This window comes from Paenibacillus zeirhizosphaerae, from assembly GCF_030705605.1.
GTDB classification, from domain to species: Bacteria; Bacillota; Bacilli; order Paenibacillales; family Paenibacillaceae; genus Paenibacillus; species Paenibacillus zeirhizosphaerae.
The window spans coordinates 1-57671 of the sequence record NZ_JAPCKK010000014.1; the positions used below are offsets into that span (position 1 = coordinate 1).

Sequence of the window (57671 nt, forward strand, 5' to 3'; positions counted from 1 at the left end):
TATGGATCTTACGAAGCAAATGATTTTGGGGGACGAGTTCTTCTAAACAAACGAATTCGTAGCTATTTTGCACATTCGAATTGGAGCGAAGCATGCAACCACCGCCTTGTTAGGATACTATATTATACCATATTAACGCGGTGAATAGATGAATAATGAAAACAAAAAATAGCCTGTTGAGGGTTTCTCAACAGGCTGACCCCTGCATGTTGTGATGTACAACATGCAGGGGTGTTCTTATTTTACTCCAGCCTACAAATGATGACTGATGCTAGTGCCTGTGCTTTTGCCGATGATCATATGCCTGACGGCAGTTGTCCAATCATTCACGGCTAAACGGCATATGTTATAGCAACATATCCGAAAGGAGTTGTTCACATGTCTTATTGTCCAACACCAGCGCCTATCGTTTGCCCACCGATTCAAATCGTAAAGCATCAATATTATCCAACGGTCGTTCCGGTAATTCACCCCATTGAAATCGTCAATCAATACCATGCTGTCCCTGTACCACACCATGTATTCCCGGTAAACGTTAAAGATCCTCAATGCTGCAATATCTCTTCGGCGAGTAGAAAAAGAAAGGGCCGTTAAGCCCCTCCATTACGTTAGCATATTTTTTCCACTTCATACGGCAATAAATAAAGCCTTGGGGGATCCAAGGCTTTTTAATGATGAGAAATCGTCAGTCTGGACAGCGGAGATTGTTCCCACAATTACCGCTCCAAAAGAAAAAGCCCTTAGCGCATACACGCCAAGGACCTTCACTCCGCCAAAGATATTCAATCTTAGTAAAGAGCCAAATACTGATCTCTTTCCCATTGGTGAACCTGTGTTCTGTACATATCCCACTCGATTTCCTTAAGCTCGTAGAAATAGGCAAGCGCATGGTCGCCCAAAGCGTCGGCAATGACCTCACTGCGCAGCAGCTCGCCAAGCGCTTCTTTGAGATCGGCCGGCAGGCTCGCGATTCCTTCCTCGACCAGCTCTTCTTCCGTCATCACATAAATGTTGCGGTCGATCGGCGCTGGGAGGGAAAGCTCACGTTTGATCCCATCCAGTCCCGCTTTAAGCATAACGGCAAGCGCAAGGTAAGGATTCGCAGCAGGGTCCGGATTACGAAGTTCGATGCGTGTGCTCAAACCACGTGAAGCCGGTATACGGATCATCGGACTGCGATTGCTTGCAGACCAGGCCACATAAGACGGAGCTTCATACCCCGGCACGAGACGTTTGTAAGAGTTCACGGTCGGATTCGTAATCGCCGCCATTGCGCGGGCATGCTTAAGAATACCAGCCATGTAATAACGTGCTGTCCGGCTCAGGCCCAGTTTGTCATTTTCATCATAAAAAGCGTTCTCATCACCCTGGAACAGCGATTGATGGCAGTGCATCCCGGAACCGTTTACACCAAAAAGCGGCTTAGGCATAAAAGTAGCATGCAGTCCATGCTGTCTGGCAATCGTTTTTACAACAAGCTTAAACGTTTGAATCTGATCTGCCGCTTTAATGGCATTGGCATATTTGAAATCGATTTCATGCTGCCCTGGCGCTACCTCATGGTGAGAAGCTTCAATTTCAAAGCCCATCTCTTCCAGAGTGAGTACGATTTCACGGCGGCAATTCTCGCCCAAATCCGTAGGTGCAAGATCGAAGTATCCGCCTCTGTCATTCAGTTCTTCGGTCGGATTACCTTTTTCATCGGTTTTAAACAGGAAGAATTCAGGCTCTGGTCCAACGTTCATGGACGTATAACCCATTTCCTCCGCTTCTTTCAGTACCTTCTTCAAAATGCCACGCGGGTCCCCGGCGAAAGGAGTTCCATCAGGCATATAGATGTCACAAATCAGACGCGCCACACGATTCTGGGTAACCCAAGGGAAAATGACCCAGGTGTCCAGATCAGGATAGAGATACATATCGGATTCTTCGATACGCACATAACCTTCGATCGAAGAACCGTCAAACATCATTTTGTTATCCAACGCCTTCACAAGCTGGCTCACCGGAATTTCAACGTTCTTAATCGTACCGAGCAAATCCGTAAATTGCAGTCGGATAAAACGCACGTTCTCTTCCTGCGCAATACGGAGAATGTCTTCTTTCGTGTAACTCAATGTAACCTCTCCTTTTATCTGTTATGTGTAGACGGTATTCAAAAGGATTTTACAGCATATGTCTGAGAAATGTCTCACTTATTATTAAAAAAACGCGAAAGCTCCCCTTGAATCAGTGAAACCTGCCCCGGGCGCTTACCCGCCACTAACTGCTGCTTCAGCAAACGGTGCAACTGCGTATCGGACAGTTCACGACGTTTGACCTCCGTATCTGCCGTGATCACGGTCGCTTCCTCGGACTCCTTGCTGACAGGGTTCATCACCTGCTTGATCCCTGCTATATTTACACCTTTTTCGATTAAAGCTTTAATTTCAAGCAGCCGCTCTACATCATTAAAAGAGAACAACCGCTGGTTTCCTGAGGTCCGTGCCGGAACAATCAAACTATGCTGCTCATAATAACGAATCTGTCTTGCAGACAAATCGGTAAGCTTCATCACGATCCCTATCGGGAATAAGGCCATATTTCTGCGAATTTCGTCACCCATCGTTCATCAACCTTCCAGTGATCTTTTCTACTCCCCCCATTGTACATTTACCTGATGTAAAATGTCAACGGCGTGTAAGGTAAACTCACAGTAAATTACGGTCCTTCATCGTCTGAAGTGCCTTCAAAACGCCAAATTTAACGTGCGAATAGGTCAAACCGCCCTGCATATAGCCAATATATGGCTCCCGGATCGGTGCGTCTGCAGACAGCTCAAGGCTGCCTCCCTGTATGAAGGTACCTGCCGCCATAATGACAGGATGTTCATAGCCTGGCATGTCCCATGGCTCCGGAACAACATGGCTGTCCACTGCGGCAGCCTTTTGAATCCCCTGCACAAATGCAATCAACTGCTCAGGTCCTACAAAGGACACGGCTTGAATCAGATCAGTGCGGTGCTCATCCCAGGCCGGCTTGCTTGTAAAACCGATGGCCTCAAACACAGCGGCTGCAAAAATACTGCCTTTCACCGCCTGTCCCACAAGCGTCGGAGCTAAAAACAAGCCTTGATATATGCTCCGTGTCGTCCCCAGCATCGCCCCGACCTCTGCTCCGATTCCCGGCGCTGTGAGGCGGTATGCGGCCAAATCCACATATTTTTTGCGTCCGCAGATATAGCCGCCGGTTTCAGCAATGCCTCCGCCCGGGTTCTTGATCAGCGAGCCTGCAATCAAATCTGCGCCTACATCGGTAGGCTCCACGGTTTCCGTAAATTCCCCGTAACAGTTGTCTACGAAGACGATTAGGTCACTGCGAATCGCTTTGATCCGCCGAACCATTTCCCCGATATCCGCAACGGAAAAGGAAGATCGCCAGTCGTAGCCGCGGGAACGCTGGATGCCGATGACCTTCGTCTCAGCAGTGATCGACGCTTGAACCTGCTCCCAATCGACTTGTCCATCCTTTGTCAGTGCCGTCTCACGGTAGGACACGCCGAAATCCTGGAGCGATCCCGTTCCATCCCCCGGCTTCCCGATTACTTTATGTAGCGTGTCATAGGGACGCCCTGTAATATACAGCAGTTCATCCCCCGGACGCAGCACACCGAACAGCGCCGTAGCGATCGTATGCGTGCCGGATGCAAAATGTGGACGGACCAGTGCTGCTTCCGCACCGAATACCAATGCATACACTTCATCAAGCACTTCTCTGCCACGATCATTGTAAGCATACCCAGTAGAGCCGGCAAAATGAAAATCACTCACCTGACGGCTTTGGAACGCCTCAATGACCTTCCATTGGTTGTGATCTACGATCTGGTCAATCAACTGTAGCCTGTCTTTAATCCTGGCTTCCGCTTCATCTCTAATATGCTCAATTTCTTCTGAAAATAAGGTCATTCCTTCTCTTGTCTCCTCTTCCTGCAATCCCAATACACAGGCTAAATAGAGCTGCAGGCTTATGTGACCTGCACCTAATTTAGCCTGTACACAAAGCTCTTCTTAAATTAACCTGGACACGCCATGGTATGTTAACCTTCTGTAAAGTTTCCCAAGACGTGACCATATTTTTCAAACTCTCCTGTTTGAATGCGAATCTCGTACAGCACGTCGTTCCCGTCATACTCGGTAGCGATCACATCACCGATCCGATACAGGACAGGGGTCAGATCGCCCCGCTCCGCTGGAATTCTGAAGCGTCTCGTTTCTCCGGTTACAGCGTCCTGCACCAGTTCCCGGATCCGCAGCAGATCCCCTTCATCAAAAGCGCTGATTTTCAGATATCCTTCACCGGAAGGCAGCATCTGCAACTGCTCTGGAGTGCAGGCATCCTTTTTGTTAAACAGGACAAGCTGTGGCTTATCAGCGGCACCCAGCTCCTCCAGTATGCTTTGCACAACCTTCATTTGATCCTCGCGCATATCTGAGGCGGCATCAACCACATGCAGCACCAGATCAGCCTCATTTACTTCCTCCAGCGTGGCACGGAATGCAGCGACCAGATCATGAGGAAGGTTTTGGATGAAACCGACTGTATCAGTAAGGACAACTTCTTTGCCGCTAGGCAGCTCCATCGTCCGTGATGTTGGGTCAAGCGTCGCGAATAGCTGATTTTCAATGTATACGTCCGCCGCTGTCAGCGATTTCAGCAACGTTGATTTGCCGGCATTGGTATAACCAACCAGGGCCACCTGTACAACCCCGCTCTTCTGACGGCGCTCTCTGTGCAGCCGCCGATGGCGTGTCACCTCTTCCAACTGCCGCTTGAGCTCGTCAATGCGGCCGCGGATGTGACGGCGGTCTGTTTCCAGCTTGCTTTCGCCGGGCCCCCGCGTACCGATGCCGCCGCCGAGGCGGGATAAATTTTTCCCCTGACCGGAAAGACGGGGCAGCAGATAGGAAAGCTGTGCCAGCTCAACCTGTATAATTCCTTCTCTAGTGTTGGCTCGTTGTGCAAAGATATCCAGAATGAGCTGGGTACGGTCGATAATTTTCATATCCAAGGTCAGCTCAAGATTACGCACCTGTGCTCCAGACAGCTCCTGATCAAAAATAGCCGTGTTGGCCCCGAGCGTTTCAGCAATGGCACGCAGCTCTTCCACTTTGCCTTTGCCGATAAACCATTTGGAATCCGGCGTTTCGCGGTTTTGGCTGAGCACCGTCAGTACTTCCACACCGGCAGTCTCTGCCAGCTTGACCAATTCATCTAGTGAATATTCGGGATTAATCCCGCTTCGCTTCACTCGATCCGTCACAAGACTGACCAGAACGGCACGATCCTGAACCTCGGTTTGGGTATCATAGGTAGAGTTCGCCATGAACGTCAGCTCCTTTATCGTCAATAGATCTTATCTCGTGCAGAAACCGACCTGAATACAGGCCGGCCTTCGGTAAAACTTCCATGGAGAATCCTATTATCGTCTATTTTCTCCCGATTTTCAAATCCTCCGGACGCAGCGTCATCAGCTCTAGCCTGCCCGGCTGCCCGTTCGCATATTGATTCAGCAGCCGCACCGCCTGATGACGGATCGACCTTTCGATCACATTGCGCACATAGCGGGCATTACTGAAAGCATGGAGGCTTTCCTCCTTGGCGGAGATCAAATGCTGCTTCAGTTTAAAAATCGTCTGCGGCATCAATATATAATCCCGTTCCTTGGCCATGAGCTCGCTAATTTGAATCAACTGGTCCACCGTATAATCAGGAAATTCAAGCTGCAGCGGGAAACGCGAAGGCAAGCCGGGGTTCGTGCTCAGAAAAAAATCCATCTCATCGCTGTAACCGGCAAGAATGAGGATAAACTGGTTTTTCTGATCCTCCATCGCCTTCACAAGCGTATCAATCGCCTCTTTGCCAAAATCCTTTTCCCCGCCTCTGGCCAAGCTGTAGGCCTCATCAACGAACAATATCCCGCCAAGCGCCTTTTTGACCAAATCCCTCGTTTTCTGTGCCGTATGTCCGATATATTCGCCAACCAGATCGGCACGCTCCGCTTCAATCAAATGCCCTTTATTCAGCACACCCATTCTTTGCAGCATCTTGGCCACGATCCGGGCCACCGTCGTTTTTCCCGTACCCGGGTTCCCTTTGAAGATCATATGATAGACGTGCGAACTGCTCAGCAGTCCGGCTTCCGAACGTATTTTTGCGATCTGCAGGAAAGCGTAAATTTCAAATACCAGCTCTTTAATATTGTCCAGTCCGACCAGTTGGTCCAGCTCTTTTTGAATCTCCTGATACAAGTTGTAGTAAGGCAGCTCTTTCACAGCCCCGGCTGCTTCGGCTTCAGGCGTGCTTAGAGGCTCCTGGCTGCGGATTACGACATTGATTTGTCTGGAAGGTCTCTCCTCCGACCGTTTACTGGCGGCTGTTCCCCGTCCGTTCATGCATCCATCACCTCGACATTTGTTCGGGCTTCGCTCCCTTACCAAATGTATTCAGCGCAGCATGTCCTTATTAGCATTTTGATTCAAGCTTGCCCCAGGATACGGTCAATCCGCCATTTCACATACGCCAGCACTTCGCGGGAATGGGATTTCCAGGGAGACAGCACCTTCGATTTGACAAGCGATAGCTGCGGCTCCTCATAACCGAGATATTCGGCCATTTCCAAAGCGCGCGGACCATGAAACGTGTGGGTGATGATAATGGCTGTAGCCCAACCGTGATCCTCCATAATACTCCGGCTGTAAAGCAGGTTTTCATAAGTGCTGGTCGCCTTGTTTTCAAGCAGTATATCAGCGGCCGGGATGCCTCTGTCCAGCAAATACTGCTGCATGCCTTGTGCTTCCGTGTACTTGAAGGTCGGGTCATCCAGCCCTCCAGTCAGTATCAGTTTGTTTACTTTTCCACTCTTATACTGCCGTAGCGCTTCCTCTAGCCTTTCCTGCAGCCCGGGGCTGGGTGAATCTCCCCACATGGAGGCTCCCAGGACGATACCAACATCCGCTGCTTTTAAATCCGGTGTGCTGGATGCGGTACTGATCGTCCACAGAAATGATGCTGTCCAAATCAGACCAGCCATAATAACAGATGCGCCTGCCATGAAAAAGATTTTTCTCATGCCCCTACCTTTCATTTGCGCTTGAACTCCCCGTTATGAAACCATTCTGCCCGGTGGCGCAGCGACATCTGAAAATAGGGAAATTTGTGCGCATCTATCTGCCGCAGCAGCTCCGCAGCCGTCCTGTTGGCCAACTGCGCTTCAGCAGCCGTTATATGTCCCTTCTGGAGAGCTTCCTGCAGTTCATCCTCATCCACAAGGAACACTTCGCCGTTGCCGAGAACGACAATGTCTAGGTACAAATCGTCAAACCACGGTACACCTTGGTCGGTTACCCCCTGACTGCGGCATGTATCGATATACCATTCCACAATCTGCTGCTTGTCATTAAACATGGCAGTCACTACAAAATGCGCATCCTTCGGATAATACTGCAGCCAGGAATAACCTTTGTCGGCAATGCAGAAGGTGTGGCTTCCGTAGGTTTTCCACAACGGCTCTTTCAAGCCCAGCATCGTGTACAGTGTGACATACCCGGTAAAAAACTCGCTTTGAACATATTTACAGGCAAATTTCCGGTTTGTGATTCGCCTCCAGTTTGCCCTGTCTCCGAATTTCCGTTTCATTGTAGACTGTCCTCTCCAACATTGGTAAATTCAGCTTACCATATTTGCAGAATACACTCAAAAGACTTCCATTTTATGGACAAACAAAAGCCACCTTTAATCATGCACTCCCCAAAAAAGAAGCCGGACCGCTGTTTTAAAAAAAACACCTGCGGCTGACAGCCGCAGGTTAACATAATTTATCATATGTTTATCTATTGTTTTCGTTGTCGTTTTCGTTCACTGAACCATTGCTCACACCTTGATTCTGATCCTGTGTCGCAGCATCCCCGGTGTCCGTTTCAACTCCTTGATCGGTACCATCCACTTGTCCACCCTCAGGAGCCTCTCCCTCAGAAGTTGGATCCTGGGTGTTGGAATCTGTCTGCCCCTCTGGAACGTCAGCATCTGTACCTGTACCTGCGCCTGTACCGTCACCGGCATCCTGGCCGGGCTGTGATGTATCTCCAGGAATGTTCTCTCCGGTACCAGACCCGTCACCAGGCTGAGTGCCCTGATTGCCCGGATCAACCGGAACGGTGCCATCACCGGGCGGTATCTCCTCTCCCCCGCCAGGCTGTTCTTCACCTTCATCCTGAGTATTTTCAGGTGGAGTCTGCGCCGCAATGGCAATCTGAATCGCATTGGATGGTTCGGATTCACCTTCCGCGTTATAGGCCGTCACATAGTACTCGTAGGTTGAGCCTTCCGTCGCATCGATATCTTCCGTATTGGTTACAGAAAGTCCTTCAATAACCGGCGTATAATTGGCCTCGGAGGCTTCCTTTCTATATACGCGATATTGGACATTCTCACCTTCCGCCGCATTCCAGGTAAGAGACACGATCTGTGTCTCCGGATTGTAGGAAGCGGACATCCCCGCAGGAGCGGACAATTTTACCGGCTCCTCAGGCTGCTGGACTTCAGTCTCAGGCAACCCCTCAGGCTTTTCAAAGTCCTGAACCGGCTCGCCTTCAAGCGCCTGGCTCATAACCTTGGCGAAGAATGCTGCCGCGAGCCCGGAGCTGTTCTTCAGCATATGGCTGCCGTCAGGCTGGTCGTACCCCATCCAGATGGCACCCGTATATTGAGGGGTATACCCCACAAACCATACATCACGGTTACTGTCATTGCCTTCAATACCACTCTGTGTCGTACCGGTCTTGCCCGCCAGCGGTCGACCGATGTCCGCGCGTTTGCCAGTGCCGCTGTTGACGACTTCCTGCATCATGTCCGTCATCTGATATGCAGTTTGCTCATCCATGACTTTTCTTGCATCGGATTTATGCTCATAAACGACAGTTCCCTCGCTGTTTTTGATCTGTTTGATCGAATAAGCGGACTGGTACTGGCCGCCGTTGGCAAACGCACTGTAAGCCTGCGCCATTTCCAGCGTGTTCGTGCCTTTGCTCATCCCCCCAAGCGCAATCGCGAGCGATTTGTCCTCCTCGGTCATCGTAATGCCGAGATTTTGGGCAAATTCATAGCCTGTATTCACGCCGATTTGGTTGAGCAGCCATACCGCAGGAATGTTTTCCGATTTGGTAATCGCATCCTGCATGCTGATGGTTGAAGAATAGCCGTGCAGGTTCGTCGGGCAATATTTACCGAAGCACTGTCTTTCATTGCTCAGCCGCGAATCGGACGTGAAGTTGCCTGTTTCCAATGCAGGGGCATAAGAAACAATCGGCTTCAGCGCCGACCCCGGCTGTCTGCGGCTCGCATTCGCCCGGTTAAAGCCCTTACGCTGGTAGTCCCGTCCGCCAAGAAGCGCGGCAATACTTCCGTTCTGATTGTTCATAATGACCATGGAGCCCTGCACCGGCTGATCGTCAGGGCTTTTCTCGAACAGATCATCGTCCTCGAAAGCCTGCTCAAGTGCTTCCTGGGCCTTTTCATCCATCGTCGTATAAATTTCGTAACCACCGACGTTCAAGTCGTCGCTGGTTAAATGGGTCGCTTCCTCGGCTTCATCCATAACGTAATCGATAAATGCCGTGTACTTCGTTTCGGAGGCCGGCGGCTCATAGTTATAATTTACAGCCTTCGCTTCGTCCATCTGTTCCTTCGTGATGTAACCCTGCTCGTACATGAGCGTCAGCACAACACCCCGACGCTCCTTGGAGTTCTCCGGATTGGAAAGCGGGTTATATTTGGAAGGCCCTTTTGGCAGTGCCGCCAATGTGGCCATTTGCCACAGTTTCAGCTCGTTCAGGTTGCTCTCTCCGAAATAATATTCGGAAGCAGCTTGGATTCCATAACGCTGATGACCGAAAAAGATCCGGTTCAGGTACAGCGTCAAAATTTCATCCTTCGTCATGTTGCGCTCCAGCGCTGTCGCGATGGACACCTCGGTCGCTTTACGGAAGAAGGTCTTGTCTCTCGTCAGGAACAGATTTTTGGCCAACTGCTGGGTGATCGTACTTCCGCCTTCTACAGCCGCCCGCGCAATCACGTCGCGCACCGCCGCACGTCCAATCGCCCATACGTCAACCCCCTGATGCTCGTAAAAGCGTTTGTCCTCGGTCGCTACAAATGCGTCCTTTAACAATTTCGGGATCTCTTCACTTTCAACAGGTTCACTCTTCTCAATGGAAAGCTCCCCCATCAGCTTGCCGTTACGGTCATAGATTTTGGAAGGCTCGTTGACCGTAATTTTGTCCAAGTTAGCTTGATACAGCTTTTCACCGTTAACCATGACATACAAATAACCTGCCAGCGCTACGATAATCGCAAGTGTCGCTGTAAAAAATAGCGTCCAGCCGACACGCTTTGCCGTAATTTTTTTCTTTTTGCCTTTCGGCTTGCCTGCGGCATTCTGTCGATTGCGATTACCGGATCTGGACAATGAATCGTTTGGCATTACCCTGACTTCCTTTCGCTGTTGCGTAATTTTCTCTCTCTCTGTAAACCAATGAGACCACCTAATGAAAAGAACAACCTCTATCAGGTTGCTCCGTATCGATTTCTATTCAACTAAACGAAATTTAGCACTCAAAAGTTTCCTGAAGAAGGGTCAGCTTTCGCTGCCGCCTTCCTGCTGCTGCATCAGGGAAACGTTCCGCTGCGGTGTAAATGTTGAAATGGCATGCTTATAAATCATTTGCTGCCGTCCATCGGAATCGATCACAATTGTAAAATTGTCAAAAGCTTTAATAGTCCCCCGCACCTGGAACCCATTCACCAAATAAACGGTAACGGGAATGCTTTCTTTGCGAAGTTGATTTAAGAACGTATCTTGGATGTTGATGGACTTGTTCATTAGTCGTACCCCCAATAATCATTTGAGTTGTTCTGAAATATATTCAAGATCTGTCCCGAACTTTCCTGCCACAATTTTCTTCATCTCATCGGCGGTTTCCGAAAAATGCGCAGCATTCGTCACATCAATCCACCGGATATCCCTCATGTGCCGGAACCAGGAAAGCTGCCGTTTTGCAAAATGGCGGGTATCTCTCTTCAATAATGCGACCGCGTCTTCAAGCGTTGCTTCCCCGCGCAGATAGGACGAAATCTCCTTATATCCCAAGCCCTGCATCGAGATGGCATCACTCTTAACTCCACGCTCCATCAAAGACGCCACTTCCTCAACCAGCCCTTGCCGCAGCATGCCATCAATACGGCCTTCAATACGGTTATATAGCATTTGCCTATCCATTGTCAAACCAATGATGCACAAGTCGTAGGGAGTTTCTTTTTTTTGATCCGCTATCAGGGAGCTGAAAGTCCTGCCGCTGACATGGTACACCTCAAGCGCGCGGATGACCCGGCGGAGGTCGTTTGGATGCAATTTGGCGGCACTTTCAGGATCCACAGCGGCTAAATTGGCATGAAGCGCCTCGTTGCCCTCCCGTTCCGCGTAAGAAAATTGTTCCTGCCGGAAAGCATCGTCCGCCCCGACTTCGGAGAATCGGTATTCATAGCAGACAGACTCCACGTACAAGCCTGTCCCTCCCACAATAAAAGGCAGCTTGTCCCTGGCTTGAATCTCGGGGATCAGCCTGCGGCAGTCCTCCTGAAATTCCGCGACCGAATAAGGGTATTCCGGCTCATGTATATCGATTAAATGGTGGGGAATGCCTCCCATTTCCTCTTCTTTAATTTTGGCGGTTCCAATGTCCATATGTCTGTAGACCTGCATGGAATCACCGGAAATGATTTCGCAATGAAAGGATCGGGCCATTTCAATGCTCAGTTGCGTTTTGCCGACCGCAGTAGGTCCGACCAACACAAGCAGCTTCGGCTTAGGTTGTACTGTCAATCTGAATCACTCCGTACACTGTTTTGGTTTGTCCGCGCTGTTCAACCTGGAATCCGAGCCGGCTGAATTCACTGCTCTGCCGCTTTTCTTTCATAAGCACGGTCTTTCTTGCCACTCTGCATGCCTCCTCTATGCTTTCCGCCTCCAGGGGAGCCGGATTGGCATAGGTCCGCAAGGGTCCTATCGCGCTTGAATCCACGACCGGGTCACGAAACATCGGGTCAAAATACACGATATCCATGCTGCGGTCCGGCAAGCTGCGGAGCACATCCAGATGATTGGCGTTTCTGACATGAACACGCTTAAAAGCCTCATCCACCTCAAGAACGCTGGAACGATAATACTTCATGCCTTCCATGAGTAAGGCGCATACCGGTCCGGAGCTTTCTATAGCCGTAACATGACCGGCCGGACCTGCAGCGACGGAAAACACCAGAGAATCGGCTCCCATGCCCGCAGTGCAATCCAGAACGGAATCACCCGGCTGCAGCCTGGCGGCCGTCAGCATCGGATCCGCTTCTCCCTTTAATACCCGTCTCGCACGGATATATCCCATGCTGGGATGAAACTCCAGGGGAGGGCGTCCCGGACGGATCAGCCGCACTCCGTCTTGTATAAGCACTAAAACGTCGGATGCCCCGCACCGTTTCGCCAGCATGGCGACGGAAAGGCGACCGCGTGGAATAAAAGGCGCTCCGGTAGCGGCCGACAGCTCCTCTGCTCGTTCCAGCGTTGCTGCGCCGGGTGAATCACCTGTAGTTATGATAAAACTGGTATTGGTTTGTTGTATCGACACTTGTTTTATATGCTCCTTATATTACATCACTCGTTTGAACAGCTTCTCCAAATCATAGGTAGAGAAGGAAACAACGATCGGACGGCCATGCGGGCAGGTATAGGGCTGCTTACACTGAGCAAGTCGCTGCAGCAGCACACCGGCCTCTTGTTCGCTGAGCTTTTGATTGGCTTTGATGGAAGCGCGGCAGGAACACATGATGGACGATGCCTCGCGCAGCTTGGCCAGATCAATCGTTTTCTCCTGCAGCACCCAATCAGCCATCTCTTCAATCACGTCATTCTCCTCCCCTTTAGGAAGCCAGTAAGGGTAAGAAGTCACCCGGAACGTCTGTCCGCCAAAATGCTCCAGATGCACACCCGCCTGCTCAAACCAATGCAGCTTGTCCTTCAGCTTCTCCGCATCAGACGGAGTGAATTCGAGCGTAATGGGCAGGAGCAGCTCTTGGGACGCCGCCTCGGGATTACCAAATTTCTCGTAGTAATACTCATAATTAATGCGCTCATGGGCTGCATGCTGATCGATTAGATACAGGCCGCTGTCATTCTGCGCAATCAGGTACGTTCCATGATGCTGTCCGATCAGACTGAGCTCCGGAAAATGAGGAATTTCAGGCGCGGCTCCCCGCAAAGCCTGCTCTGCCGCCGCAAACTGCTGCATTTTACGCACCTCTTCCGGTTTGTAGGTTCTGGCAGCAGTCTCACGGACACCAGGCAACCGTCCAGTGAACCGACTTCCGTCCCGCTCAGCAGTTTGTGAAAGGGTCGGCGGCGCTTCACTAGTGGCTTCATTAGATACTTTATAAGACGTGACAGGCTGACGTTCGGGAAGCAACGCAGGAGAAGCCTCATTCTCCGATAACGGAGAAGATGCCGGCGCATCCAAGTCCTCATCTGCCGCATAGACAGCCCGTTGACGCGATTCGGCAGCCTCCTGCTCCTTCGAGAAATGAAACTGCTCCTGAATGATGGCTTTGCTCTCTTTGCTGCCGATCTCGCGTTTGACCGCCTTCGGGATCAGCACCTCCTGCCGCAGAGCCGATCTAACCGTCTCCTCCACAAATTGATAGAGCTCCGCCTCCTTGCTGAACCTGACCTCAAGCTTGGCCGGATGCACATTCACATCCACCAGCGATGGGTGCATGTCCAGCCTGAGCACGGTCAGCGGATAGCGGTTAATCGGCAGCAGCGTATGGTAGGCCTTCAAAAGCGCCTGATTCAGTCCGAAGCTGCGGACAAAACGTCCGTTGATCACCGTGGAGATAGCGCTGCGGCTTGAACGCGTCCATTCCGGCTTGCTGATAAATCCGCTGAGCCTGTAGTCCAGACTTTCGCCTTCCACGGCCAGCATCGCTTTGGCGGCGGATGTGCCATATACGGCGGCGATGACCTGCAGCAGATCGCCGTTGCCCAGTGTCTGCAGCAGCACATTGCCGTTGTGGCGAAGCGTAAAAGCGATCTCCGGATGAGACAGCGCCATCCGGTAGAGCACGTCTGAAATGTGTCCAAGCTCCGTCTGGATCGTTTTCATATATTTCAGTCTTGCAGGTGTATTGTAAAACAATTCACGGACCGCAAAATCGGTGCCCTGCTGTGCGGCGGCATCTTCGTTGGACACCAGCCTTCCGCCTTCGATGACGATGCGCCGGGCCCGCCCGTCATCACTTGCGGATGTAAGCACCTCCACCTTGGCAACTGCCGCTATGCTGGGGAGGGCCTCTCCCCGGAAGCCAAGGCTTGTAATCTGAAACAGATCCCGGCTGTGCTCAATCTTGCTGGTGGCATGCCTGTAAAACGCCGTCTCTACATCCTCGGGCTCGATACCGCCGCCGTTGTCTGTGACACGAATGCTTGCCAGTCCACCTTCTTCAACCATGACATCAATACGTGAGCTGCCTGCGTCAATCGAGTTCTCAAGCAGCTCCTTTACCACGGAAGCAGGGCGTTCAACAACCTCACCCGCCGCAATCTGGTTGGCTATATGTTCGTCCAACACTTTGATTTTCGCCATGACGTTCTCCCTCCCCGTCCGGATATAATAAGTTGTTACAAATCAACTACGCCATGCTTCAGCTCGTTCAGCAACTGCATCGCCTGCAGCGGTGTCATATTCATGACATCTGCCTGTTTTACCTTGCGGATGATGTTCATAACCGCCGGATCTACGACCGCCGCAGGCTGCTCTGAAGCGGCCTTATGACCAGCCGGCTCCACTTCTTCACTGAACATCGACAGTTGTACAACCGTTTCGTTCACCTGATTGCCCACAATATGCTTTCGATCAGATGCATGCTGCCAAACGGCAGCATGCATCTCCTGCGCTTCCACCACCGCTTCCCCAGCAGCGGCCTCCACTCCGGCTGTCACTTGCGCCGCCGCCTGCTCAAAGCCTGTCAACAATCCGTTGGCCCGGTTAATGATCACATCAGGCAGTCCCGCAAGTCGGGCACAATAGATGCCGTAGCTGCTGCTGGCGGCTCCCGGAATAAGCTTGCGCAGGAAATTCACTTTGTCCCCACTCTCCTGCACGGCCATGGAATAGTTGCATAAGGAACCCAGACTGTCCTCAAGATGGGCAAGCTCATGAAAGTGTGTGGATACAAGCGCCTTACAGCCGATTTTGTCATGTACATATTCGATGACCGCCTGGGCTATGGCCATTCCTTCACTGGTTGACGTGCCCCTGCCTAGCTCATCGATAATAATCAGGCTGCGTGCGGTCGCTTTCTCCGTCATAACCTGAATATCCGCCATCTCCACCATGAAGGTGCTCTGCCCCCCAATCAGGTCGTCCGCTGCCCCAATACGCGTAAAGATACGGTCCAGGATCGGCACTTCAGCCTTTGCAGCAGGGACAAAGCAGCCGATTTGCGCCATGATGGCAATCAGCGCAACCTGCCGCATGTACGTGCTTTTGCCGGCCATATTCGGCCCGGTAATTAGCAGAATCCGGGCGGCTGCCTTCTCCAGTCCAGTGGCATTCGCAATAAAGCCTCCGTCCTTCATGACAGCTTCCACGACAGGATGCCGCCCCTGCTCCACCTTAAAGTCATAACCATCCGTGATCTCCGGCTTCACAAACCCGCGCTCCGCGCTGACGGAAGCCAGCGACTGGTACACGTCGATCTCGGCCACCTGCTCGGCCAGCTTTTGCAGCCGTTGGATGTCACTGTTCAGCTTTGCTCTTAAATCGCTGAACAAGCTGTATTCCAGGTCGACCATCTGGTCCTCCGCCTCCAGGATCAGCGTCTCCTTCTCCTTCAGTTCAGGCGTAATATACCGCTCTGCATTCGCCAAAGTCTGTTTGCGCTCATATCTGCCTTCAGGCAGAGCAGAAATATTCGATTTAGTGACTTCAATATAGTAACCGAACACTTTGTTGTAGCCGATTTTCAGGGACCGGATTCCCGTTACTCCCCGCTCCTTCGCTTCCAACTCAGCAATCCAGCGCTTGCCGTTGACGCTCGCTTCCCGCAGCTCATCAAGCCGCTGGTGATAACCGGGCTTGATGAGCCCACCTTCGCGCACTGACACAGGCGGTTCATCCGCAATCGCCAGCTCGATTTCGCTGCGCAGGTCCGCGCATTCATCCATGGAATCCGCAATATGGCGCAAGGTGGCCGAGGGAGACTCGCTGCAAAGCTGCTTCAGCTCCGGAATGCGCACGAGCGACAATTTAAGCGCAAGCAGATCACGGGCATTGGCATTGCCGAAGGCAATGCGGCCAACGAGCCTTTCCAAATCATAGATATCCTTAAGCTGTCCCCGCACATCTTCCCGCAGAATGAACTGGTGATACAGCTTGTCCACCGCTTCCAGACGCTCTTCTATCGCACTGCGGGACAGCAGCGGCTTGTCAATCCATCTCCGCAGCAGCCTTGAGCCCATGGAGGTCTCTGTACGGTCCAAGAGCCATAACAGTGAGCCTTTTTTGGAACGCTCGCGCACGGTCTCCACCAGCTCCAGATTCCGGCGCGTGAACGGATCCAGAATCATAAAATGGTTCGGCTCGTAAGTTGAAATGCTGGTAAGCTGTCCGAGCGAGCGCTTCTGTGTTTCGTGCAAATAGGCAAGCAGCCTGGATACACAGACACGCCGCTCTGTGCTTGTCCGTGCCCATTCGGCCTCTCCAAACTGCTGCCGCACAAGATCATCCTTCGCTTTGTCCCAGGCCGTATAGACGACCTTGCGTCCGGTCACCGGGTTTCTTGCAGCAACAAGATCAAGCAGCCTTCCGTCCCCAATCATTTCGGAGGGCTCGTAAATGTTAACTTCATCCATCAGCCATTCCTCGGAATATGGCGCCGAAGTCAAGTAAAGCTCTCCTGTGGACAAATCGCAGGCAGCCAGAGCCAGCATGCCGCTGCTCTCCGTTATACACACCATATAATTGTTGGAGCGGTCGCCCAGCGCTTTCCCCTCCATAACGGTGCCTGGCGTGACCACACGCACAATTTCGCGTCTCACCATGCCCTTGGTGACAGCCGGGTCATCCATCTGCTCGCAGATGGCGACCTTGTAGCCTTTTTCAATCAGCCTTTGAATATAATTCTCGGCAGAATGATAAGGAACGCCACACATCGGTATTTTTTCGTCCCCGCCACCTTCCCGTCCGGTCAGTGTGATTTCCAGCTCCTTCGCCGCCAGTACGGCATCGTCGAAAAACATCTCGTAAAAATCGCCGAGCCTGAAAAATAAAAAGGCGTCCTGTGCCTGTGCTTTTACATTTAAATACTGCTCAATCATCGGCGTGTACTTAGCCATGTCTACCCCCATAAACTTACTCTACTTATAAAATCAGCGAATTTTGTTGTCTGTATCGAATCCTCGAATCTTTATTATACCAAAAAAGCCTCCTCACATCATGGGCTGTATGGGAGACCCCATAACGGGCGGATATCCCGGTTCTCGTCCCAGACCGCTCTGCCGCGCAGGCAGCGGATAAACGGGTCGGTATATTCTCTGTATTCATCATAAGAAGACAGGCTCTCGATATCCTTCAGGAGCGGGGGCAGAGCCTGATAGAGCGTCGGCTTATCTCCTTTATAAAAGGCTTCGTGCATATCATCCTCCTGTAGTGGACGCTGCAGCAGCTCCTTATAGTGACGGGCGATCAGATAGGCAAATCCGATTACCCCTTTGGCCAGCAACGGGGACACTAGAAAGCTGGGGAGCGTACGGTATTCGAATCCCCCGTGAGACTTGCGACGGAAGTCCCCCAGCGTACCGTATCGCGGGCGACGTATTTGCGTCCGCTGATCCTCAAGCAGGGCTACCGGAAGCGCAAGGTAATTGTCCAGCACCCGCAGCAGCTCGGGGCTGAGGGGAACTCCGCTGAAATGCAGATGACCACCGAGCGGCAGCCCGCGCTGCGGCATGCTTCCAGCCTGCCAGATCAGCGACCTATCCGTAATGCGTCGGGAAGCGAACGCCATCGCCTTCCATAAGTGACGCAGAAGACTTGATGGCTCTGGACTTGGTTCAGGCCGAAGCTCCGCCACCGGAAAGAGCGTTCTCCCGCGCCGTGATACGGCGTCACAGCCCGCCTCCCCTTTCCTGTCAAGATATTTGGAGGCTGGAACCACCCTTTTGTCCGGCAGCCTCACAAGCAGAAATTCAGGATCCATACCGATCATTGGCGGCCCTCCTGCCGGAAGCATCTCCTTGTCTATCGCAAAGGGAGCAGCCGATATTTCGGAATCATACAACTCGGTCAAGCGGCTGTCTCCGCGCCAAGGCTCCGGTCTCACACGCGCAACAGCGTATCCTTCGTTTCGGGCAGGCATCAGCAGAATTTCACCGCTATCAAGCCCAAGGGTATACAGGCTGCGCACCGCCAGCCTTTCCAGGCGAACCTGCAGCAGAGAGCCTACGGCCGGCTGACTGTTCATGTTCGGGTGAGCAGCGATACCGGTTCCGATTCTGCGGATTTCCAGCGCTTGAAGCTGCTTCACCTGCACAGCATAACCCACTGTAAATGTATCCGAAGCGGACGGAACGGCCAGCATTTCAGCAATCCCGGTCCGGTTCAATCTCCGGCATTGCTCACGGATAGACATATTTCTAAATACATCCGGCCAATGATCCGTTTTCTGCATGCCGCCTGAGCCTCCTTATACCGGGCTATCGCCCGAAAATAAAAAAAGAGGGCATCAGCCCTCTACATTGCTGCAGCCCGTGCATATGATGCTGCATAAATCCAAAACAATCCCGTTTACAGTTCGTCATCGAGAAGATCCAAATCAAGGTCTTCGAAGTCTTCTTCTCCCGAGGCGTACTCATAATCCTTTTCTCCATGATCTCCGCAACTGTCGCACACCAGCACGCACACCTTGGTCTCGGCAACCAATTCTACTGCAAACTCGCGCTCAACGCGGATAATGACGCTGCCTCCACCGGAAGAGACACTGGCTTCGACACAGCTTGGTTCCTGCGTTGCCTCCGCAGAAACCTCCACTGTTGACTTCCTGTGCTTCGAATCCAGATAGGAGAGGCCCACCTGCTCAACGTAGGATACCGTTTCTTTAGCCACGTCGGTCTGGGAGTTGTTATCATAGGAATACCAGATGTTGATATGGTAAGTTCCAACAATCTCAATCCCTTCACCGGCAGAAACCGCTTCATACTGGTGGTTGATAACCCAGGCCCCCAGAATGCTTGTCGGATTATTTGGCGGAGTCACGGTATGAGTTACGGTAGAGAATTTGCGGCCTTTACCACAGACCGCCTTTGTTATGATCTCTCTACATTGCTGTTTATGACTCAATGACATTTTGAACCTCCTCCATACAATCATTCACTACATGTGTATGCAGGACATGGGCGAATGTTGAGTAAATAGACATAGAGAAAATGATATTATTTGTATGAGCCTGAGGCCTGCAGGTTGTTCGAAATAATTATTTATATGCGCGACCAGATGCAGTTATGATTGCAGCCAAGCTGAAAGATGCAAATTTTAACACAGCATCCATATTTGGACATACGAAAAACACCGCTGGCAAGCAGCGGTGTTCTTTTGTCTTACCTCTTAATCTTTTTTTACCTAAAAAATCATACCAGAATTGACGCAACACGCACAAAAAACCGCAACTTACTCTGCTGAGAAACTGTTCTATGCTCCTTATCTTACGCTTCTGCCTGCCGCACTTCCATCGGAGCCGGTGCCTTGTCCTTCTTAGCAATTTTCAGATACTGCGACAGTTCACGGCTAAGCTGCAGAATGGCTGATCTGATCTCGAACTCCTCGCGCGTGGCGGGCAGCTCCATTTCCTTGAATTTCTCGTCCACTTGCTGCAGCAGCTTCTCGGTGCGTCCTGTGTAGTGCTCCGTAACGACGTCAACGCTTAACTGCTCAAACAGCTCCGCAACCAGCGCGGCCTGCGGCATATGGAGATACATTTGCGATATCAGCTGCATCATATTCTGAATCGAGTCCAACTGCTGTCTGCGCATGTAAAAATAGACCTTCCAATCCTCCCGCGGATGCAGCACCTGATTCTCAAGCGAGCGCCCGGCTTCACTGATGCCCTTCGTTATGGCCTCGTCCGCAGCAATGATTTCACTCCCGTCCCAGTCATACACAGGTTGCCTCAGCGTTTGCGCAATACGTGTAAAGATCACCGAAAAAGTCTGATCGATATGCTGGCGAATTTCCAGCATCGTATTGTCCGTGCGCGGCATATACGCCAAATTAACGACCATGGCAGAGCCAAGACCAATCAGCAGCAGCCACAATTGGGTCAGCAGCACCTCCACATCGATAATTCCCTCGCTGAACACGCGAAAAACGACAACCGATCCGGTGACAATCCCTTCCTTGAAGCCAACCTTAACGATAAACGGAAAAGCGGTTAATATATACAGGGCCAATACCCAGTAATGAAAACCGAACACATCGAATAAAACGCTGGCAAACAGCAGCCCCAGCACAGAAGCAAAAAAACGCGCCGATATTGTCCGAATGCTTCTTTTACGGGTGACATCCACGCCAAGAATCGCGAGCAGTCCTGCAGATGTAGCTCCGGACACACCAAGCCTGTCCGCGATAAGCACCGCCATCAGTGCTGCGATCGCAGTTTTAATCACACGAAAGCCCATGAAAAAATTTCGCCCTTCCCTTGAAAACTGGTTGATTTATTTTCATCATACCTTACTTTAGGGGCTACCGTAAACAAAGGGGGCGGACAATTCCCATGACAAAGAGCGGCCGGCTGCTGCGGGCCATGCCCTCAGTCTCCGGTCGCCTTTTTGCCAAGCTATCATTGATGTCTTCCTGATAAAAGCCGACGCTCCATATAAGCAACCCCCTGATACATTAAAGCCGCAATGATGGAAATCAGCAGCAGGCTTGACATGACAAGCGTAAAATTGAACACCTGAAAACCGTAAATAATCAAATAGCCAAGCCCGGCCCGGGCCGCCAGAAACTCGCCGACAATGACCCCGATCCAAGCCATGCCGACATTAACCTTCAACGTGGATATGACGGCCGCAAAAGAGGCGGGCAGCACGACCTTCTGAAATTCGTCCCGCTTGCTTCCGCCGAAGGACCGGACCACTTTAATATAGTTAGCATCCACCTCGCGGAAGCTGTTATATACAACAAGTGTAGTAATAATGATGATGATCGACAATGTCGTCATCAGGATCGCGGTAAAACCCGCCCCGAACATTACAATAAAAATCGGGCCAAGCGCCACCTTGGGCATACTATTGAATACGACCATATAAGGATCAAGCACCTTGGAGAGAAACGGAAACCACCAAATCAGAATGGCCAGCCCTGTCCCAAGCAGCGTGCCCATTACAAAGCCGACAGCCGTCTCACCAACGGTGACCGCCAGATGGCCCCATAATTCCCCGCTGACGGCATCCCCATAAATTTGCCTGAATACTTTGCTTGGATAGCTGAAGAGCAGCACGTCAATCCAGCCGCGTCTGCCCGCCAACTCCCAAAACAGAAAAGAAGCGATCAGAATCGCCAACTGAACCGCGCGCACCCGCCATTTGGCAGCCCGGTTGCGACGCTTGTATTCCTTATGAATGGACTGCATCCAGGCATGCGTTTCCGCTCCCGTGCCTATATTCATAGCTGTGTCACTCCTTTACGCCGGAGGCTTCGAGTTCAGCCCAAATATCACGAAAGAGCTCGTTGAATCCCTGCTGCTCTCTAGCATAAAAGGGCTGCGCCTGCCGGATCGGTTCGGGCACTGTAAACGAACTGCGGATTCGCCCGGGATTACGGTCAAGCACCAGAATGCGGTCGCTGACCGCAATCGCCTCAGCCAGATCATGTGTGACCAGGACAGACGTTTTTCCGTGGGTGTGCAGCGTATCCGCGATCAAATCCTCAAGCTGCAGCTTCGTCTGGTAATCCAGCGCGGAGAACGGCTCATCCAGCAGCAGCAGCTCGGGGTTCGTGGCCAAAGTCCGGACCAGAGCTACACGCTGCCGCATTCCTCCGGAAAGCTGGGAGGGATACAAATTCTCGGTACCCTTAAGCCCCATATCTTCCAGCAACTGAATCACCCGTGCTTTGGAATCCGCCTTTACGGTGCGGGCCAGTTCAAAGCCCAGCATCGTGTTTTCCAATATCGTACGCCAAGGAAACAAATAATCCTGTTGCAGCATATAGCCTACTCTGCGATCCGGTCCCGATACCGGCTTTCCCTGCAGCAGCACCTGTCCGGCAGCCGGCTGGAGCAGGCCTGCGATCATGGACAGAAGGGTTGTTTTGCCACAGCCGCTCGGACCAACAAGACTGATAAATTCGCCGGGCGCAACAGTAAAGCTTACATTGTCAACGGCAAGCGATGCCTCTTTATCCGTTACGTAGACATGCTTGATATTCTGCAATTCCACCAGAGGGATCAATACGATTCCTCCTTCCCTCCTAAGCCTATTCCTAATTCCGGTTAAAGAGAGCCTGCTGCCTTTTCCGCATACTGATTATTCACGATCTCCTTCAGCGGAACCTCACGTTGCAGCTCGCCCGCACTTTCCATGACGTTCAGCAGATTAGCCCATTCCTTACCGTCAATCACCGGATTTTCCGCATAAGTATCCTGCTCTTTGTAACGTTTGATGCTGCTGACAATAACATCCTTATCCGTGTCCTTAAAATAAGGAAGAATAGCTTCGGCTATTTCTTCAGGAGAATGCTCCTTTACCCACTGCTGGGCCTTCTGTACGGCATTTGTGAATTTTTGGGCTGTCTCATCGTTCTGCTGCAGATAGCTCTGTTTGGCCATATAAACCGTATATGGAAGCAGTCCGCTTTCCGTGCCAAAAGAAGCGACGACACGTCCCCTTCCCTCCTGCTCGAAGATAGACGCCTGCGGCTCGAACAACTGTACAAAATCCCCTGTGCCTGACGCAAATGCGGAAGTGATATTGGCAAAATCTATATTTTGGATCAACTGCAGGTCCTGGTGAGGGTTAATGTTATGCTTGCGCAGGGCGAATTCTCCGGCCATCTGCGGCATTCCGCCTTTGCGCTGTCCGAGAAATTCACTGCCCTTAAGCGATTCCCAATCGAATCCCCCTGTCGTATCCCTTGCGAACAAGAAGGTCCCATCCGTCTGTGTCAGTTGGGCAAAATTAATGACCGGATCCTGGCTCTCCTGCTGAACGACATAAATAGACGTTTCCGCACCAATCAGCGCGATATCCACCTGGTTGGACAGGAGGGCTGTCATGGATTTATCCCCGCCCGGAATGGTTGTCAGCTCCACATCCAGGCCTTCTTCCGCAAAAAAGCCCTGACTCAACGCTACATATTGGGGTGCATAAAAAACGGTGCGCGCCACCTCCGCCAGCCTGACCTTCGTCCCGCTTTGCTCCGGCGAGCATCCCCCCAGCAGCAGCAATCCGCACAGCGCCGCCGCCGCTGCGGCTTTCATCCAACCGGCTGCTTTCATACGCCTTTCCTCCATTCCACTGTGCAAGTCTAGTTATGTATATGCACATTTGGGTGGGGTGGTCAAAGCCGTCTTAAATAAAAATAAGTCGAGAACCAGAGCCAGTTCAGCTCCAGTCCTCGACCTTAGGGTCAAATTACAGCTTGTAGATTTCCGTATACTTGGCCTCCAGATAATCGGCCAGGTAGTCCGGGTTCAGCTCCTCGCCGGTGATGGACAGAATCAGCTCGGCCGGAGTGCGGCTTTTGCCATAATAATAAATTTTGTCTGTAAGCCATTCCTTGATCGGCAGCAGATTGCCCTGTTCAATGAACTGGTCGAAGTCCGGCATCTGCCTGCGCATCGTCGCCATAATCTGTGCGGCATACATATTGCCAAGTGAATAAGAGGCAAAGTAGCCGAAATCCCCCCCGGACCAATGCACATCCTGCAGGACACCAAGCGAATCACTCGGCGGCGTGATGCCCAAATATTCCTGATATTTGGTATTCCACACTTCCGGCAGCTTATTCACTTCAAGCCCTTCATTAAATAGCAGCTTTTCAATTTCGTATCTGACGATAATGTGCAGGTTATATGTAAGCTCATCGGCTTCGATACGAATCAACGAATTCTCTACCCGGTTCATGGCCAGGTAGAACTGCTCCACCGTGACATGGGCAAGCTTATCCGGAAAATGCTTCTGCAGCTCCTTATAATACCGCTGCCAGAAAGGCTTGCTGCGGCCGATCATGTTCTCCCACAGACGCGACTGCGATTCATGAATCCCCATCGAGGTGCCTTCCGCCAGCAATGTCCCGGCCAGCTCTTGGCTGATGTTCTGTTCATACAGCGCATGGCCGCCTTCGTGGAGGGAGCTGAAGATCGCGCTCAGTACATCGTCCTGCAGATAATGTGTCGTAATACGCACATCCCCCGGATTTAATCCGGTGGCAAACGGGTGCACGCTCTCGTCCAGGCGGCCTGCCTCAAAGTCATATCCCATTTGCTCCAGCAAATACAGCCCGAACTTCTCCTGCTGACCCACATCGTATATATCCTTCAAAAATGAAGCGTCCGGCTTGTTCGGCGAGGCCTGTATTTTCTCAAGCAGCGGCACCAGCCTTCTTTTGAGCTGATCGAATACCGCATCCAGCTTCTCAACTGTCATCTCCGGCTCATACATATCCAGCAGCGTATCGTAGCGGGTATCTTTAACCCCCCAGTAATCTATAAATTCCTGCTTCATCGCCACGATCTTGGTCAGATAAGGCTCGAAGCCCGCGAAATCATTGCTGCTCTTGGCCTTCTCCCAATAGCTTTCGGATTGGGCGGCCAGCACGGCGTATTCTTTGATTTTATTGGCAGGGATGGACTTGTTCAGCTCATATTCCCTGCGGCACTCCTCGACCAGCCTCCGGTCATTGTCCTCCAATTGTGCGGCTGCTTCGGGTACAGACAGAGCCTCCAGCAGCTCCTTCATCTCCTCCGACACCTGCAGCTTGAATATCTCCGTCGACAGCATGCCCACCGTTTCCGAGCGGATTTCAATTCCCTTGCGCGGCGCTCCTGTCCGCATGTCCCAATGGAGCAGCCCTATCGCCTCGCCATAACTTTTGATCTTACGCACCAGCTCCTTAAACTGCTTCAAACGGTCCGTTAACTGTATTTGCTCCATTACACTCACCTCGACTTAGGGTTGATTTCCGGTTTACCAGCTCTCCCGGTTTGTCCCATACACCTTGATGATAATAATTAATCGCCGTATAATCAAATGTTAAGGAGTACAGAACGTCTCTATTCACAGTTAAAATGGGCAAGCCCGAAGCCTGCGTACTGCTTAGAAAGTCAGTAGGCTCTAACTACAGTTAGTAAAGTGAGGAGATAAGAGATGAATCATATCCAGGCCATTTTAGAGCATAATAAGGAGTTTGTGGCGAACAAGGAGTATGAAGTCTACCGAACAGGCAAATTTCCGAACAAAAGAATGGTGATCATCACCTGCATGGATACGCGCCTCGTCGAGTTGCTGCCGCGCGCCATGAATCTGCGTAACGGAGATGTGAAGGTCATCAAAAATGCCGGCGCCATCATCTCGCAGCCCTTCGGAAGCGTCATGCGCAGTGTGCTCGTTGCCCTGTATGAATTGGAGGCGGATGAGGTACTGGTTGTCGGTCATCACGAGTGCGGCATGGCCGCTCTAAATTCCGATGTCATGGTCCAGCATATGCTTGAGCGGGGAATAGATCAGAAGGTGCTGGATACATTGGAGAATTCGGGAATCAAGCTAAAAAAATGGCTGCGCGGGTTTGACAACGTGGAAGAAGGGGTAAAAAGTACCGTGGAGATCATTAAGAATCATCCACTACTCCCCCCCCAAGTACCTGTACACGGCATGATTATTCACCCCGAAACCGGGGAGCTTGACCTGGTTGTGGACGGGTACGAAAATTAGGCATCTCTCTGCGATGGGCACGGATTTGGAATCCGTGCTTTTTTGTATTATTTGAGCCTTGCAACGGGAAAAGACGAGCTGTTCAGGTGCAAAGTTGTCATACCATACAGTTTCAGTGTACACTTTCATTATGACAGCAGCATCGTGCTGCAATGTCCAGCCGCTGAATCAAAATTGATTTTTCTGTAATAATGGATGAAGGAGATAATGCTTATGAATTTATTGTCCTATGGTCTGTTGGGTCTTTTGGCCCGGCATGAATCCTCGGGGTATGATCTGATGCTTCGTATCCAGCCATTCTGGCAGGCCAAGCACAGCCAGATCTATCCTCTGCTTGCACGTATGGAGAAGAACGGGCTTCTCTCCTCCCGCTGGATTCAGCAGTCAGATAAACCGGACAAGAAAATCTACATGATTACAGATAAGGGGATCCATGCTCTTCAACAATGGACCCATGAATCGGTGTCTCCGCCGGTTACCCGCGACGAAATGAGCCTGCGGCTTTTCTGCCTGTGGCTCGCGGATAAAGGAAGCGCCATCCGCATGTTTGAGGAAAGAAAGCGGCATTTTAACAGCCGTATTGCCCATCTGGAGGGAATCCTCGATGCGATCCCTGCGGAAAATTTAAGCTTTGGGAGCCAGGCCTTCAGTGATTATGTACTCGTGCAAAAAGGGCTTCTGAACGCTAAAGCAGGGCTGGACTGGTGCAATATGGTATTGAAGATGATGGCCGCGGGAGATGTGAAGGAGGAGCATAATCCTTTTATACTTAAAAATTAATTTTTTGAAACCCTACTCCGGATTCATCGTATATAGGGGTAGCGGCTGGAGAACATTTATTTTACAGGGAGGTTCCAATTTATCATGAAAGCATTTTCTTTCAAAAAGTTCACCATGGTCATGATGGCTTTAACATTGTTGTTCGCAGTAGTTGCGCCGTCAGATGCGGATGCGCGCCGCGGCGGGGGCTTCAGCTCCGGCAAGAGATCTTACCAAACAACGCCAAGCAAACCGAATGACAGCACCACCAATAACAACGTGAACCGCAGCGAGACCAGAACGAATAACAACACGGTTGCAGGCTCTACCAATAAAAGAAGCGGCGGATTTTTCGGCGGTGGCTTTATGCGCGGCATGATGATTGGCGGTCTGGCAGGCCTTCTGTTCGGCGGTCTGTTCGCGAATATGGGCATGCTGGGCAGCTTGCTCGGGCTCGCCATCAACCTGCTCGCCATTTACCTGCTTGTAGTGATCGGCTTTGCCATCTACCGCAGCTACAAAAATCGCCGCAAACAAGAAGATTCCCGTGGAGGACGTTATTAATCCATGGTTCTCAGTATGGATGAAATCATCAATGCCGTCTGTCTCCATATGGCTGCCCGCAAAGATGTAAAGCCGACCGAGGTAACAGTTGAGCTCTCCTGGGATGAACTCTCAGGTTATACAGCAGAGGTATGGATTCATGACAGAAGCCAGTATCTTGTTGAATCCAATATTATTGAGGCCATCCTTCGGTACCTGCATTCCGAATACGGAATTCGTGCTTACCGGGAAGACATCACCCTCGATTTGGATGAAGAAATTACCGCTCACGTACGCACATAACATCACTCAAATAAATAAGACCCTCATACCGCAGCAGCGGATGAGGGTCTTATTTATTTATTGGGTGATTTTGATCGCTGAATTGTCACTGAGCAATGCCAGATTATTTACAGCTATCGTTTCTCCCTTTTCGAGCCCACTCGTGATCAGTGCCTGGGAGCCCGACTCGCTTGCAACGGTTACTTCCTTCCGGGCAACATGGTCACCATTCACAACGAAGACATAGGATTTAGCATCCTCCTCCAGCAGGGCGCCTGAAGGTACGATCATTCCCTGCTGCGCATCGTTATTCACAAAGCTGATGTCCGCCAGCATGCCTGATTTCAACTGCATGTCCGGATTGGCCACCGATATTTTAACCGGGTAACCCTTCCCGCTGGAATCCAGCGGACTGACACTTTTAACTGTGCCTGTAGTAATCAGATCGGAGGCCGTCACACGAACCTGAACCTTGTCACCCGTTTTAACCTTATTAATCTGTTCCGCAGGGACATAGATCAGGGTATTTACCGTACTTAAATCTGCGATCACCATCGCGGGCGATGAAGCAGATACCATTTCCCCGATCTCCGTATTTTTGGTGCCTACAATACCGTCAATTGGGGAAGTAATCACCGAATCATCCAATGCGTCCTGAGCGATGGAGACATTCAACTGGGCCTGCTTGAAGGCTTCACGGTTCGCCTCAATGGTAGCCGTGTTGTGCGAAACCTCCAGTTGACGCTGGGCATTACTGTATCCGTCGCTGGCATTCTCATAGCTGCTGGTTGCCACTTTATAGGCCTGCTCTGCGGTGTCCAGCGCTTTTTGGGCTGCATCCAGTTGGTTCTCGGCATTTGCTTTTGCATTCACAGCGTTATCATATGCCGTTTGGGCGCTTACCACCGCCGTTTGAGCCTGTTCAAGCTGGGCTTGCGGCACTGCTGAGTCATTGAACAAGGCTTGTGTCCGGGTGAGCGCCTTTTGAGCATCAGCCAAAGCCTGGGCAGTTTGTTTCACAGTGTTGGCTGCGCTGGACAGGCCGTTCTTCGCCTGCTTCACTGCTGTTTTCGCCTGATTTAAGCCCCCTTGCGCCTGGTTAATGGCGCTTTGGGAAGAGATGACACCATTCTTCGAGCTTACTACACCTGATGCTGCAGACACGAGACTGGACTCGTGGGAAGCTTCCGCCGTACTGACGGCGGCTGCGGATGCGGATGCCGCTGCCTTGGCCTTCGCCAAGTTATTACGGAGGTCATTATCCTCCAGCTTAAACAGCACCTGCCCTTTTCTCACCTCGGAACCAACATCCACCGGAAGCTCAACGACCTTGCCGGCGAGCTTCGAAACGATATTTACCGTCTCCGATGGAGTAACCACTCCGGTATAAATTTCACCTTCACCTATAATGCCTTCTTGTGCTTGACTCACCTTCACAGGCACAACCATATCCTGAGCCGCGTTCCCGCTGCCCGAACAACCGGATAACATAGCCGTTCCGAGCAGAACCGCAGCTAACGTAGTTTCCAATTTTGTGATCTTCATTGTGTTCCCTTTCTTTCTCTCATTTTTAAATGCCGGACGCGATTATTCACTTGCAGTTGCTTCCTTCTCCCGCTTTTTCCGCTGAATAAACAGGAAAATCAGCGGGATGGAGCAGAACATCGGCACCGAAGATACCAGGAAGGTATCTCCGATACCTCTCGAATAAGCATCCAGCGATATTAAGCCAGAAACGCTAGACTGCCAAGAGCTGCCAAGCATAGCCTGAAATGACCTGGCCGCATCGGGTGTAATCGATTCGGCAATATGCTGGGAGTGCATGGCGGTCCGGCTCTGCATAATGGAAGTAAATACCGCGATCGCCATCGACGCCGCTACCGTCCGCACCAGGTTCGATGCGGTGGAGGCGTTGCCTACCTTGCTCGGCGGCACTGCATTCATGCCAACCGTGGATAAAGGCATCATGCAAATCCCGATGCCCAGCCCCCGCAGAGCCATCACAATTTCCAGCCACTGATGAGGTGTATCCGGTGTAAGCTGGTGCAGATGGTACGTCATAAAGCTGGTCAGTGTGAGGCCGACCAGACCCAGCGGTACGATCCCGAATTTATCGAACAGCTTGCCTGCGACCGGCATCATGACCGCCATCGCAAGCGCCTGCGGAATAAGCAAAATACCGGTGTCTATCGGTGACACGGACTGGATATTTTGCAAAAACAGCGGTGTCAGAAACATGCCGCCATACATGCCCATCATCACGAAACTGGAAGCAATAACGCTGAGCGTAAACCTGTAATTTTTAAACAAGGAAATTTCGATCACCGCATTCTCTTTACCGGCTTCAACGTAAATAAGGAACACCAGCGCCCAGAATGCGATGAAGAACAATCCCACAATTTTAAAAGAAGTCCAGCCGTCGGATGAACCGTTCGACAAAGCGTACAGCAGGGTGCCTGCACATGTTGCTGCCAATAAGAAACCGGGTATATCAAATTTTCGCGGTTCCCCTTTAGGCGGTTCCTTGATCAAAACAATGGCCATCAGAATGGCAAACAACGCAAACGGAAGACTGATGATAAACAGAAAACGCCAGTTGAACCATTCGATCAAATAACCGCTGAGCGTCGGTCCAATCGCCGGGGCCGCCATCGCGGAAATCCCCCAAATCCCAAGAGCCATGCCAACCTGCTCCCTGGGCATAATTTTATACACAATCGTCATGCTGAGCGGCATGATGACACCGCCCCCGAGACCGGCAATAATCCGCGCCGCGATGAGCGAGGTGTCGCTCCAGGCGAATATACATAACCCCGTACCCAGCGAAAAAACGCTAAGTGCTAAAATAAGGAACTTTTTGTAACCAATACGCTGCTCCATAAAACCTGTAATCGGCACGATCACCCCGGATGCAAGCGTATATCCCGTGAGCACCCATTGAATCTTCGCCGTGGTTGAACCAAGGTCACTTGTCAGACTCGGAATGGCGACGTTGATCAGACTGTTGTTCAGAATAGCGACAAAGGCACCCAGAATAATAGCGAAAAAGGCAAGCCAGCGTTCTCTGACCGAGCCTACAGAAGGAGCAGCGGCAGTATCAGTGGAAGACACATCGACTCCTCCTTTTTATGATGTATGAATTTTAACTTCGACGTTGGTCCCTGGAATCAGCTTCAGATCCTCAGGCGCATTCAGTACAATCTCGACCGGGATGCGCTGGGTCACTTTATTAAAGTTGCCGCTTGTGTTCGTGGCCGCAATCGCGGCGAATACCGAGTTGGAGGCCTGCCCTACCTTACGCACCTTGCCCTGGATCGTCCGCTTCTCTGCAGCGTCAAGTGTAATGTCCACCAACTGCCCAGGCTGAATACGGCTGATGTCGGTTTCTTCAATGTTGGTCGTCACATAAGCGCTGTTCATATCAGCCATGACCGCAACCGCCGAGCTTGGCGATCCGGTTTCATGCACCTTGGAATACACTTTGATTACCGTTCCGTCAATGGGTGCTCTCATGACAGACTTGCTGATGGACGCGGCTTCAAGACCTGCAACGTCCTGTTCGGCAACCGGCTCATTTTGCTTGAGCACATCGCCTTCCTCCACATCGATATGGGTAATCTCCCCGGTAATCTGTGGCATTACTTTATATTGATCTACCGTAATCCGGGCATCGTCACTGGTTATAAAATGACTTCCCTGATACCAATAATAATAGCCAAGCGCGCCACCGCTTAAGATCAAAACCACAATGAGAATCGGCAGTACAGTCTTCTTACTCACTTCTTCCACCCCTGTTACTTGAGAAATTATTATTCAACGCTAATATTTTAAAATTAAAATATACGCAGTCAAATCAAAATACATCATTAAGCATTTAGTGAATAAAGAAAAGCATGACTATGAAGTCATGCGCTTACGCGATACAAAAGTGATCAACTACTATTGTAACTAATTATATTTAAAAAGTTTCATATTGAGCTCACAAAAAATAATTATAGTTAAATTTAGCAAATTAGCAATAGTGTTTTTAAAAAAAACTTCCTGCTACTCTTGCTTTGACAACAAAAAAAGCCAAGAACGGTAGGGAAGCTCCCTCTGTCCTTGACCTTTACGGCACTACTGATTAAGAAATGTGAAGCCTGGTGCTTCTCCTCTCTGCTGCCGGAAGCAGATTGGCCCGGTGTCGTTCCATACAGTTCGGACACAGACACCTGTCAGTCCCGCTTTCTTCCATAGAGCCGCGCAGCAGTGTCACATAATCGATGGATCTGCCTAGAGAAGAAGGATTGTTTACATAAGACACCTTCCTCCCTTCCAGCAGGCAATAAAATTCAATCATTTCTGGAATATAACCAAAGGCATAATGACTGAATGCATTAATAAAATGCATATGTGCAGTGATTAAATGAGGATCGTAGGAAACCATGTATTTCTGAATGAGAAGTGAGTCCGAATACTGTCCCATCATCCAGGCGGCCTGTATGATCACCGATAGCTCCATATTCAGTTCCGCTGCCGGTATTTGAAATTGCTCGAACAATATAGCTGGCTCATGGAGCTGCTGATTTGCCGCGCCTATTTTGCAGATCCCACCGGTCACCTTGTTTTTAACATCCCAATAATGCGAACAGGATTCAAAGCCTGTGTGCTGCTTCGGCCACCACTTTTCAAGCATGTACTGTACCGGGATTTCACACCTGACATCATATGGAGTGCTGTAATATTCGTTTAAGGCATGACTGACCGCGTGCTGCACTCGTTCACGCCAATGTCTGCCCGGTTTTCTCCTGACGCCTCCCTGCGGCTGTTGAAGCTGACGGCTATTCCACATAGATTCAATTTGATAATCGTAAAGTACGGGCATGGAGCTGCCGCTTCCCTCTTCTCCCATGATCAATCCGGTCCTTTCCAGTCAAGTTACCGTTATGCCAGCTTGTAAAAACTTGCGCCCAAACTCCCGGCACCCTTCCTTCTCTGCATCCTGCGGATTGTACTCAATCTTGAGACTATCCTGCACCAATACTGCTCCTCGATCCTTCAGCTTCTGCTCCAGCAGGTCGACTGCTCCGCAAAATTGGGCATAGGACGTATCCCCGCTCCCGAAAACCGCTGTTTTGGTCCCCCCCAGCTCAAGCTCTTCCAGCTCTTCATAGAAATCGAGAAACTCATCGGGCAGCTCACCGTCTCCCCACGTATAGACGCCCAGCAAGTATCCGTCATATTCAAGCAGTTCCGACGCACTGCAATCATAAGCTTCTTTAAGAACCGCCGTATGCCCTGTCTGCCTGATTCCCTCTGCAATTAATTCGGCGATTTCTTCAGTATTGCCCGTCATCGACGCATACGCAATCAAAATCTTGGCCAAAATCAATCCCTCGCTTTACTGTCATCTTGTTACAATGAATATAAGTGATAATGATTCTCATTGTCAAATTATTTATTTCCTATTCACCATTTAAACACGATTATAATCGAAAAAGGCAGCCGCATCATATATGCAGCCGCCCTTAGCATAGCCAAATCTTTCGAGATTCATTTTTTCAAACGGTAATATAGCTCGTTCCACTCCAGCTCCTGCCGGAAGCGGCGGATATTAGTCTGCTCATCGATAACCACACATTCAATGCCGGTAAGCTCGGCAAAATCAACCAATTGCTCAGTCGATACCACGTACGAAAATACCGTATGATGCGCGCCGCCCGCATAAATCCAGGCTTCCGCGGACACCTCAAGTGAAGGCTGCGGCTTCCAGAGCACACTGGCTACCGGCAGTCTAGGCATCTCTTTCTCGGTGCTTACCGCCTTGATTTCATTGACGATCAAACGGAAGCGTCCCCCCAAATCAATCAGTGAGGCTACGACAGCATCTCCGCTCTTGCCATTAAAGATCAAACGTGCAGGATCCGCCTTGCCGCCGATTCCAAGCGGATGTACTTCGATGCGCGGTTTATTCTCCGCAATAGTCGGGCAGATCTCCAGCATATGTGAGCCGAGGATCATTTCGTTGCCTGGCTCCAAGTGGTAGGTATAGTCTTCCATAAAGGAAGTGCCCACATTATTGGCCATCAGCTTCATCAGACGGGTTAATGCAGCAGTCTTCCAGTCTCCTTCCCCGCCGAAGCCGTAGCCCTGGGCCATCAACCGCTGAACTGCAAGCCCAGGAAGCTGCTTCATGCCGTGCAGGTCTTCGAATGTCGTTGTAAACGCACCAAAATTGCCGCCCGCCAGGAACTGCTTGAGTCCCAGCTCGATACGGGCCTGTTCCAGAATAGAATCGCGGACGTGTCCGGCCTGCAGCGCATCCGGCGCAAGATCGTACAGCTCCTCATATTCTTCGAACAAGGCGTTAACGTCGCCCTCTCTTACAGATCCGATAATCTCTACCAGATCCCCGATACCGTATCCGTTAATGGACCACCCCAGCTTGGACTGTGCGGTCACTTTATCGCCCTCAGTCACGGCTACTTCACGCATGTTGTCCCCGAAACGGGCAATCTTCAGGTTATGGCTCTCAATGTAACCCGCTGCTGTTGACATCCACGAAGCAATTCTCTCCTGCACGTGACTTTCATCCCAGTAGCCTACGATAACCTTGCGGGAAATGCCGAGCCGTGCGCCGATAAATCCATATTCCCGGTCACCGTGGGCGGCTTGGTTCAGGTTCATAAAATCCATATCAATGCTGTCCCATGGAATGTCACGGTTAAATTGGGTATGCAGATGAAGCAGTGGCTTATCCAGTCGGTTCAGGCCCGCAATCCACATTTTAGCCGGAGAAAAGGTGTGCATCCATGTAATCAGCCCTGCGCACATGTCGCTGCTGTTCGCCTCAATGATGAGGCTGCGGATCGCATCCGGAGTTGTCAATACAGGTTTAAATACGACTTCAAATGGAAGCTTTCCACTCCGGTTCAGCCCTTCGACGATGTGCTTGGAATGCTCTTCCACTTGATCAAGTGTTTCAGGTCCGTATAAGTGCTGGCTTCCTGTAATAAACCAAAATTGAAACGGTTTCAAAATAGTCATCTGCAATTTCCTCCTACTTGATAAAGGATAGAGTAGAACCAGACATGTACGTACATAAATAGAAATTAATACTATTTTTATACTCAAACCATCAATTTGTACGTACAACATATACCTTTTATTCTAAATGGAAAACGCTTTAATTACAAGAGGGAAAGAAAAATAAGATTTCTTGAAACGAAGCTCTGGGGAATGAGGATACATCATCCGCATTTGTTGCAAATGAAGCGGTGAGATATGCTTTCCCGTTTGCTGGCGGCAAAAGCATCAATTGGTGTACAATAGTGTCCATACGACTTTTTGAAGGATGGATTATAACATGTATGTAGCAGACAAGTGGAAAGATTATGAAGTTATCGATACCGGCGGCGGTGAAAAGCTCGAACGCTGGGGAGATATTATTTTACGGCGTCCCGATCCGCAAATCATTTGGCCTTTGGCCAAGGAAACGCAGGAATGGAGCAGCACTCACGGCCATTATCACCGCAGTTCATCAGGCGGGGGCAACTGGGAGATGAAGAAACCTGTCCCCGAGCGCTGGACGCTCAATTATGAGAACCTCAAATTTCACATTCGCCCGACCAGCTTCAAGCATACCGGCCTATTCCCTGAGCAGGCAGCGAACTGGAGCTGGATGATGGACAAAATCGCCTCGGCAGGCAGACCGATCTCGGTGCTGAATCTGTTCGCCTATACCGGAGGGGCTACAGTAGCAGCGGCATATGCCGGTGCCAGCGTCGTTCATGTCGATGCGGCAAAAGGCATGGTACAGTGGGCCAAGGAAAATATACAGCTCTCCGGGCTCGCCGACAAACCGGTGCGTTTTATTACGGATGATGTGTTCAAATTCGTTCAGCGGGAGCAGCGGCGCGGTAACCGTTACGATGCCATTATTATGGACCCCCCTTCCTACGGGCGCGGGCCGAGCGGTGAAACCTGGAAGCTGGAGCAAAGCCTCTATCCTTTCCTGGAATCCTGCATGAGCATTATATCGGACAACCCTTTATTTATGCTTATCAATTCCTATACCACTGGGATATCCCCTACCGTCTTGAGGAACATGCTCAGCATGACGATGCAGCCCAAATATGGCGGCAACATCACTGCAGGTGAAATCGGACTGCCGATCACCCGCTCCGGGCTGATTCTGCCCTGCGGCATTCTCGGACGCTGGGAGGCGTAATCCCCATGTCATTTGTTCCAAATGAGGAATCCGGGATTAAGGTGTTATATGAGGACAATCATGTGCTGGCGGTCGAAAAGCCTGTCAATGTCCCTACTCAGGAGGATGCAAGCGGAGATCCCGATCTTCTTACCCTGCTGAAGCAGGATTTGAAAATTCGGCATCAAAAGCCGGGTAACGTATTTTTGGGGCTCGTCCACAGACTCGACCGACCGGTTGGCGGAGCGATGATTTTTGCCAAAACGTCCAAAGCCGCCTCTAGGCTATCCGAGGCCGTCCGCAGCCGCAGCTTCCGCAAGCTGTACGCTGCGGTGGTGCACGGCTCGCCTGGCGCGCCGGCCGGCCGGCTTGAGCATCATTTGCTCAAGGACTCGCGCACCAATACAGTAAGTGCGGTCAAATCGGGCACGGCTGGGGCCAAGCAGGCTCTGCTGGATTACAGAGTCGTAGGCGAAAAGGACGGCTTGAGTCTAATCCTCGTCGAGCTACACACCGGCCGCCCCCATCAGATTCGCGTGCAATTGCAAAGCATCGGCTGCCCGCTCTACGGGGATCAGAAATACGGTGCCGAAGTGAACCGTCCGGGTCAGCAGCTTGCCCTTTGGTCGCTGCTGGCCGGTGCTCCCCACCCAGTAAGCAAGGAGTCCCTTTTGTTCAGATCGGTCCCGCCGCATCAGTTTCCATGGAGTGCGTGGCCGGAAGAGATTTACGAAAAGGCTCTGCCCGACGAGCTAGTTTAATCAGCGGTAACTAGGGATTGTGTGTTTGACTGGTTTATGATCTTTCCCAACACATAGGCAGATGGGCTTCTTAACGCCCCTATAAGAAAGGGACTCAGATTTGTTTTCTGAGTCCCTTTCTTTTCCGGCACTGTTGACATCATTTACGAAGAAACAGCCGCTCGTCTCTTTTTCTCCACCCCTTCACGCTGCTTTTGCGGGTTGGTATTTTGAATAAAGAAGGACAGGATCAGGGCTGCAATACTCATGCCTGTGGCAATCATAAACGCATAGTTGATGCCGTAGGTCATTGCATGGCTGGTAATGCTCGCCAGACCGGCGCTGTCGGTCAAGGAGACTCCTTGCGACACGGCCAGCTCCTGTGTGCGGCTCTATGCCAAAATACTTGAAACAGGGTCTGGTTAACCTGTCTAAACGATTGAACGATACGGTGAAGTTCAAAATAGCAAAAATAAAAGACAGTTTTTCTGAAAACCAGAAATGAACTGTCTGACTCTATCGATTATAGTTGTCCGGCTGCTGTTATTTTTCCCAATAGAAAAACGAGCAGATTCTGGTTATGAAGCGAGATTCGGCCAAGCGCGACGGATAGAAAAGCATTGCGGATCTGAGTGCCCCGGTCTGCTTCCTCCAGACCACGTTCCGTGATCAGAATCCATACGATTCTGCGATCTTCCTGATCTCTCAAGCGGGTTACAAACCCATTTTTCTCCATTCTGTCCAGCAGCATTGTGACTGCTGCCGGTGTCGTGGCAAGATACGGAATGAGTTGGGAAGGCTTCATCCTGCCGTTCTCCTGAAGCACTTCAAGAACCGTCAACTGAGACTCGGTTAACGAAGGAGCCAGGTGCTGTTCCATATAAACTTTATAATCTTTGGTCAGCTTAAACCACAGCTTGGCAAATTCAGACGTTTGCATATTTTCATCTCCTTTATGCGGTCATCTGTAAAAACGCTCGCAGGAACAAATGATTCATGTTGTTAAATTTCGCCATGACTCCTTGTATTTCCTGCCCTTCTGCCCTTCAGATCACAAATCAGGAAATAAGTCATGGATACACCCAAGGGGTATACTGCAATTCGACAGTGGTCCTTCAAAACCTTTTCATCCTGACAGACAAGGCCCGACAATAAGCGGAAAAAGCAGAATCGGAAGCCCTATAAGACTCGGCGCTCCTTAATGTGGCACGTGCTGAGACGCTCCAAGAACGAAGCATTCCTACAATCGCTGTTGACCCTTCGGGCCAAAGGCGAGCGCTCCGCTTTTCCGGAATTGCTTCGTTCTTTCCGCTGCTTCGTGCGCGTGCCTACTTAAAAGGAATCGCCAAGCTTATGCGATTCCTAAATGAACAAAAAAGGTCGAGAACAGGTGAAACCCCGTTCTCGACCTTTGTGAAGTAAAAAGCTTTTATTCTTCTCATCTCTGAATCAACAAACAAATCATCTTCGAACCGGCAAGCAACAAAACATCCCTTGAACAAGCGAAGCGTTCAAGGGATACACCCCTGCCAAGTGCCCGGAATTGTTCCGAAGAAGCGGAGCGTTCGCCTTTGTCCCCGGATTTCTTCCTCTCAATCACAATTCAGGAAATCCGGGGACAACAGCGATCGGAGGAACAATCCGGGTACGCCCAACTCCGGGTACGCCCACTATTCAACCTCTGACGAGGCCTGTGGCTCTGGACGAAGCAGCACAACCGCTACAGCATCCTTCTTCTCCAAGGGAACGAGTAGTTTTCCTGTGTCCTTACGATCCATCAGCGGTGCTTTCTCGGAAAGGAAGGATACAAATTGTCCTTCGGCGGTGACGGCGCTAAGCTGCACGGCCTCTGTTGTGTAGAAGGCGGCAATCAGTCTGGAGCCATTCGGGCGTACCCGCTTTCCTTCCTTGAATTCGAAGGTCGTAATACCTTTACCGCCCCGGCCTTGAAGCGGATAATCAAGCAACAGCGATCTCTTTCCATAACCCAGATCAGTGATTGCAAGAATTTCCCCTTCATCTTCCTGAACCCTTAACGCAGCAATCACTTCATCATTCTCCACGAGCTGGATGCCCCGCACACCCGCAGAGACACGCCCCATCGGATTCACCTCGGTTTCACGGAATCTGATGCTCATTCCTGAACGGGTGACCAGCAGCAAATCACGTGAATTGTCGCTCATCATGACCGACAACACTTCATCGTCTGCAGTCACTTTGACTGCGGCAACCGCACTGGAACGCTTGGTGGCGTATTCCTTTAACTCCGTGCGTTTAACCTGACCTTTACGGGTAAAGAAGACAAGACTCTTGCCTTCCTCTTCTATGTTCTTCACCGGAATGATGCTGACAATACGGTCTTCCTTCAGTAAAGGAATGACATTAACAATCGCCGTCCCCGGTTCCTTCCACTTATATTCAGGAATCTGGTGCACAGGCAGCAGGAAGTATTGCCCTCTCTGTGTAAAGACGAGCAGCGCGTCCAGAGTGTTTACGTCCAGCAGCTCTGTAACGTAGTCGCCCTCCTTGACCCCTGAGCCATAACGCTCGCCCCCGGAACGGGTAAAGGACAATAGGCTGGTCCGTTTTACATAACCCTGCTTCGATAGCGTTACCAACACATCCTCCGAGCTGACCATCACTTCAAGGTTGACCTTGATTTCCTCCACTTCCTCCTGGATCGAGGAACGGCGCTCAATGCCGAAACGCTCACGGATATCAAGCAGCTCCTTACGGATGACGCCAATCAGCTTGCGGTCGCTTTCCAGAATGGAACGGAGCTGGGCAACCTTCTTTTGGATTTCAGCAAGCTCCTTCTCCAGCGAAGTAATCTCCAGATTGGTCAAGCGGTAAAGCTGCAAGGTCAGGATGGAATCGGCCTGGCGCTCGCTGAAGCCGAACATCCACTGCAAATTATTTTGTGCATCCTGACGATTCTTGGAAGCCTTAATCGCAGCGATCACTTCATCGAGAATATTCAGCGCTTTAACCAGACCCTCGAGTACATGGGCACGGTCTTCTGCCTTTTCCAGCTCAAATTGAATACGGTGGGTGACGACTTCCCGCTGATGCGCTATGTAAGCCTCAAGAATCGCTTTAAGCCCCAGTTGATGTGGCGCTTTGTTCACGATGGCCACCATATTAAAATTATAAGCCACCTGAAGATCCGTTTTCTTCAAAAAATAAGCCAGGATGCCTTCAGCATCGGCGTCCTTCTTCAGCTCAATCACAATACGGAGTCCGTCCCGGCCGCTCTCATCACGCACCTCGGCAATACCTTCAACCTTTTTCTCCAGACGGATATTTTCCATTGCCGTGACAAGGCGGGATTTGACCACCTGATAAGGAATTTCTGTAATGACAATTTGCTGTTTGCCGCCCCGCAGTGATTCGATTTCCGTTTTCGAACGAATATAGATACGGCCTTTACCGGTTCTGTACGCTTCAAGAATGCCGTCCCCGCCCATGATCAAGCCGCCAGTAGGAAAATCGGGGCCTTTAATAAAGGTCATGATTTCTTCCAGCTCTATGGAAGGTTTCTCCATAACTGCGATACAGGCATCGATCACCTCACGCAGATTATGCGTAGGTATCTCTGTAGCGAATCCTGAAGAAATCCCGCTGACACCGTTCACCAGCAGGTTCGGATACCGCGAAGGTAAAACCACAGGCTCCTTGGCCGTATTGTCAAAATTGTCCTTAAACAGGACCGTCCGTTTCTCGATATCCCGCAGCATTTCCATCGCAATCGGAGAAAGTCGGGCCTCCGTATAACGCATAGCCGCAGGGGGATCATCGTCCTGTGAGCCCCAGTTGCCATGTCCGTCGACGAGAACATGCCCCATTTTCCACGGTTGGGCCATTCGGACCATGCCCTCATAAATGGACGAGTCGCCGTGAGGATGATAATTACCCATCACATCGCCGACCGTTTTGGCCGATTTCCGGTATGGTTTGTCCGGCGTATTCCCCGAATCGTACATAGCGTACAATATACGACGCTGTACAGGCTTTAAGCCATCACGCACATCAGGGATCGCACGGTCCTGAATAATATACTTGGAATATCGGCCAAAGCGGTCGCCGACAACCTCTTCCAGAAAAGCTGGCAGAAACTGTTCTGATAAGCTCATGTAAGCACCTCTTCTTAAAAATAACCGTTAATCATCTAAGCAAAAAACGCCGCCCGAATCATGAAAGGCGGCGGGGCAGGCGAAAGAGCACCTCCTGCCTCTTTGCATCAATGGCGTTTACTCCTCAAACTCGGTGAAATCCACATTTTCGACAATCCATCGTTTGCGCGGATCTACCTTGTCTCCCATTAACGTCGACACCCGGCGCTCAACCTTGGCTGCATCCTCGATCTGCACCTGCAAAAGGATACGCGACTCCGGATTCATCGTCGTTTCCCATAACTGATCCGGGTTCATCTCGCCAAGCCCTTTATACCGCTGGAGCTCGAAGTTCTTACCGAATTCCTTCAGGTAATTCTGAAGCTGTTCATCGGTCCAGGCATATCTTATCGTCTCCAGCTTGCCTGCTTTGCGCGTAATTTTGTAAAGAGGAGGTTGCGCAATATATACCTTCCCAGCGTCGATCAGCGGTTTCATATAGCGATAGAAGAACGTGAGCAGCAGCACCTGAATATGCGCACCGTCCGTATCGGCATCCGTCATGATAATAATCTTCGAATAATTGCTGTCTTCGACAGAGAATTCCGTGCCAATTCCGGCTCCAATAGCGGAAGTAATCGCCCTATACTCCTCATTCTTCAGGATGTCGGCCAGCTTTGCCTTCTCCGGATTCATCGGCTTACCCTTCAAGGGCAGAATCGCTTGAATCTTGGAATCCCGCCCCTGTTTGGCCGAGCCTCCTGCCGAATCTCCTTCGACAATAAACAGCTCATTGCGGGTGAAATCCTTGGACTGCGCAGGGGACAGCTTGCCGTTCAAGTTGGAGCTCTCACTTCGCTTTTTGCCTGAGCGCATTTCATCCCTTGCTTTTCGGGCTGCTTCACGCGCCTTGGAAGCCTGAATCGATTTCTTGATCAGCGTCTGAGCTACCTGTGGATTCTCCTCTAGAAAACGCTGCATGTTCTCGGCTACAATGGCATCCACAGTGCTGCGCGCCGAAGCGCTTCCCAATTGATCCTTAGTCTGTCCGACGAACTCTACCTCTGACATCTTAACGCTGATGACAGCCATCATGCCTTCGCGCAGATCATTGCCTTCGAGATTTTTGTCCTTCTCCTTCAGCATAGCCGTACGGCGCGCATAATCGTTCATCACCCGTGTATAGGCTGTCTTGAAGCCGGTCTCATGTGTTCCGCCGCCTCTGGTCGGAATCGAGTTCACAAAGGAAACGAGCGTCTCCGTATAACCCGCGTTATACTGGATGGCTACCTCGACCTCGATATCTTCCTTCTCGCCGGTGAAATGAATCACATCATGAAGGACGTCCTTGCCCTCGTTCAGAAACACAACAAACTGACTGGCACCGCCCTCATAATAAAATTCATCACTTCTGTCGCTGCGCTCATCCTTCAGTACCACACGAAGACCGGAGTTCAGGAAAGCAATCTCCTGCAGACGTTCGGCAAGCGTATCGTAACTCAGACTAATTCCGTTCTTAAACACGCGAGTATCGGGCTTGAACGTAATTTTGCTGCCGGTCTTATTCGTGTTCCCAAGCACCTTAAGTCCGGTGACCGGTTCACCGACATGCTCAATCCCTTGCTCATCCTGCCAATATTCAAAGCGCTGGCGATGAATTTTGCCCTCACGGTAAATTTCTACCTCCAGCCATTCGGAAAGCGCGTTGGTTACAGACGCTCCTACCCCGTGCAGACCTCCCGATTTCTTATATCCAGAACCGCCGAATTTACCACCGGCGTGCAAAATCGTAAACACAACTTGAGGAGTCGGTATGCCCGTTTTATGCATTCCCGTAGGAATGCCCCGGCCGTTGTCCAAAACAGTAACCGATCCGTCCTTATGCAACGTAATTTCGATCCGGGAACAAAATTTGGCCAAGTGCTCGTCGACAGCATTGTCTACGATTTCCCATACCAAATGATGCAGCCCCGAAGAACTGGTGCTCCCGATGTACATGCCCGGCCGTTTCCGTACCGCCACAAGCCCTTCGAGAACTTGAATGTCGTCCGCCCCGTATTCCGAAGCCTGACGGTCGTCTCCGTCAGCCTCTTTGGCGGACAAGTCGATGTGGTCGACCATTCATGCTCCCCCTTTTGTCTAATCATGACCGTGTTTTGCTCCAAAATGCAAACAGATGTTTTCTTTTACTTTGTCCATTTTAATTCAATATATCCCGTTTCGTAAAGACAGCGAATGAAACGATTAACGACACGGCTCCCCAAACAGCCAATACCGTCAAGGAAAACGGCAATGTCATTCCTTCAATCGGCGCAGGAGTTCCAGACAGATAATCAGTCAATCCGAGATTCACCATAAACAGATACTTGGCGCTTTCCCAGGAAGCAGCCATGTTGGTCAGAATCGTACCCGAGATCAGAGCGGCCATCATCACCACAATGCTTGCCGCCGTGCTGCGGAGCAGAACAGAAACCATAAACGCCAACATAGCAATAATCATGCTGACAAACCAAATAAGCCCGCACTGCATCAGCATGTATTTCCATTGGGGAATGGCCTGAACAGCAGACATATCCACATTTGAGCCCGTGGTCTGGAAGCCGGTGAATACCGGTACCCCGAAACCGCTGTAGCCGAATAAAAGCCCTGAAACGAGATAACTAATAACGAACGTGGAAACCACAATGAGCGAAACGAACATAAAAAGCGCCAGCAGCTTGCTTAGCAGTACCTTCCACCTGCGGACAGGCCTTGTCAGCAGCATTTTGATCGTGCCTGTCGTTCGCTCACCAGATACCAGGTCCGATGCGATCGCCATAATGAGCAGAGGAATGAACAGATTTACGGAATTGTCCATAAATTCACGGGTAAAGGTAACTCCCCCGGGCTCGTTGGGATTGATGTCATGCTCTAAATAATACTGCATTTGCTGTACAAATACACTTCTGTATCTTTTCCACTCTTCAGGAACCCGGTCACTGCCAAGCGAATTCTGATTGTCCGTAATCGCCTGCTGCAGCTCCAGACGCCAATCGCCGCCAAATTTCTCACGATTCCTCTCTGCAACCTTAAGCTGCGCATAAGTAAATATCGGTACAAGCACGAGCAAAATGAGCAAAATCACGTAAAATCGTTTTCTTTTGATAATTTTGATCGTCTCGTTCTTCACTAAAGGCAGTATGTTATTCAAGCACTTCACCCTCTGTCATCTTCAGGAATAGCTGCTCCAGAGTCGGATTAATTGGGCTTACACGATGCACTGCAATACCTGACCCTACGAGAAGGGCAACCAGTTCAGATATATGCCCTTCATCCAGTTCGGTGAATATCGCTCCTTCACCCGCTGCCGCAATGATGCTGTCGTCCACCTGCTCATCAGGCTGTTCAAGCACCTTCACAAGCGGCGACCCTTGCAGAAGCGCAAGACCCTCCTCACGCGGATGCAATTGCCAGACGGCGAGACGTGAATGATCCGCAACCAGCTCCTTTACACCGCCTACCGCAAGCACGGTGCCCCGGCTTATAATCGCCACCCGGTCACACAGCAACTGGATTTCGCTCAGCAGATGGCTGGATACGAATACGGCCATGCCCTGCTCGGCCAGCACCCTGATGAAAGCACGCATCTCCTTGATGCCTTTAGGATCGAGTCCGTTGGTGGGTTCGTCAAGGATTAACAGTCTCGGCTTGCCCAATAGGGCCTGCGCGATGCCGAGCCGCTGCCGCATGCCCAAGGAATAGGTGCTGACCTTATCGTGAATTCTCCGGTCCAACTGCACCAACCGTACCACCTCCTGAATCCGTGAAGCGTCAATTCCCGGCTGCATGCGTGCAAAGTGATCGAGATTTTCCCAACCGGTCAGGTAGCCGTACATTTCCGGATTTTCGACAATCGAGCCGACAAAAGCAAGCGCCCGCTCCGGGTCGCGGTTCACATTGTATCCGCAGACGCTAATGGTCCCTTCGCTCGGCTTGATCAGATCGACCAGCATACGGATGGTGGTTGTCTTGCCTGCCCCGTTCGGGCCGAGGAAACCAAAAATCTCCCCCGCGTATACATCAAATGATACATCCTGAATGATCCAGCGGCGCCCTATTTTCTTCTTGACATGCTGTACGGATAACACGGTTTCCCTGTCGTGTGTGTCCATTATTTATCCGCCTCCCCGCCGGGTGATGCTGTCCCAAAGCCTTGAACGATCCGTTCGGCAATGGCCTCATACCCTGCACCGTTTGGATGAAAGTGATCGGACGAGAGGTAGACTTCCAGGTTTTGCTCAAACAGATCAAATGTCGGAATAACGCTCATATTATCGGTTTTGTTCGTGATTTTCAACGCCGCCTGATTCCATTCACTGACCACGGTATTGCCAGGAATCTTCATCTCCGGGAGATCGCTGAACGGATTGTATAGGCCGAGAACCAATATCCGGGCAGCCGGATTGATGGTGTGAAGCCTGTCCAGAATCTTCTGCAAGCGTAAGGAGGCGGCCGGAAGAGCAGCCGTTAGTTCCTCCACCGTCGGGGGCTCCGAACCGCCTAGCACAGCCTGTCCGCCCGCAAATAGATCATTCCCTCCAATAGATAGCATAATTACGTTGGCTTCTCTAAGTACATATTGCACTCCAGGCTCATCAAGCTTAGTCAAAAGGGCTTCTGTTGTCAGCCCGTTAATCCCCAGATTATTAATCAGTTTTGCATCCATGCCGCCCTTCTTATCCAACAGATCGACAAATCTCCGCACGAACCCGCTTCCTGAGTCATCTCCTGTGCCTCTGGCCAACGAATCCCCGATGGCCACAGCGTTGACCTCGTTCTCACTCCGGTTCGGTCCGGCTGCAGGGGCGGAGGACTGCCCGCTCTCTGGCAGCTCAGCAAGCGAAGTGGCTGGCGAAGATGAAGTCATACCGGCTACCGCAGATATAAAACCGTATAAAAGCAGCAAAGTAGCTGCAATGGATATGGTACTTGTGATCCTCCAGATCCAGCTTGTTGAATTCACGTTGTATACCTCCCGAATGCCCTAATCTACATAAACATAAAGCTTCTGATTCCGATTTGCAAATTCCTGGCTTTGCCCCGTCACAGGAAAGCATATCGCTTTATGTTCACACGCAAAGAAACAGACTGGGAATCAGGATTCCCAATCTGTTTCTTCGCATTTCTTATTATTTTCCGACAAACTCCTGTGACCAGTAACCATTGTAGTAGCCTGCACCGATCAGCGTGTAATTAGGATTCATAATATTTTCACGATGACCTGGGCTGTTCATCCAGTCTTTCATAACTTCTTCAGGTGTCTGCTGCCCCATAGCAATATTCTCGCCTGCATAAGAATAAGAAATACCGAATTTCTTCATCATATCAAACGGTGACCCATAGGTCGGAGAGGTATGAGAGAAGTAGTTGTTTTTGTTCATATCCTTCGCTTTTTCAAGTGCCATTTTGGAAAGATTCGTATGATTGGTCACCGGCTTCAAACCGGCTTTACTGCGTTCCTTATTTACCAATGCGATTACTTGCGCTGTAAACTGCGACTTATCTGCGGCTAGCTTGGGTGCCGTAGTTCCTGTATTCGCATTCGATGCCGGCTGTGGCGAAGCTTCCGGCTTGGAAGTGGTTTGGTCGTTGTTATTGTTAAGCAATTGCTGAATATAGGAAGACCAGTCCGTCGCGGGAGCTGCCGATGCGGGCATGACCAATACCGCGGACAACGCTGCCGCCAATGTGCCTGTTGTCAAAATCTTTTTCCACGTATGTTTCAAATCCTCATCTCCAGTCTCGAAGTTTACAAAATAATTACAAACTTGTCATCATTACTGTGCTAGTATATCATGATTCGACATAGGTTTCTAACGTAATATCTGGAAATGATCTGTAAGTCACAGCAAAAAGACCGCGGTAGGACCGCGGCCATGTGCACTGCTATTTGATTGATTACTTTTTGGTGGAATATTTTCTCATATCGATGGCAATCGCAGCCACGATGATGAGACCTTTGATAATCAGCTGCCAGTAAGGGCTGACACCGATAAATGTCAAACCGTAGTTGATGATGGTGAAAATGAACACCCCTACGAGTACGCCCGGTACGGTTCCGATACCGCCGGAGGTGGATACGCCGCCCACCACACATGCTGCAATAGCGTCAAGCTCATACATATTACCGTAGTTATTTGTCGCGCCGCCTGTACGAGCAGCCTCAAGCACCCCTGCCAAACCGTACAATGCGCCGGCAATGGCATAGATCCAGATCAGGTTTTTGGAAACATTGATACCGGATACCTTCGCAGCCTGAATGTTGCCGCCGATGGCATACATGTTTTTACCAAGCTTCGTTTTGTTAAAGACGACCCATACGATGACAGAAACGACAAGAGCAATGATAACGATGTAAGGGATGGAATACTGTCCGCTACCGATAAACCCGGAGCCGATAGCTGTAAAGTCAGGACGCAGGCCGCCGATCGGTTGAGAAACGTTAGGTTCCATGTCGAAATACAGGGAATTCAGACCGTAAACGGCAACCATGGTGCCCAATGTAGCGATAAATGGCGGCACGTTCAGCTTGGCTACAACCCAGCCGTTGATCATACCGCACACGAGGCCGATAATAACAGCCAACGCAATCGGAATAATAACGTTCAGTTCCGGCATATCCGGGAAAAAACGGCGCGGATAGTCAGACACCTGAAGCATCGATGCCGAGATGACGGCGGATAGTCCGACAATCCGTCCGGCGGACAGGTCCGTTCCGGCTGTAATCAGGATAAATGCCATACCAAGTGCAATAATGATACGGGTTGACGACTGAATGAGCACGTCACGCAGCGTATTTACCGCCAGAAAGTTTGGATCATAAACGGCAATGCCTACGATGAGTACAAATAATACGATATAGATTGCATTTTGGGATACGAATCCCTTCATTTTTACAGTATTCATAATGAATGTTTCCCCCTCTGATTCTCCCTAGTGCTGGGCAGCCAGCCTCATAATCTCTTCTTCTGTGGCCAGTTCGCCTTCCAGCATTCCCGTAAGACGCCCTTCCGACATCACCATAATCCGATCGGACATGCCCAGCAGTTCCGGCATTTCAGAGGAGATCATGATAATGCTTTTCCCCTGCTTCGCCAAATCGGAAATGATGCTGTAAATTTCAAATTTGGCGCCGACGTCAATCCCGCGTGTCGGCTCATCCAATAAAAGAATGTCAGGCTCGGTCAGCAGCCAGCGGGCGAGCAGCACCTTTTGCTGGTTACCGCCGGACAGGTTCATGATGAGCGCTTTCGTATTCGGTGTCTTAGTACGCAGCTTCTCGACCATTTTGTCCGATTCGCTCCGCTTCCGTTTCTCATCCAGCAGCAGGTATGGCTTCTGGTAACGATCCAGGTTGGCGATGGCCGCATTCTCATGCACCGGCAGCACAGGGAAAATTCCTGTCACCCGCCGTTCCTCGGTCAGGAGCGCAATGCCCAGCTTTTTGGCGTCCTCCGGTGATTTGATTTTGACCGGTTTGCCGTTCATTTCAATCGTTCCGGATTCGATTGCCCTTAAGCCAAACAGCGCCTCAATAACCTCTGTACGCTGTGCACCAACCAGTCCTCCGATTCCGAGCACTTCGCCCTTACGCAGATCAAAGCTGACATCCTTGAAGGATTTCGGCAATGGCGAGGTCAAATTTTTCACACTCAGCACAACTTCGCCCGGCACATTCTCACGCTCCGGGAAACGTGAAGTAAGGTCCCTGCCGACCATTCTCGAAATGATCAAATCGGTCGTAAGCTCGGCTGCAGGCCATGTGCCTATTTTCTTGCCGTCACGCATAATGGTGACATCATCCGAAATTTGCAAAATCTCTTCCATTTTGTGCGAAATATATATGATTGCCACACCCTGTTTTTGCAGGTCCCGAATGATGCGGAATAGATGCTCCACCTCGACACCTGTCAGGGAGGAAGTCGGTTCGTCCATTACGATGATTCTCGAATGGAATGACACCGCTTTGGCGATTTCGATCGATTGGATTTTGGACACGGACAGCTTGCCAACAATCGTGTCAGGCTCAAGATCGATATCAAGCTGACTGAACAGCGCTTCCGTATCGGATTTCATTTTCTTGTGGTCAATTAATTGCAGTGGACCAATACCCTTGGTTGGAAAACGGCCTAACCAGATGTTCTCCATCACATTCCGGTGCGGCACCGGATGAAGCTCCTGATGAATCATGGAGATCCCATGATTCAGCGCATCCTTCGAATTGTTAATTTCCGCTTTGACACCGTTCAGCAAAATTTCTCCGCCGTCAGGCTTGTAGATCCCGAAAAGGCATTTCATCAGCGTCGATTTACCGGCGCCGTTCTCCCCCATCAAGGCATGTACCGTGCCCGGCCTAACCTTCAAAGTCAGTCCGTCCAGCGCCTTGACACCGGGAAATTCCTTGGTGATCTCGTTCATTTCCAAAACATACTCATGTTGAGTCATCTGTTACGCCCCCTGCGTATTTGTCTTTAATGGAGAGGCACAGCACTCCTGGTTCCTATCCGGATAAAAGCTGGGCGGGTGAATGCTCACCCGCCCTGAACTCTGTAACTGAGTGTTACTGAACGGATGCGTCGGCGATGTTATCCTTGGTGATTTTCTTATAGGAAATCCATACATACTGATTGTCTGTAATGTCGAAGCCTACATTTTCTTTGGAAGGTGTTTCACCTTTGGCGAGCACAGCGCTCAGGTTGACAGCGGCTTTACCCTGGCTGCCGGCATCATTCAGTACAGTACCCATCAAAGTACCGTCTTTCAAAGCTTGCAGCGCAGCTTCCGTAGCATCTACCCCTACAACCGGCATGTACTTGTCGCCAGTGAAGTAACCTGCTGCTTTAAGCGCTTCTACAGCACCCAGCGCCATATCGTCATTGTTGGCCAGAACAGCTTCAATCTTGTCGCCATTAGCGCCAAGGAATGCGGCCATTTTTTCCTGTCCTTTTACACGGTCCCACATTGCAGTATCTTCAGCAAGCTTCTCAACCTTGATGCCTGCGTCTTCAATCGCTTTCACCGAGTATTGTGTACGAAGCTCAGCGTCCTGATGGCCAGGCTCTCCCTTCAGCATGACATACTGGAGAACACCGTCCTTGTTCTTGTCCGCTTCAGGATTGTTTTTGAAGTAATCTGCAACCAGCTCACCGGCCATCGTTCCGGATTCTTCGGCTTTGGCGCCTACATAATAAACTTTATCCCATTTCTTCATATCCTCCGGCATCGGCTCACGATTCAGGAATACAACAGGAATGTCCGCTGTTTTCGCCTTATCGATAATAACGCCCGCCGCTGTGCGGTCAACCGGGTTTACGATCAAAGCGTCTTTTTTCTTCGTAATGAACAGATCGACTTTATCGTTTTGTGTTGGTTGCGAGTTCTGGCTGTCTACGACATCCATTTCAGCTTTTCCAGCAGCGTTTTTCTCAATGGCGCTGCGGACACCGGACATAAATGTATCGTCAAATTTGTAAATCGCTGCCCCTACTTTCGGGAGATCACCGCCTCCTTCACCGCCTGCACCGGATTTATCCCCGGATGAAGAACAGCCAGCCAGCGCACCGCTGACCAAGGCACCTGCAAGGAGTACAAAAGTAACTTTTTTCATCAAATATAGACCTCCTAAGACGGCTCGATAGCCGCTTTCTCTTTTGTTTACGCTTTCATTATCCATGAAAAGAAGCTGGAACGTAATGCAAAATCCTCATCAAAAATATCAAAATCCTCATCAATGTGTGAGGATTTTCATGGGTAAATAGTCCTTCCTCTCAGGAGCACCTTGATTTCCTGCATTTAGCGTGGGAGCTACGTTTGCATGTTGGGAGACGCTACGCGAACGAACGGTTCCTGCAATCGCTGTTGCCCCCGAATTTCTCTAATTACTTTTTCATCGGTTGAAATTCGGGGGCAAAGGCGACCGCTGCGCTTTTCCGGAATCGTTTCGTTCGCTCCGCTGCTTCGTGCATGTGAACTGCACCCCGTCAAGTAGACAGTACAAAAAGTAAAAGATAGTTAAGCGGCCTTGGTCCTGAATTCATTGGGACTGAGGCCGTTTAGTTTTGCCTGTAACCGTTCGTAATTGTAAAAATGTATGTATCATTCATGTCTTGTGAGTTTCGCTTCGTCCAGCTTCTCCTTAAAGCGTAAAGAGGTATACTGGAAACCACGGTCGCTATAAAGCAAGGGACTGCTCTCTGGAGCGGCCTTCAAAGCCAACTCCAGCGTTTTAAAATCCAGCGAATTATGATTAGAATGCCCTAAGACGTAAGCAACAATAGACTTGTCATGCAGATTCTTAATTGCGCTTAAATAGGCCTGCTTTCCGTTAATGATGCTGTCCATTTGCCAGACAATACAGCACGATATCGATCCGTTCCTGCCAAGTGGTTACGCGTCCTTTGGTCATAGCTCTAGTTCCTCCTGAATGAGCAGCGGTTAAGCTGATGCTAAGACCGATGATTTGATATTGCGATAATCCTCCCTCCAGATCATCCTGGACTGCTTGGCGTTTGAGTTCTACCGAATACTTTTGATGGCGGGAACGGACTTCCAGGCCCTCGTAACCGTACAACTGATAACGACTCCGCCACTTGACTACAGATGTTTTGGATAATCCGTACTTTCGAGCCACAGCTTTAAACCAAGTTCGCCACATTCAAATTCTTGGAGAATATTCAATTTTTCAAGCGCCGTAAACCTCTTTTGTTCCATAAAAATGCTCCCCATACAGTAACAGGATTTTGTTTTTTCACCTGTCTACTATATGGGGAGCATATCAATTGCGATTTCCGGTTGTTCTTTTTAAGTTGGGGGATGCACAAAAGCAGCGGAGAGGACGAAGCAATTCCGGAAAAGCGGAGCGTTCACCTTTGGCCCGGAGGGTCAAAGGTGATTGTAGGAATGCTTCGTTCTCGGAGCGTCTCACCTACGCACGAAAAGAGTACTCCCGGTCGGTTCTATCATAGAGCATTATTCCAGAAGCTGGTCAATTCGCGAGAATTATCTAACAAACGGAAACAACTGCTTCTGATTTTCCGGCCACATCATATTGTTCAAATCGATCAGCTTGGTACCCGTATCCGTCCGGTCGGGGACTTCCAGCCCCTGGATGTATTCCACTGCCTGCTTTACTGCGAGATAACCGTTGCTGAACGGGTTTTGGATGACCGTAGCCTGTACAGTACCCTCCTGCAGCATTTCCATCACCGCAGGCGGGCTGTCGAACGTTACAATTTTGACCTTCGGTACCAGTCCAGCCTCACGAACCGCACGCCCGACGCCTAGTCCCCCCTCGCCGCTGAGGGCAACAATCGCATCCAGCCCGGGATGCTTCTCCAGCATCGCAGCAGCCTGCCGGTATGCCAGTTCCTGGTCAGCACCGCAGTAGGCTGTCTCCATAATCGAGATGCCGGGATAACGCGCCAAATAATCCAACAGACCTTCTAGCCGCTGGTCTGCATTACGTGCTCCTTTCACAAAATTAACGATCCCGATTTCCGCTTCCGGTCCGGTAAGCGTGCTCAACCGTTCGGCCGCAAGCTGTCCGGATGCGTAATTGTTTGCTCCAATAAAGGCGACTGGACGGGCTGACGCGACCTCCGCATCCATCGTGATGACCGGAATGCCGATCGCCTGATCCGTTATCTTGGCCAGAGCCATATAATCGCCCGCCGCCAGAATGATAGCATCCGGGCCCGCTTGGATGGAGGCTTCCATCAGTTTGATTTGCCCCTCGATATCCGTTTCACGGTCAGGGCCGCGAAAATTCAACTTTACATTGAACTCCTTGGCGGCAACCTCCGCCCCCAATTTTACTGTATTCCAATACTCGCTGTCCTTTTGTTTGATGATCATATCGATCTGCAGCGGTGTAGTGACAATTGCCGGTTCCGCACTCTGGCCCCCGCAACCGGCAAGCAGGCTGGTAAACAGCCAAAGCCCAACAAGCACAGACCATTTAACTCCTCTCAAGCTCCATACCTCCCCGGTGCAGCATCCTCCAGCGGCAGAGCCGGTATCCTGATCGTGACCGTTGTCCCTTCTTCAGGCTCGCTTTCGAAATGCAGGCCATACTTTTCTCCATAATAAAGCCTGATCCGTTTGTGTACGTTGGCAACCCCTACGCCAGAGCCCTTTTCGGATCTATGTTCCCCGGTCAGGATGCGTTCCAGCGTCTCCTCTCTCATGCCCAGTCCATTGTCGGACACGATGATCAGAATATCCTCGCCATCAGCCCGCATGCGGATCCTGATACTTCCCTTGTCCGCCATCTCCTCAATACCATGCACGATGGCGTTCTCCACGATCGGCTGCAGAATCAGCTTCAGGCATTGATATTGCTGCAGTTCTTCATTTGCTTCTATGGTGTAATCAAAACGTTCCTTGTAGCGTACCTTCTGAATGATTAAATAGTGGCGCACATGCTCCAATTCATCCCCCAGCGAAATAATCTGTTTGCCCTTGCTGAGACTGATGCGAAAAAACTTGGATAACGAGGTGATCGCTTTGACCACTTCGTCATTATGTCCTCGCTCCGCCAGACGGATCACGGTGTTCAGCGTGTTATACAGAAAATGCGGATTGATCTGGGCCTGCAGCACGTCGAGCTCACTCTTGCGCTTCGCTTCCTGTTCACGGATGCTCTGTTCCATCAGCTCGCGGATACGGGTAAGCATCCGGTTAAAGCTGCCTGAAAGCTGCTCGATTTCGTCCGCTCCCCGGACCTCAATAGGCGAATACAAGTCCCCTTCCTCTATTTTGCGCACCGCTTTTTCCAGCCGCTGAATCGGCTTGGATATTCTTGCCGAAACCAGTACCGATAAAATAAGCACCGCCATGAGCACGGCCGCCAGAAACCAGATGATAAATTTGTTCAGCTCCTGCTTGGTCGTCAATATTTCCTCGGGAAACGCGACACCGACAATTTTCCAGCCGATCGGATTGACTGTCTTGACGGTGATGAGCCGTTCTTCTCCTGTGGAATCATCGATATATTTTCCATAGGAATAGCTCAGGACAGGTTCAATATTCTCATATTTCAGCCCGGCGTAGATCAACTGCTGCTGCGGGTGGTATACAATGTTTCCTTGTGAATCGATAATGTACACATATCCTCGCTTACCCAAACTGACCCTTTTGGAAAGGTCATCAATCGTCCTGAAATTGACGTCCACCAGCAGAATGCCTTTCTTAATTTCTCCCCCCTGCCGGTAAGCAACCTGTCCGCTCATGGAGACCACCCATTTATATTGAGACGGGAACAGATTCTGGATATGGGGAGGAGAGAAGGACATCCCCCGTTCTCCCCGCAGCGCGCTCTCGAACCAGGTCTGTGAGGTCAAATTTGTGTTCCGCTGCAGCGGCCGGTCCGGCATATCCAGCACCATTTCACCCTTAGGGGTAAAAAGCGCAAAGGAAACGACATCCTGTCTCGTGCCAAGCACGGCCGAAAGCTGTTCATGCAGCTTGCTGTCCGAGATATCCTCTGCTGCGGCGATCCTTTCCCCGGCAACCTCATAAATGCCCACCATGCCCTCCACGTAAATTTCGAGATTATAGCTCACCTGCTCGATAATCTGCTGAATATTAAGAAAAGCATTCTCCTCCGCCGTGCTCGAAAATTTGTTGTACAGCAAACCGCTGACGATCAGAACAATAAAGACAGTCAGCAGTGCAAAGGATAAACTGATTAAAAAGCGGATGCTTCGCAACGGCAATGTCCTTATCATCGTACGGAGCCGACCAAGCGGCCCTGCCCAAAGCCCGGTTAATTTCATGCTTACGCTTTAACCTCCTCTGGAGCTGTTGCGGTACTCTTTGGGTGTCATGTTGAAGGTCTTCCGGAAGCAATAGCTGAAATAGTTGGAATCCGAAAACCCGGTTTTCTCCGCGATTTCAAACGCCTTCAGATCGGTGGAGCGCAGCAGCTCCTTGGCTTCCTCCATACGCAATTGCATCAAATAGCCAACAAAGGTCAGCTTCATTTCTTTTTTGAAAATACTGCTAAAATAACCTGCGCTGATATGAAGATGGCTGCATACTTTGGCAATCGACAGGTCGCTGTCGCGAAAATGCTCGCGCATAAAGGTCTTGGCTTCCTCCACGAGCTTGCTGTACCCGGTTTCGCGGCGGCTGGAGATCAAACGGATCAGCGTATTACAGGCAAATGTAAACCACTGCTTCACCTCAGGCAAATTGTTCAAGCGATACACCTCCGCAACCGGGTTGGAGGAAGCGCCGAACACGGACTCTATACCTATACCGGCCTCACGTGTCACCTTGAGAATGACGGTCAAAATTTCCAAAAGATAGACCTGGTAGTCCTGAATAGATACCGCGGCAGGCTCCAGGTCGGCAAACAGGCTGTCCATCAGCTCTGCCAGCTCCATGGAAGTCCCCACCTTCAAAGTCCGTATGAGCCCCTGCTCCTTAAGGTCGTCAAAACGGACCATTTCGGCCCTTCCAGACTCAACGTCATCAATCAAAATAATGCGGTTATTGCCGAGCACAAACCTGTAGTTCAGCGCACTATACGCACTTTCATAGGAAATGTATATGTTTTCGGCTTCCCTGGATTCGGTTCCAGCACCGATCGTAACGGTAAGCTTTAAATGCTTTTCTACACTGACCCTGATTTCGTCCAGTCCGTTCAGGATATTCTGGGTAAAAGCTGCACTCCCTTCCTCATGGCAGACAGACAGCAGCACAATCTGGTCCTGATGCATGAACACAAGGCCGCTGCCCCGCCTGTTCACGATTTCCTCCGCAATATTCAGCACTGCAAACAACTGCAGCTGTCGATTGCCGGAGCTGCGCAGCGAACCAGTGCCACTGCTCTCGGCAGACCCGGACCAAGGACCGGAAATCCGATCAATGGAAATGACCGACACCAAATAGCCTTTTCCGGACAGGTCCAGGTCATACAGCCGCGATTTTTCCGCAATTTCAGCCTTCGGCAGGCGTCTTGAGATCAGTGAAATCAGAAAAAGCTCGCGCAGCAGCGGCAAGCTTCGTTTGTAATGATCCTGAAGCACCTGCAGATTCTCTTTGTCCGCAATTTCACTTTCGATGCGGCTTTTCACTTTGAGCAGCACGTCCACCAGCTCTCCTGCCGAAAACGGCTTGAGCACATATTCATCGATATGCAGCTTGATCGCCCGCTGGGCATACTCAAATTCATCAAAACCTGTCAAAATAATAATTTTGGCTGTCGGCGCATGTCGTCTTACCCATTCCGCGAGCTGCAGACCATCCATAAAAGGCATCTGAATGTCGGTAACGATGACGTCAGGCTGATGTCTTTCCACAAGGTCGCATGCTTCCCTACCATTCTCGGCCGTGGCTATGACTTCAAATCCGTGTGCCTGCCATGCAATCTGTTCGAGCAGCCCTTCACGGACATCCTGCTCATCATCTACCAAAATTAGTTTATACACTGCTTCATCCCTCAAATCCTCAACTTTTAAAACCAGTGGATGCCCACAAGCCCGTGTTTGGTGTAAGCGTTTCCCAAAAATCACTTAGGTATTGTATTATATCGCATGCAGGATGTAAATAGCGAAAAAAAGAACCGGCACTTCCGCGCCGGATCAGGTTCATGCCTATAATATCTGCTAGCTCAGCTTTTTGATCAGTCGATAACCATGTTTTTCAAACCCGATGCATTCATAAAAATCGAGCGCAACCGCATTCCGTTCACGATTGGCACCTGTAACCATCATGTGGACGCCACCGTGCTCTCTGCCCCATGTCTCTGCCAATGCAACGAGTCGTCTGCCGATGCCTTCACGACGGTATTCGCTGCTGACGATTAACAATGTGATCTGTGCAGCCGGTTCAGGATAAGCATGGCTTTGCACGATTTGCACGCCGATTGCACCGGCTACCTTTCCGTCAACTTCTGCCATCATGATGCAGGCATTAGGATCAGCTACAATGGATTCCATACGTTCGCGCATAACAGAGCAGGTCATCGGGTAATTGATTTCCCGCATTAATCCTGTAACGCATTCGCAGTCACTAAGTACACCGGCCCGAAGCATCAGCTCCGGAGCCAAAACGTTATTAGACATGGTTTACGTTAACCTCCACTTTAAGCTTATTAGCAGCTTCTTTTGCAATTTTACGGGCCGTTTCCACCTGATCTGCCGTGCTTAGCGCAACTGCCATACGTCGGCCAACCTTGGTTTCCGGCTTGCCGAACACCCTTACCTGGGTCCGGGGCAGCAGCAAGGCCTCCTCAATTCCGCTTATCGCATAATGCTTATCCGCAGTATCCGCTTTAAGTGTGGCGGAAGCACCTGGGACCAGCAATTGCACCTCATGTACAGGCAGTCCAAGAATAGCCCTCACATGCAAGGCAAATTCAGATAAATCCTGTGTTACCATCGTAACCATCCCGGTATCATGAGGACGGGGCGAAACTTCACTGAAGACGACACTGTCGGATGTCAGAAACAGCTCGACACCGAAAATACCGTATCCTCCCAGCTCGTCCGTAATGCGACGTGCAACGTCCTGTGCCTGTTCAAGCTGCGCGGCCGTCATCTGGTGGGGCTGCCATGATTCAACATAATCCCCGTCTTTCTGGATGTGCCCAATCGGTGGGCAGAAGGTTGTCCCGCTTACAGAGCGCACCGTAAGAAGCGTAATCTCGCTTTCAAACGGAACAAAGGCCTCAACGATGACACGCGCTGTGTGGCCGCGTGCTCCTTCCAGCGCCGTGTTCCAGCAGGCAGACGCCTCTTCAGGTGTCCGGCAGACGGATTGTCCCTTGCCCGAGGAGCTCATGAGCGGCTTCACCACACATGGCGTTCCGAGCTCAGCAACCGCATGCTCAAGCTGTTCCAGGTTGTCGGCAAATCGATACGCGGCTGTAGGCAGTCCTAGCTGTTCGGCTGCCAGCCGCCGGATTCCCTCGCGATCCATCGTGAGACGTGCGGCAC

The 57671-nt window shown here is 50.7% G+C and carries 50 protein-coding genes (1 of these 50 running past the window's edge); 6 read left to right on the top strand and 44 right to left on the bottom strand.

Features of this window, described 5'->3' with window-relative positions:
- Positions 1-788 precede the first annotated feature (788 nt).
- The 20 genes from glnA to OIN60_RS07150 all read right to left on the bottom strand — a co-directional run bounded on the left by glnA (position 789) and on the right by OIN60_RS07150 (position 25288).
- Positions 789-2117 (bottom strand): type I glutamate--ammonia ligase, encoded by a 1329-nt coding sequence (gene glnA / locus OIN60_RS07055; protein ID WP_305754157.1) that lies wholly within the window; start codon positions 2115-2117, stop codon positions 789-791.
- A gap of 74 nt (positions 2118-2191) precedes the next feature.
- Complete coding sequence (locus OIN60_RS07060; RefSeq protein ID WP_305754158.1) at positions 2192-2605, bottom strand: MerR family transcriptional regulator; 414 nt, start codon at positions 2603-2605, stop codon at positions 2192-2194.
- Between the two features lie 85 nt (positions 2606-2690).
- A complete protein-coding gene (locus OIN60_RS07065) occupies positions 2691-3944 on the bottom strand; it encodes a methionine gamma-lyase family protein (RefSeq protein WP_305754159.1) in 1254 nt (417 codons plus the stop codon).
- Between the two features lie 131 nt (positions 3945-4075).
- The gene (hflX, locus tag OIN60_RS07070) at positions 4076-5362 is read right to left on the bottom strand and encodes a GTPase HflX (RefSeq protein ID WP_305754160.1); all 1287 of its coding nucleotides are present in this window, start codon (positions 5360-5362) and stop codon (positions 4076-4078) included.
- A 103-nt stretch (positions 5363-5465) separates the two neighbouring features.
- Positions 5466-6431, bottom strand: a complete 966-nt coding sequence (locus tag OIN60_RS07075) for an AAA family ATPase (RefSeq protein WP_305754161.1) — start codon at positions 6429-6431, stop codon at positions 5466-5468.
- An 83-nt stretch (positions 6432-6514) separates the two neighbouring features.
- Positions 6515-7108, bottom strand: a complete 594-nt coding sequence (locus OIN60_RS07080) for a YdcF family protein (protein ID WP_305754162.1) — start codon at positions 7106-7108, stop codon at positions 6515-6517.
- A gap of 11 nt (positions 7109-7119) precedes the next feature.
- On the bottom strand, positions 7120-7674 hold the full coding sequence (locus OIN60_RS07085; protein ID WP_305754163.1) for a ribonuclease FAU-1 family protein: 555 nt from the start codon (positions 7672-7674) through the stop codon (positions 7120-7122).
- 190 nt (positions 7675-7864) lie between these two features.
- Entirely contained in the window at positions 7865-10516 is a 2652-nt protein-coding gene (locus OIN60_RS07090) for a penicillin-binding protein 1A (protein ID WP_305754164.1), read from the bottom strand.
- A gap of 153 nt (positions 10517-10669) precedes the next feature.
- On the bottom strand, positions 10670-10915 hold the full coding sequence (gene hfq / locus OIN60_RS07095; protein WP_305754165.1) for an RNA chaperone Hfq: 246 nt from the start codon (positions 10913-10915) through the stop codon (positions 10670-10672).
- A gap of 18 nt (positions 10916-10933) precedes the next feature.
- A complete protein-coding gene (gene miaA / locus OIN60_RS07100; RefSeq protein WP_305754166.1) occupies positions 10934-11914 on the bottom strand; it encodes a tRNA (adenosine(37)-N6)-dimethylallyltransferase MiaA in 981 nt (326 codons plus the stop codon).
- On the bottom strand, positions 11898-12710 hold the full coding sequence (locus OIN60_RS07105) for a class I SAM-dependent methyltransferase (RefSeq protein ID WP_305754167.1): 813 nt from the start codon (positions 12708-12710) through the stop codon (positions 11898-11900). Before OIN60_RS07105 ends, miaA begins: the two co-directional genes overlap by 17 nt.
- Before the next feature lie 21 nt (positions 12711-12731).
- Positions 12732-14720 carry a DNA mismatch repair endonuclease MutL gene (gene mutL / locus OIN60_RS07110; protein WP_305754168.1) on the bottom strand — a complete coding sequence of 663 codons (1989 nt, stop codon included), beginning with the start codon at positions 14718-14720 and terminating at the stop codon, positions 12732-12734.
- 35 nt (positions 14721-14755) lie between these two features.
- Entirely contained in the window at positions 14756-17473 is a 2718-nt protein-coding gene (mutS, locus tag OIN60_RS07115) for a DNA mismatch repair protein MutS (RefSeq protein WP_305754169.1), read from the bottom strand.
- Positions 17474-17571: 98 nt separating this feature from the next.
- The gene (locus OIN60_RS07120) at positions 17572-18807 is read right to left on the bottom strand and encodes a putative amidoligase domain-containing protein (RefSeq protein ID WP_305754170.1); all 1236 of its coding nucleotides are present in this window, start codon (positions 18805-18807) and stop codon (positions 17572-17574) included.
- A 116-nt stretch (positions 18808-18923) separates the two neighbouring features.
- Complete coding sequence (gene cotE, locus OIN60_RS07125; protein WP_305754171.1) at positions 18924-19481, bottom strand: outer spore coat protein CotE; 558 nt, start codon at positions 19479-19481, stop codon at positions 18924-18926.
- Positions 19482-19837: 356 nt separating this feature from the next.
- On the bottom strand, positions 19838-20809 hold the full coding sequence (locus OIN60_RS07130) for an aromatic acid exporter family protein (RefSeq protein ID WP_305754172.1): 972 nt from the start codon (positions 20807-20809) through the stop codon (positions 19838-19840).
- 161 nt (positions 20810-20970) lie between these two features.
- Positions 20971-21765 carry an ABC transporter permease gene (locus OIN60_RS07135; protein WP_370872447.1) on the bottom strand — a complete coding sequence of 265 codons (795 nt, stop codon included), beginning with the start codon at positions 21763-21765 and terminating at the stop codon, positions 20971-20973.
- Positions 21766-21808: 43 nt separating this feature from the next.
- Complete coding sequence (locus OIN60_RS07140) at positions 21809-22585, bottom strand: ABC transporter ATP-binding protein (RefSeq protein WP_305754174.1); 777 nt, start codon at positions 22583-22585, stop codon at positions 21809-21811.
- Positions 22586-22626: 41 nt separating this feature from the next.
- A complete protein-coding gene (locus OIN60_RS07145; protein ID WP_305754175.1) occupies positions 22627-23631 on the bottom strand; it encodes an ABC transporter substrate-binding protein in 1005 nt (334 codons plus the stop codon).
- A gap of 136 nt (positions 23632-23767) precedes the next feature.
- Positions 23768-25288: a carboxypeptidase M32 gene (locus OIN60_RS07150; RefSeq protein WP_305754176.1), complete on the bottom strand. Its 1521-nt coding sequence runs from the start codon at positions 25286-25288 to the stop codon at positions 23768-23770.
- Positions 25289-25501: 213 nt separating this feature from the next.
- Here OIN60_RS07150 and OIN60_RS07155 point away from each other — a divergent pair, with 213 nt between their 5' ends.
- From OIN60_RS07155 to OIN60_RS07170, 4 genes are all read left to right on the top strand, one after another.
- A complete protein-coding gene (locus OIN60_RS07155; RefSeq protein WP_305754177.1) occupies positions 25502-26065 on the top strand; it encodes a beta-class carbonic anhydrase in 564 nt (187 codons plus the stop codon).
- Between the two features lie 213 nt (positions 26066-26278).
- Positions 26279-26845, top strand: a complete 567-nt coding sequence (locus tag OIN60_RS07160) for a PadR family transcriptional regulator (RefSeq protein ID WP_305754178.1) — start codon at positions 26279-26281, stop codon at positions 26843-26845.
- Between the two features lie 81 nt (positions 26846-26926).
- The gene (locus OIN60_RS07165) at positions 26927-27388 is read left to right on the top strand and encodes a hypothetical protein (RefSeq protein ID WP_370872448.1); all 462 of its coding nucleotides are present in this window, start codon (positions 26927-26929) and stop codon (positions 27386-27388) included.
- Between the two features lie 3 nt (positions 27389-27391).
- Positions 27392-27670, top strand: a complete 279-nt coding sequence (locus OIN60_RS07170) for a YxcD family protein (protein WP_305754180.1) — start codon at positions 27392-27394, stop codon at positions 27668-27670.
- Positions 27671-27727: 57 nt separating this feature from the next.
- Here the strand turns inward: OIN60_RS07170 and OIN60_RS07175 are convergent, their stop codons facing one another.
- The 6 genes from OIN60_RS07175 to araA form a co-directional block, all read right to left on the bottom strand.
- Positions 27728-29194 carry an efflux RND transporter periplasmic adaptor subunit gene (locus OIN60_RS07175; RefSeq protein WP_305754181.1) on the bottom strand — a complete coding sequence of 489 codons (1467 nt, stop codon included), beginning with the start codon at positions 29192-29194 and terminating at the stop codon, positions 27728-27730.
- Positions 29195-29236: 42 nt separating this feature from the next.
- The gene (locus OIN60_RS07180; RefSeq protein WP_305754182.1) at positions 29237-30760 is read right to left on the bottom strand and encodes a DHA2 family efflux MFS transporter permease subunit; all 1524 of its coding nucleotides are present in this window, start codon (positions 30758-30760) and stop codon (positions 29237-29239) included.
- A 15-nt stretch (positions 30761-30775) separates the two neighbouring features.
- Entirely contained in the window at positions 30776-31429 is a 654-nt protein-coding gene (locus OIN60_RS07185; RefSeq protein WP_305754183.1) for an HlyD family secretion protein, read from the bottom strand.
- A 343-nt stretch (positions 31430-31772) separates the two neighbouring features.
- Entirely contained in the window at positions 31773-32540 is a 768-nt protein-coding gene (locus OIN60_RS07190; RefSeq protein ID WP_305754184.1) for a hypothetical protein, read from the bottom strand.
- Positions 32541-32561: 21 nt separating this feature from the next.
- Positions 32562-33014: a flavodoxin gene (locus OIN60_RS07195; protein ID WP_305754185.1), complete on the bottom strand. Its 453-nt coding sequence runs from the start codon at positions 33012-33014 to the stop codon at positions 32562-32564.
- A gap of 167 nt (positions 33015-33181) precedes the next feature.
- Positions 33182-34675 (bottom strand): L-arabinose isomerase, encoded by a 1494-nt coding sequence (gene araA, locus OIN60_RS07200; protein ID WP_305754186.1) that lies wholly within the window; start codon positions 34673-34675, stop codon positions 33182-33184.
- 319 nt (positions 34676-34994) lie between these two features.
- On the opposite strand from araA, the gene OIN60_RS07205 reads away from it, so the two are divergent.
- Together OIN60_RS07205 and OIN60_RS07210 are read left to right on the top strand one after the other, a co-directional pair.
- Positions 34995-35858 (top strand): class I SAM-dependent methyltransferase, encoded by an 864-nt coding sequence (locus tag OIN60_RS07205; RefSeq protein ID WP_305754187.1) that lies wholly within the window; start codon positions 34995-34997, stop codon positions 35856-35858.
- A 5-nt stretch (positions 35859-35863) separates the two neighbouring features.
- Positions 35864-36598: an RluA family pseudouridine synthase gene (locus OIN60_RS07210; RefSeq protein ID WP_305754188.1), complete on the top strand. Its 735-nt coding sequence runs from the start codon at positions 35864-35866 to the stop codon at positions 36596-36598.
- 143 nt (positions 36599-36741) lie between these two features.
- Here the strand turns inward: OIN60_RS07210 and OIN60_RS07215 are convergent, their stop codons facing one another.
- The 18 genes from OIN60_RS07215 to purT form a co-directional block, all read right to left on the bottom strand.
- Positions 36742-36948, bottom strand: a complete 207-nt coding sequence (locus OIN60_RS07215) for a hypothetical protein (protein WP_305754189.1) — start codon at positions 36946-36948, stop codon at positions 36742-36744.
- A gap of 152 nt (positions 36949-37100) precedes the next feature.
- Entirely contained in the window at positions 37101-37517 is a 417-nt protein-coding gene (locus tag OIN60_RS07220) for a MarR family winged helix-turn-helix transcriptional regulator (RefSeq protein WP_305754190.1), read from the bottom strand.
- A gap of 730 nt (positions 37518-38247) precedes the next feature.
- Positions 38248-40710 carry a DNA gyrase subunit A gene (gene gyrA, locus OIN60_RS07225; RefSeq protein ID WP_305754191.1) on the bottom strand — a complete coding sequence of 821 codons (2463 nt, stop codon included), beginning with the start codon at positions 40708-40710 and terminating at the stop codon, positions 38248-38250.
- Between the two features lie 117 nt (positions 40711-40827).
- Positions 40828-42810 (bottom strand): DNA topoisomerase IV subunit B, encoded by a 1983-nt coding sequence (parE, locus tag OIN60_RS07230; protein ID WP_305754192.1) that lies wholly within the window; start codon positions 42808-42810, stop codon positions 40828-40830.
- A gap of 79 nt (positions 42811-42889) precedes the next feature.
- Positions 42890-43879 carry an ABC transporter permease gene (locus OIN60_RS07235; protein ID WP_305754193.1) on the bottom strand — a complete coding sequence of 330 codons (990 nt, stop codon included), beginning with the start codon at positions 43877-43879 and terminating at the stop codon, positions 42890-42892.
- On the bottom strand, positions 43872-44840 hold the full coding sequence (locus OIN60_RS07240) for an ABC transporter ATP-binding protein (RefSeq protein WP_305754194.1): 969 nt from the start codon (positions 44838-44840) through the stop codon (positions 43872-43874). Before OIN60_RS07240 ends, OIN60_RS07235 begins: the two co-directional genes overlap by 8 nt.
- Positions 44840-45691 carry a GDSL-type esterase/lipase family protein gene (locus OIN60_RS07245; RefSeq protein ID WP_305754195.1) on the bottom strand — a complete coding sequence of 284 codons (852 nt, stop codon included), beginning with the start codon at positions 45689-45691 and terminating at the stop codon, positions 44840-44842. The genes OIN60_RS07240 and OIN60_RS07245 overlap by 1 nt, the downstream gene beginning before the upstream one ends.
- Before the next feature lie 166 nt (positions 45692-45857).
- Entirely contained in the window at positions 45858-46454 is a 597-nt protein-coding gene (locus tag OIN60_RS07250) for a CAP domain-containing protein (protein ID WP_305754196.1), read from the bottom strand.
- A gap of 172 nt (positions 46455-46626) precedes the next feature.
- Positions 46627-47634 (bottom strand): galactose/methyl galactoside ABC transporter permease MglC, encoded by a 1008-nt coding sequence (gene mglC, locus OIN60_RS07255; RefSeq protein WP_305754197.1) that lies wholly within the window; start codon positions 47632-47634, stop codon positions 46627-46629.
- 27 nt (positions 47635-47661) lie between these two features.
- Entirely contained in the window at positions 47662-49173 is a 1512-nt protein-coding gene (locus OIN60_RS07260) for a sugar ABC transporter ATP-binding protein (RefSeq protein WP_305754198.1), read from the bottom strand.
- A gap of 115 nt (positions 49174-49288) precedes the next feature.
- A complete protein-coding gene (locus tag OIN60_RS07265) occupies positions 49289-50335 on the bottom strand; it encodes a galactose ABC transporter substrate-binding protein (RefSeq protein ID WP_305754199.1) in 1047 nt (348 codons plus the stop codon).
- A 404-nt stretch (positions 50336-50739) separates the two neighbouring features.
- On the bottom strand, positions 50740-50820 hold the full coding sequence (locus tag OIN60_RS07270; RefSeq protein ID WP_305754629.1) for an IS3 family transposase: 81 nt from the start codon (positions 50818-50820) through the stop codon (positions 50740-50742).
- 232 nt (positions 50821-51052) lie between these two features.
- The gene (locus OIN60_RS07275; RefSeq protein ID WP_305754200.1) at positions 51053-51298 is read right to left on the bottom strand and encodes a hypothetical protein; all 246 of its coding nucleotides are present in this window, start codon (positions 51296-51298) and stop codon (positions 51053-51055) included.
- A 428-nt stretch (positions 51299-51726) separates the two neighbouring features.
- Positions 51727-52698: a substrate-binding domain-containing protein gene (locus OIN60_RS07280; protein ID WP_305754201.1), complete on the bottom strand. Its 972-nt coding sequence runs from the start codon at positions 52696-52698 to the stop codon at positions 51727-51729.
- Complete coding sequence (locus OIN60_RS07285) at positions 52695-54503, bottom strand: sensor histidine kinase family protein (protein ID WP_305754202.1); 1809 nt, start codon at positions 54501-54503, stop codon at positions 52695-52697. Before OIN60_RS07285 ends, OIN60_RS07280 begins: the two co-directional genes overlap by 4 nt.
- A gap of 9 nt (positions 54504-54512) precedes the next feature.
- Positions 54513-56162, bottom strand: coding sequence for a response regulator (locus OIN60_RS07290; RefSeq protein WP_305754203.1), 1650 nt, complete (start codon positions 56160-56162; stop codon positions 54513-54515).
- Between the two features lie 177 nt (positions 56163-56339).
- Positions 56340-56798 (bottom strand): GNAT family N-acetyltransferase, encoded by a 459-nt coding sequence (locus tag OIN60_RS07295; protein ID WP_305754204.1) that lies wholly within the window; start codon positions 56796-56798, stop codon positions 56340-56342.
- Positions 56791-57671, bottom strand: partial view of a formate-dependent phosphoribosylglycinamide formyltransferase gene (gene purT / locus OIN60_RS07300; RefSeq protein ID WP_305754205.1) — the 3' portion only. Its footprint extends 310 nt past the window's final position; the window shows 881 of its 1191 coding nt (coding positions 311-1191); its start codon lies beyond the right edge, outside the window; its stop codon occupies positions 56791-56793. The genes OIN60_RS07295 and purT overlap by 8 nt, the downstream gene beginning before the upstream one ends.

Bases quoted from the DNA above. Each gene is read 5' to 3' on its own strand.
- OIN60_RS07060 (WP_305754158.1), bottom strand. From the start codon at position 2,605: ATGGGTGACGAAATTCGCAGAAATATGGCCTTATTCCCGATAGGGATC.
- OIN60_RS07065 (WP_305754159.1), bottom strand. From the start codon at position 3,944: ATGACCTTATTTTCAGAAGAAATTGAGCATATTAGAGATGAAGCGGAA.
- hflX (WP_305754160.1), bottom strand. From the start codon at position 5,362: ATGGCGAACTCTACCTATGATACCCAAACCGAGGTTCAGGATCGTGCC.
- OIN60_RS07075 (WP_305754161.1), bottom strand. From the start codon at position 6,431: ATGAACGGACGGGGAACAGCCGCCAGTAAACGGTCGGAGGAGAGACCT.
- OIN60_RS07080 (WP_305754162.1), bottom strand. From the start codon at position 7,108: ATGAGAAAAATCTTTTTCATGGCAGGCGCATCTGTTATTATGGCTGGT.
- OIN60_RS07085 (WP_305754163.1), bottom strand. From the start codon at position 7,674: ATGAAACGGAAATTCGGAGACAGGGCAAACTGGAGGCGAATCACAAAC.
- OIN60_RS07090 (WP_305754164.1), bottom strand. From the start codon at position 10,516: ATGCCAAACGATTCATTGTCCAGATCCGGTAATCGCAATCGACAGAAT.
- hfq (WP_305754165.1), bottom strand. From the start codon at position 10,915: ATGAACAAGTCCATCAACATCCAAGATACGTTCTTAAATCAACTTCGC.
- mutL (WP_305754168.1), bottom strand. From the start codon at position 14,720: ATGGCGAAAATCAAAGTGTTGGACGAACATATAGCCAACCAGATTGCG.
- mutS (WP_305754169.1), bottom strand. From the start codon at position 17,473: ATGGCTAAGTACACGCCGATGATTGAGCAGTATTTAAATGTAAAAGCA.
- OIN60_RS07120 (WP_305754170.1), bottom strand. From the start codon at position 18,807: ATGCAGAAAACGGATCATTGGCCGGATGTATTTAGAAATATGTCTATC.
- cotE (WP_305754171.1), bottom strand. From the start codon at position 19,481: ATGTCATTGAGTCATAAACAGCAATGTAGAGAGATCATAACAAAGGCG.
- OIN60_RS07130 (WP_305754172.1), bottom strand. From the start codon at position 20,809: ATGGGCTTTCGTGTGATTAAAACTGCGATCGCAGCACTGATGGCGGTG.
- OIN60_RS07135 (WP_370872447.1), bottom strand. From the start codon at position 21,765: ATGCAGTCCATTCATAAGGAATACAAGCGTCGCAACCGGGCTGCCAAA.
- OIN60_RS07145 (WP_305754175.1), bottom strand. From the start codon at position 23,631: ATGAAAGCAGCCGGTTGGATGAAAGCCGCAGCGGCGGCGGCGCTGTGC.
- OIN60_RS07150 (WP_305754176.1), bottom strand. From the start codon at position 25,288: ATGGAGCAAATACAGTTAACGGACCGTTTGAAGCAGTTTAAGGAGCTG.
- OIN60_RS07155 (WP_305754177.1), top strand. From the start codon at position 25,502: ATGAATCATATCCAGGCCATTTTAGAGCATAATAAGGAGTTTGTGGCG.
- OIN60_RS07160 (WP_305754178.1), top strand. From the start codon at position 26,279: ATGAATTTATTGTCCTATGGTCTGTTGGGTCTTTTGGCCCGGCATGAA.
- OIN60_RS07170 (WP_305754180.1), top strand. From the start codon at position 27,392: ATGGTTCTCAGTATGGATGAAATCATCAATGCCGTCTGTCTCCATATG.
- OIN60_RS07175 (WP_305754181.1), bottom strand. From the start codon at position 29,194: ATGAAGATCACAAAATTGGAAACTACGTTAGCTGCGGTTCTGCTCGGA.
- OIN60_RS07190 (WP_305754184.1), bottom strand. From the start codon at position 32,540: ATGGGAGAAGAGGGAAGCGGCAGCTCCATGCCCGTACTTTACGATTAT.
- araA (WP_305754186.1), bottom strand. From the start codon at position 34,675: ATGACTATTTTGAAACCGTTTCAATTTTGGTTTATTACAGGAAGCCAG.
- OIN60_RS07205 (WP_305754187.1), top strand. From the start codon at position 34,995: ATGTATGTAGCAGACAAGTGGAAAGATTATGAAGTTATCGATACCGGC.
- OIN60_RS07210 (WP_305754188.1), top strand. From the start codon at position 35,864: ATGTCATTTGTTCCAAATGAGGAATCCGGGATTAAGGTGTTATATGAG.
- OIN60_RS07220 (WP_305754190.1), bottom strand. From the start codon at position 37,517: ATGCAAACGTCTGAATTTGCCAAGCTGTGGTTTAAGCTGACCAAAGAT.
- gyrA (WP_305754191.1), bottom strand. From the start codon at position 40,710: ATGAGCTTATCAGAACAGTTTCTGCCAGCTTTTCTGGAAGAGGTTGTC.
- parE (WP_305754192.1), bottom strand. From the start codon at position 42,810: ATGGTCGACCACATCGACTTGTCCGCCAAAGAGGCTGACGGAGACGAC.
- OIN60_RS07240 (WP_305754194.1), bottom strand. From the start codon at position 44,840: ATGGACACACACGACAGGGAAACCGTGTTATCCGTACAGCATGTCAAG.
- mglC (WP_305754197.1), bottom strand. From the start codon at position 47,634: ATGAATACTGTAAAAATGAAGGGATTCGTATCCCAAAATGCAATCTAT.
- OIN60_RS07260 (WP_305754198.1), bottom strand. From the start codon at position 49,173: ATGACTCAACATGAGTATGTTTTGGAAATGAACGAGATCACCAAGGAA.
- OIN60_RS07265 (WP_305754199.1), bottom strand. From the start codon at position 50,335: ATGAAAAAAGTTACTTTTGTACTCCTTGCAGGTGCCTTGGTCAGCGGT.
- OIN60_RS07285 (WP_305754202.1), bottom strand. From the start codon at position 54,503: ATGAAATTAACCGGGCTTTGGGCAGGGCCGCTTGGTCGGCTCCGTACG.
- OIN60_RS07295 (WP_305754204.1), bottom strand. From the start codon at position 56,798: ATGTCTAATAACGTTTTGGCTCCGGAGCTGATGCTTCGGGCCGGTGTA.